The sequence below is a fragment of the Bradyrhizobium sp. UFLA01-814 genome (assembly GCF_046718885.1).
GTDB classification, from domain to species: domain Bacteria; phylum Pseudomonadota; class Alphaproteobacteria; order Rhizobiales; family Xanthobacteraceae; genus Bradyrhizobium; species Bradyrhizobium elkanii.
Genome location: NZ_JAQOSR010000012.1, coordinates 1 through 55,397, shown reverse-complemented (window position 1 = coordinate 55,397; position 55,397 = coordinate 1). Strand labels below are relative to the sequence as shown.

At 64.5% G+C, this 55,397-nt stretch carries 58 protein-coding genes, 1 tRNA gene and 1 pseudogene (1 of these 60 running past the window's edge); 30 read left to right on the top strand and 30 right to left on the bottom strand.

Annotation, left to right across the window (positions count from 1 at the left end; genetic code table 11):
• On the top strand, positions 1-63 hold the final stretch of the coding sequence (locus PMN64_RS06135) for a complex I NDUFA9 subunit family protein (RefSeq protein WP_411780057.1). It extends 852 nt beyond the left edge of the window; the window shows 63 of its 915 coding nt (coding positions 853-915); its start codon lies off the left edge, out of view; its stop codon occupies positions 61-63.
• 544 nt (positions 64-607) lie between these two features.
• Positions 608-1,294: a hypothetical protein gene (locus PMN64_RS06130; RefSeq protein WP_028339452.1), complete on the top strand. Its 687-nt coding sequence runs from the start codon at positions 608-610 to the stop codon at positions 1,292-1,294.
• Between the two features lie 77 nt (positions 1,295-1,371).
• Here the strand turns inward: PMN64_RS06130 and PMN64_RS06125 are convergent, their stop codons facing one another.
• Positions 1,372-1,977, bottom strand: a complete 606-nt coding sequence (locus tag PMN64_RS06125) for a CarD family transcriptional regulator (RefSeq protein ID WP_411780056.1) — start codon at positions 1,975-1,977, stop codon at positions 1,372-1,374.
• 412 nt (positions 1,978-2,389) lie between these two features.
• On the opposite strand from PMN64_RS06125, the pseudogene PMN64_RS06120 reads away from it, so the two are divergent.
• A pseudogene (locus tag PMN64_RS06120) lies at positions 2,390-2,479 on the top strand (IS5/IS1182 family transposase); the annotation flags it as partial.
• On the opposite strand, the gene PMN64_RS06115 reads toward PMN64_RS06120, so the two are convergent.
• Positions 2,476-3,210 (bottom strand): SDR family NAD(P)-dependent oxidoreductase, encoded by a 735-nt coding sequence (locus PMN64_RS06115; RefSeq protein ID WP_411780055.1) that lies wholly within the window; start codon positions 3,208-3,210, stop codon positions 2,476-2,478. The pseudogene PMN64_RS06120 and the gene PMN64_RS06115 overlap by 4 nt on opposite strands.
• Positions 3,211-3,406: 196 nt before the next feature.
• Here PMN64_RS06115 and PMN64_RS06110 point away from each other — a divergent pair, with 196 nt between their 5' ends.
• Complete coding sequence (locus PMN64_RS06110) at positions 3,407-3,820, top strand: DUF3830 family protein (protein WP_016843084.1); 414 nt, start codon at positions 3,407-3,409, stop codon at positions 3,818-3,820.
• Between the two features lies 1 nt (position 3,821).
• Entirely contained in the window at positions 3,822-4,760 is a 939-nt protein-coding gene (puuE, locus tag PMN64_RS06105; RefSeq protein ID WP_411780054.1) for an allantoinase PuuE, read from the top strand.
• A 307-nt stretch (positions 4,761-5,067) separates the two neighbouring features.
• Here puuE and PMN64_RS06100 read toward each other — a convergent pair whose 3' ends face one another.
• The 5 genes from PMN64_RS06100 to PMN64_RS06080 are packed head-to-tail and all read right to left on the bottom strand — an operon-like array spanning position 5,068 to position 10,443.
• A complete protein-coding gene (locus PMN64_RS06100; protein ID WP_028339448.1) occupies positions 5,068-6,600 on the bottom strand; it encodes an ABC transporter ATP-binding protein in 1,533 nt (510 codons plus the stop codon).
• A complete protein-coding gene (locus tag PMN64_RS06095; protein WP_028339447.1) occupies positions 6,597-7,280 on the bottom strand; it encodes a cysteine hydrolase family protein in 684 nt (227 codons plus the stop codon). Before PMN64_RS06095 ends, PMN64_RS06100 begins: the two co-directional genes overlap by 4 nt.
• A 19-nt stretch (positions 7,281-7,299) precedes the next feature.
• Positions 7,300-8,226, bottom strand: a complete 927-nt coding sequence (locus PMN64_RS06090; protein WP_028339446.1) for an ABC transporter permease — start codon at positions 8,224-8,226, stop codon at positions 7,300-7,302.
• Position 8,227: 1 nt separating this feature from the next.
• Positions 8,228-9,337 carry an ABC transporter permease gene (locus tag PMN64_RS06085; RefSeq protein ID WP_028339445.1) on the bottom strand — a complete coding sequence of 370 codons (1,110 nt, stop codon included), beginning with the start codon at positions 9,335-9,337 and terminating at the stop codon, positions 8,228-8,230.
• Positions 9,334-10,443 (bottom strand): BMP family ABC transporter substrate-binding protein, encoded by a 1,110-nt coding sequence (locus PMN64_RS06080; RefSeq protein WP_028339444.1) that lies wholly within the window; start codon positions 10,441-10,443, stop codon positions 9,334-9,336. Before PMN64_RS06080 ends, PMN64_RS06085 begins: the two co-directional genes overlap by 4 nt.
• 373 nt (positions 10,444-10,816) lie before the next feature.
• On the opposite strand from PMN64_RS06080, the gene PMN64_RS06075 reads away from it, so the two are divergent.
• From PMN64_RS06075 to PMN64_RS06065, 3 genes are all read left to right on the top strand, one after another.
• Positions 10,817-12,088, top strand: coding sequence for an allantoate amidohydrolase (locus tag PMN64_RS06075; protein WP_411780053.1), 1,272 nt, complete (start codon positions 10,817-10,819; stop codon positions 12,086-12,088).
• A 199-nt stretch (positions 12,089-12,287) separates the two neighbouring features.
• Positions 12,288-13,526, top strand: a complete 1,239-nt coding sequence (locus PMN64_RS06070) for an ATP-binding protein (RefSeq protein WP_411780052.1) — start codon at positions 12,288-12,290, stop codon at positions 13,524-13,526.
• 149 nt (positions 13,527-13,675) lie between these two features.
• Entirely contained in the window at positions 13,676-13,897 is a 222-nt protein-coding gene (locus PMN64_RS06065) for a hypothetical protein (protein WP_038377517.1), read from the top strand.
• Here the strand turns inward: PMN64_RS06065 and PMN64_RS06060 are convergent.
• The gene (locus PMN64_RS06060; RefSeq protein ID WP_411780051.1) at positions 13,845-14,816 is read right to left on the bottom strand and encodes a LysR substrate-binding domain-containing protein; all 972 of its coding nucleotides are present in this window, start codon (positions 14,814-14,816) and stop codon (positions 13,845-13,847) included. The genes PMN64_RS06065 and PMN64_RS06060 overlap by 53 nt on opposite strands.
• A gap of 86 nt (positions 14,817-14,902) precedes the next feature.
• Between PMN64_RS06060 and PMN64_RS06055 the strand changes: the two genes are divergently transcribed.
• On the top strand, positions 14,903-15,973 hold the full coding sequence (locus tag PMN64_RS06055; protein WP_411780050.1) for a YeiH family protein: 1,071 nt from the start codon (positions 14,903-14,905) through the stop codon (positions 15,971-15,973).
• A gap of 63 nt (positions 15,974-16,036) precedes the next feature.
• Here PMN64_RS06055 and PMN64_RS06050 read toward each other — a convergent pair whose 3' ends face one another.
• A complete protein-coding gene (locus PMN64_RS06050; protein ID WP_411780049.1) occupies positions 16,037-17,050 on the bottom strand; it encodes a formamidase in 1,014 nt (337 codons plus the stop codon).
• Positions 17,051-17,287: 237 nt separating this feature from the next.
• On the opposite strand from PMN64_RS06050, the gene PMN64_RS06045 reads away from it, so the two are divergent.
• Complete coding sequence (locus PMN64_RS06045) at positions 17,288-17,965, top strand: cysteine hydrolase family protein (RefSeq protein WP_411780048.1); 678 nt, start codon at positions 17,288-17,290, stop codon at positions 17,963-17,965.
• A 273-nt stretch (positions 17,966-18,238) separates the two neighbouring features.
• Positions 18,239-18,850, top strand: coding sequence for a TIGR00730 family Rossman fold protein (locus tag PMN64_RS06040; protein ID WP_411780047.1), 612 nt, complete (start codon positions 18,239-18,241; stop codon positions 18,848-18,850).
• 143 nt (positions 18,851-18,993) lie between these two features.
• On the opposite strand, the gene PMN64_RS06035 is transcribed toward PMN64_RS06040, so the two are convergent.
• From PMN64_RS06035 to PMN64_RS06020, 4 genes are all read right to left on the bottom strand, one after another.
• A complete protein-coding gene (locus PMN64_RS06035; RefSeq protein WP_411780046.1) occupies positions 18,994-19,833 on the bottom strand; it encodes a carbohydrate ABC transporter permease in 840 nt (279 codons plus the stop codon).
• The gene (locus tag PMN64_RS06030; RefSeq protein ID WP_411780077.1) at positions 19,830-20,792 is read right to left on the bottom strand and encodes a carbohydrate ABC transporter permease; all 963 of its coding nucleotides are present in this window, start codon (positions 20,790-20,792) and stop codon (positions 19,830-19,832) included. The genes PMN64_RS06035 and PMN64_RS06030 overlap by 4 nt, the downstream gene beginning before the upstream one ends.
• A 53-nt stretch (positions 20,793-20,845) precedes the next feature.
• The gene (locus tag PMN64_RS06025) at positions 20,846-22,168 is read right to left on the bottom strand and encodes an ABC transporter substrate-binding protein (protein WP_411780045.1); all 1,323 of its coding nucleotides are present in this window, start codon (positions 22,166-22,168) and stop codon (positions 20,846-20,848) included.
• Between the two features lie 115 nt (positions 22,169-22,283).
• Positions 22,284-23,138: a VOC family protein gene (locus tag PMN64_RS06020; protein WP_411780044.1), complete on the bottom strand. Its 855-nt coding sequence runs from the start codon at positions 23,136-23,138 to the stop codon at positions 22,284-22,286.
• A gap of 77 nt (positions 23,139-23,215) precedes the next feature.
• Between PMN64_RS06020 and PMN64_RS06015 the strand changes: the two genes are divergently transcribed.
• The 3 genes from PMN64_RS06015 (at position 23,216) to PMN64_RS06005 (ending at position 27,361) form a co-directional block, all read left to right on the top strand.
• Positions 23,216-24,583 (top strand): NAD(P)/FAD-dependent oxidoreductase, encoded by a 1,368-nt coding sequence (locus PMN64_RS06015; protein ID WP_411780043.1) that lies wholly within the window; start codon positions 23,216-23,218, stop codon positions 24,581-24,583.
• A gap of 229 nt (positions 24,584-24,812) precedes the next feature.
• Positions 24,813-26,000: a 6-phosphofructokinase gene (locus tag PMN64_RS06010; RefSeq protein WP_411780042.1), complete on the top strand. Its 1,188-nt coding sequence runs from the start codon at positions 24,813-24,815 to the stop codon at positions 25,998-26,000.
• 143 nt (positions 26,001-26,143) lie between these two features.
• Complete coding sequence (locus PMN64_RS06005) at positions 26,144-27,361, top strand: fructose-1,6-bisphosphatase (RefSeq protein WP_411780041.1); 1,218 nt, start codon at positions 26,144-26,146, stop codon at positions 27,359-27,361.
• 16 nt (positions 27,362-27,377) lie between these two features.
• On the opposite strand, the gene PMN64_RS06000 is transcribed toward PMN64_RS06005, so the two are convergent.
• The 4 genes from PMN64_RS06000 to PMN64_RS05985 form a co-directional block, all read right to left on the bottom strand.
• Complete coding sequence (locus PMN64_RS06000; protein WP_411780040.1) at positions 27,378-29,003, bottom strand: ABC transporter ATP-binding protein; 1,626 nt, start codon at positions 29,001-29,003, stop codon at positions 27,378-27,380.
• The gene (locus PMN64_RS05995; RefSeq protein ID WP_016843116.1) at positions 29,000-29,830 is read right to left on the bottom strand and encodes an ABC transporter permease; all 831 of its coding nucleotides are present in this window, start codon (positions 29,828-29,830) and stop codon (positions 29,000-29,002) included. The genes PMN64_RS06000 and PMN64_RS05995 overlap by 4 nt, the downstream gene beginning before the upstream one ends.
• Positions 29,831-29,832: 2 nt before the next feature.
• Entirely contained in the window at positions 29,833-30,810 is a 978-nt protein-coding gene (locus PMN64_RS05990) for an ABC transporter permease (protein ID WP_304499138.1), read from the bottom strand.
• Positions 30,811-31,028: 218 nt separating this feature from the next.
• Complete coding sequence (locus PMN64_RS05985; RefSeq protein ID WP_411780039.1) at positions 31,029-32,642, bottom strand: ABC transporter substrate-binding protein; 1,614 nt, start codon at positions 32,640-32,642, stop codon at positions 31,029-31,031.
• A gap of 434 nt (positions 32,643-33,076) precedes the next feature.
• Here PMN64_RS05985 and PMN64_RS05980 point away from each other — a divergent pair, with 434 nt between their 5' ends.
• Positions 33,077-33,376 (top strand): HU family DNA-binding protein, encoded by a 300-nt coding sequence (locus PMN64_RS05980; protein WP_016843119.1) that lies wholly within the window; start codon positions 33,077-33,079, stop codon positions 33,374-33,376.
• 262 nt (positions 33,377-33,638) lie between these two features.
• Here PMN64_RS05980 and PMN64_RS05975 read toward each other — a convergent pair whose 3' ends face one another.
• Positions 33,639-34,418 (bottom strand): SDR family oxidoreductase, encoded by a 780-nt coding sequence (locus PMN64_RS05975; protein ID WP_411780038.1) that lies wholly within the window; start codon positions 34,416-34,418, stop codon positions 33,639-33,641.
• Between the two features lie 165 nt (positions 34,419-34,583).
• Here PMN64_RS05975 and PMN64_RS05970 point away from each other — a divergent pair, with 165 nt between their 5' ends.
• On the top strand, positions 34,584-35,537 hold the full coding sequence (locus tag PMN64_RS05970) for a sulfonate ABC transporter substrate-binding protein (protein WP_411780037.1): 954 nt from the start codon (positions 34,584-34,586) through the stop codon (positions 35,535-35,537).
• A 56-nt stretch (positions 35,538-35,593) separates the two neighbouring features.
• On the opposite strand, the gene PMN64_RS05965 is transcribed toward PMN64_RS05970, so the two are convergent.
• The 6 genes from PMN64_RS05965 to PMN64_RS05940 all read right to left on the bottom strand — a co-directional run bounded on the left by PMN64_RS05965 (position 35,594) and on the right by PMN64_RS05940 (position 39,309).
• Positions 35,594-35,863 (bottom strand): hypothetical protein, encoded by a 270-nt coding sequence (locus PMN64_RS05965; protein ID WP_411780036.1) that lies wholly within the window; start codon positions 35,861-35,863, stop codon positions 35,594-35,596.
• 236 nt (positions 35,864-36,099) lie between these two features.
• Positions 36,100-36,702: an ATP-dependent Clp protease proteolytic subunit gene (locus PMN64_RS05960; protein WP_411780035.1), complete on the bottom strand. Its 603-nt coding sequence runs from the start codon at positions 36,700-36,702 to the stop codon at positions 36,100-36,102.
• Positions 36,703-36,753: 51 nt separating this feature from the next.
• Positions 36,754-37,107: an SRPBCC family protein gene (locus PMN64_RS05955; RefSeq protein ID WP_411780034.1), complete on the bottom strand. Its 354-nt coding sequence runs from the start codon at positions 37,105-37,107 to the stop codon at positions 36,754-36,756.
• Entirely contained in the window at positions 37,104-37,418 is a 315-nt protein-coding gene (locus PMN64_RS05950) for an ArsR/SmtB family transcription factor (protein ID WP_411780033.1), read from the bottom strand. The genes PMN64_RS05955 and PMN64_RS05950 overlap by 4 nt, the downstream gene beginning before the upstream one ends.
• Before the next feature lie 149 nt (positions 37,419-37,567).
• Entirely contained in the window at positions 37,568-38,860 is a 1,293-nt protein-coding gene (locus PMN64_RS05945; protein WP_411780032.1) for an ammonium transporter, read from the bottom strand.
• A 110-nt stretch (positions 38,861-38,970) separates the two neighbouring features.
• On the bottom strand, positions 38,971-39,309 hold the full coding sequence (locus PMN64_RS05940) for a P-II family nitrogen regulator (RefSeq protein ID WP_016841426.1): 339 nt from the start codon (positions 39,307-39,309) through the stop codon (positions 38,971-38,973).
• Between the two features lie 330 nt (positions 39,310-39,639).
• Here PMN64_RS05940 and PMN64_RS05935 point away from each other — a divergent pair, with 330 nt between their 5' ends.
• Entirely contained in the window at positions 39,640-40,530 is an 891-nt protein-coding gene (locus PMN64_RS05935) for a DUF4339 domain-containing protein (protein ID WP_411780031.1), read from the top strand.
• Positions 40,531-40,573: 43 nt separating this feature from the next.
• Here the strand turns inward: PMN64_RS05935 and tesB are convergent, their stop codons facing one another.
• Positions 40,574-41,437, bottom strand: a complete 864-nt coding sequence (gene tesB / locus PMN64_RS05930) for an acyl-CoA thioesterase II (RefSeq protein ID WP_016841424.1) — start codon at positions 41,435-41,437, stop codon at positions 40,574-40,576.
• Positions 41,438-41,554: 117 nt separating this feature from the next.
• Here tesB and PMN64_RS05925 point away from each other — a divergent pair, with 117 nt between their 5' ends.
• Positions 41,555-42,775: a ubiquinone biosynthesis hydroxylase gene (locus PMN64_RS05925; protein ID WP_411780029.1), complete on the top strand. Its 1,221-nt coding sequence runs from the start codon at positions 41,555-41,557 to the stop codon at positions 42,773-42,775.
• A gap of 145 nt (positions 42,776-42,920) precedes the next feature.
• Here PMN64_RS05925 and PMN64_RS05920 read toward each other — a convergent pair whose 3' ends face one another.
• The gene (locus PMN64_RS05920) at positions 42,921-43,118 is read right to left on the bottom strand and encodes a Trm112 family protein (RefSeq protein WP_018269337.1); all 198 of its coding nucleotides are present in this window, start codon (positions 43,116-43,118) and stop codon (positions 42,921-42,923) included.
• A gap of 46 nt (positions 43,119-43,164) precedes the next feature.
• The gene (locus PMN64_RS05915) at positions 43,165-43,701 is read right to left on the bottom strand and encodes a TetR/AcrR family transcriptional regulator (protein ID WP_411780028.1); all 537 of its coding nucleotides are present in this window, start codon (positions 43,699-43,701) and stop codon (positions 43,165-43,167) included.
• Positions 43,702-43,795: 94 nt separating this feature from the next.
• Here PMN64_RS05915 and PMN64_RS05910 point away from each other — a divergent pair, with 94 nt between their 5' ends.
• From PMN64_RS05910 to PMN64_RS05885, 6 genes are all read left to right on the top strand, one after another.
• Positions 43,796-44,146, top strand: coding sequence for a hypothetical protein (locus tag PMN64_RS05910; protein WP_411780027.1), 351 nt, complete (start codon positions 43,796-43,798; stop codon positions 44,144-44,146).
• Positions 44,147-44,157: 11 nt separating this feature from the next.
• The gene (locus PMN64_RS05905; protein WP_411780026.1) at positions 44,158-44,964 is read left to right on the top strand and encodes a crotonase/enoyl-CoA hydratase family protein; all 807 of its coding nucleotides are present in this window, start codon (positions 44,158-44,160) and stop codon (positions 44,962-44,964) included.
• Entirely contained in the window at positions 44,961-45,383 is a 423-nt protein-coding gene (locus PMN64_RS05900) for a PaaI family thioesterase (RefSeq protein ID WP_411780025.1), read from the top strand. The genes PMN64_RS05905 and PMN64_RS05900 overlap by 4 nt, the downstream gene beginning before the upstream one ends.
• Positions 45,384-45,544: 161 nt before the next feature.
• Entirely contained in the window at positions 45,545-48,079 is a 2,535-nt protein-coding gene (locus PMN64_RS05895; protein ID WP_411780024.1) for an EAL domain-containing protein, read from the top strand.
• A 228-nt stretch (positions 48,080-48,307) separates the two neighbouring features.
• Positions 48,308-48,598: a PepSY domain-containing protein gene (locus tag PMN64_RS05890; RefSeq protein ID WP_038382790.1), complete on the top strand. Its 291-nt coding sequence runs from the start codon at positions 48,308-48,310 to the stop codon at positions 48,596-48,598.
• A gap of 10 nt (positions 48,599-48,608) precedes the next feature.
• Complete coding sequence (locus tag PMN64_RS05885; protein ID WP_304498009.1) at positions 48,609-49,163, top strand: cytochrome b/b6 domain-containing protein; 555 nt, start codon at positions 48,609-48,611, stop codon at positions 49,161-49,163.
• A 70-nt stretch (positions 49,164-49,233) separates the two neighbouring features.
• Here PMN64_RS05885 and PMN64_RS05880 read toward each other — a convergent pair whose 3' ends face one another.
• Together PMN64_RS05880 and trxA are read right to left on the bottom strand one after the other, a co-directional pair.
• The gene (locus PMN64_RS05880; protein ID WP_411780023.1) at positions 49,234-49,908 is read right to left on the bottom strand and encodes an LON peptidase substrate-binding domain-containing protein; all 675 of its coding nucleotides are present in this window, start codon (positions 49,906-49,908) and stop codon (positions 49,234-49,236) included.
• Between the two features lie 30 nt (positions 49,909-49,938).
• Positions 49,939-50,859 carry a thioredoxin gene (gene trxA, locus PMN64_RS05875; RefSeq protein WP_411780022.1) on the bottom strand — a complete coding sequence of 307 codons (921 nt, stop codon included), beginning with the start codon at positions 50,857-50,859 and terminating at the stop codon, positions 49,939-49,941.
• 164 nt (positions 50,860-51,023) lie between these two features.
• Between trxA and PMN64_RS05870 the strand changes: the two genes are divergently transcribed.
• Entirely contained in the window at positions 51,024-51,572 is a 549-nt protein-coding gene (locus tag PMN64_RS05870) for an SRPBCC family protein (RefSeq protein ID WP_411780021.1), read from the top strand.
• 160 nt (positions 51,573-51,732) lie between these two features.
• Positions 51,733-51,807, top strand: a tRNA-Gly gene (locus PMN64_RS05865).
• Between the two features lie 158 nt (positions 51,808-51,965).
• On the opposite strand, the gene PMN64_RS05860 is transcribed toward PMN64_RS05865, so the two are convergent.
• Positions 51,966-52,232 (bottom strand): hypothetical protein, encoded by a 267-nt coding sequence (locus PMN64_RS05860; protein WP_411780020.1) that lies wholly within the window; start codon positions 52,230-52,232, stop codon positions 51,966-51,968.
• Between PMN64_RS05860 and PMN64_RS05855 the strand changes: the two genes are divergently transcribed.
• The 4 genes from PMN64_RS05855 to PMN64_RS05840 all read left to right on the top strand — a co-directional run.
• Positions 52,231-52,749 (top strand): DUF2865 domain-containing protein, encoded by a 519-nt coding sequence (locus tag PMN64_RS05855; protein ID WP_411780019.1) that lies wholly within the window; start codon positions 52,231-52,233, stop codon positions 52,747-52,749. The two genes, PMN64_RS05860 and PMN64_RS05855, sit on opposite strands and share 2 nt — an antisense overlap.
• Positions 52,750-53,017: 268 nt before the next feature.
• Positions 53,018-54,295, top strand: a complete 1,278-nt coding sequence (locus tag PMN64_RS05850; RefSeq protein WP_411780018.1) for a PQQ-dependent sugar dehydrogenase — start codon at positions 53,018-53,020, stop codon at positions 54,293-54,295.
• Positions 54,296-54,489: 194 nt separating this feature from the next.
• Positions 54,490-55,071: a c-type cytochrome gene (locus tag PMN64_RS05845; protein WP_411780017.1), complete on the top strand. Its 582-nt coding sequence runs from the start codon at positions 54,490-54,492 to the stop codon at positions 55,069-55,071.
• Positions 55,072-55,177: 106 nt separating this feature from the next.
• The coding region (locus tag PMN64_RS05840) for a helix-turn-helix domain-containing protein (RefSeq protein ID WP_411780016.1) at positions 55,178-55,397 on the top strand (220 nt) is incomplete at its 3' end.

The window sequence follows — 55,397 nt, the reverse complement described above, 5'->3', positions numbered from 1 at the left end:
CTTGGGATTTCGCCGCAGCCGGTTGAGGCAATACTCCAAAAGATGCTGTCAACGCGCGGATGACGGGGACTCATCGGTTAGATCCGCTTCAGATGGCTGGTTCGCGCGCTACCACTACGAGACGCGGTGGCTTATCCGCCGTTCGACGGCGGCAATATGGCTGTGCGCCGTCGGCAGCTGCAGATGGTTCGGGGGCAACTGACCTTGGGGTCACGAACGACAAAACTCAAAGTAACGCGTCCGCTTTCGGGCACATCGCGGCCAAAGCGCTCCTCGGTGGGGCATTTTGAGCCGCCTGCGCCGGAACAGGCAAGGTCCGCTCCGCACCATTGAGCCGACATTGTGATGGTTAAAGCGATCTTCGGCTGCGGGCCAAGCCCCGGCTCATGCGATGCACAACAGGAGATCGAGATTGGTTCATGCGGCGGGTACTTCCGAAGCGGTCTGTTTGATCATGTTCCTGCCAAGACGCGATTGGGCGTCACCAAGTCCACGTTGAACCGTCATCAATCTAGCGGGGACTAACTATTCAGCGCGGCTGGTCCAACCGCAAGCGGGACAAGACCGCGAAGCCGCCGCAGCCGAATGCCTTATATGGACCCTCTCCATGTCCGACACCCATGTCCGCGATCCCTCGTGGAAAACCGATTTAATCTGGCACTATTTCCACACCGTCACGACGGCGGCCAAAGCACCCGCCGCCTATCGCAAGTTCTACAGCAATCAGGACGCCAGCGACGAATTGGACGGCCGCCATCGCGTCTATGAAATGCTGGTGGATGAACAGCTGCACACCCTTCCCACCCTGGCGGCGACCGCTGACGCGTCGATGGAAAACTACAAGAAGAGCAAGCTGCCGTGGAACCAGAACAATGGCGGTTTCCTCAAGGCAGTGAACAATGAATATTGGTGCGGTTCGATCATCAAGATCGTGTTTGTCCGCTATATGGGCTGGAAAATGGCCGAACCGACGGCGCGCGACCAGGTGAGCGCGGGCCGCGATCCCAGCAAAGCGGTGGATTGGACAATCAAGAATCTCGAAAACAAGGTGCCGGTGCGGGCTTCCCTCGGCGGCGCCCATTATGTGGGCATCGTCGGCCACCGCACATCGGGAGCCGACGGCAAGATCACCGAGTTTCTGTGCCTCGACCCATGGGCCTATGGCATCGACGGGGGCAATCGCGACATGAAATATGCCGGTACAAAGACCGCCTTTCTCGGGATCAGCAAACGCGACGGCGCGATATGGACCTATAGCAATAAGACCGTCGCCTTCGTCGAACGGCCATCCTAGGAAATCATATCTGGCCGGCGGCGCCGGAACGTCGGCCGGGACCGGACGCAGACGTTCCGAGGAGGTGCGACCAGTCTCTATGCGCTCCGCCTGACCTCAGCATTGATGAGGCTTTCAAGCTCCTTGACGGCTTCTTCTTCAGTAATGCCGCTGACGAGCGCCACTTCTCCGGACAGGCGCTCGACAGCCGCAGCGTACAGCTGTCGTTCGCTGTAGCTCTGCTCGGGATTGACCGCGGGCCGATACAGATCGCGCATGACCTCCGCGATAGCGACAATATTGCCCGAATTGATCTTGCTTTCGTATTCTTGAGCAAGTCGGGACCAATTACCCCGCGCTTTGTGCGGCGCCTGCCCCAGGATTCGTCGCACGTGCTCGATGGAAACGGGATCGGACAGTTGACGCATTCCGGCGTTTGCCGCCTTCCTCGTCGGAACGCGTAGCGTCATCTTGCTCTTCGCGAAATAGACGACAAAGAACTCGAGGCAAGCCCCCGCCACCGTCTGTTCCTCAATCGCTACAATTTGGCCGACGCCGTGCGCAGGGTATACGATCAAGTCCGTTGCCCTAAATCCAAAGCGTGTTTCGCCGTCCTGGCCCTCATTCGGTTTATCGGCGGAGGTCACTGATGCTGAATGTGTGTGGTTCGAATAAGAAGATCTGGTTTGATTATCGAAATTCATTTCGCGACAAGCTCCATGGCTTCTGAAATTGGCTGATGCCAATTCCAGCTCTGATCAATCAAGCGTCTGAAACAAAACTGCCGGGCTGGAAATGACATGCTGCCCGATCTGTCCCTAACCAATAAGCCGCGAGCGCGTGCGCCGCCACGAGAATGACGCCTCCAATCTCCATTCCCTTCAATCGCTGTGGCTTCTTGGCAACGTGTTCCCACTCGGCGAAATCAATCGTTTCGTGCCGATGAAACGAACATTTGCCAAACCCAAGAGACAGGACACCGGGAGCAATCGGTGGAACCGGCAGGGATGCACACGTCTCTGCCGCTGCTGGGCCAGATGCACTCATCTCAGGCGACGATCTCTCACGCCTCGATCACTCATTCGTACCGCAGGCGCGATGATCCCGCGACCAATGCGCTATGACAAGCTCGCCGCCAGCTACCTTGCCGTCGTTCAACTCGCATCGATCAGGCTATGGCTGCGCGCTGATGAGGCCGCGTCCTAGTTGAACGCCATGCCGCCGCTCATCGCGATGGTCTGTCCGGTCATGTAGGGATTATTGACCAGCAGCATCACGGCCTGCGCGACCTCCTCGGCGGTGCCGAAACGGCCCATCGGAATGCGGCTGACCAGCTCGCTCTGTCCCTTCATCATGTCGGTCTCGATCAGCGAGGGCGCGACGGCATTGACCGTGATGCCCTCCTTGACGAGGCGTGCGGCATAGCCGCGGGTCATCCCCTCCATCGCCGCCTTGGATGCGTTGTAGTGTGGCCCGATCGAGCCGGCGCCGCGCGCAGCGCCGGAGGAGATGTTGACGATGCGGCCCCATTTCCGGGTGCGCATCATCGGCAGCACCGCCTGAGTGCACAGGAACGCCGATTTGAGATTGACCGTGATGGTGCGGTCGAAATCCTCCTCGGTGAGCTCGTCGATACCCCTGACGATGGCGATCCCGGCATTGTTGACGAGGATGTCGACCGGGCCGAGCCCGGATTTGGCGCGCTCGACCAGCGTGGCGACGGCGGCGGCTTCCGAGACGTCGGCGGCGATCGCGACGGCGCGGCCGCCGGCGGCAATGATGCCCTTCGCCAGCGTCTCCGCCTCGGCCGAGCGCTCGCGATAATTGATGGCGACGGCGGCGCCGGCATCCGCCAGCATCTTGACGATCGCCGCACCAATGCCGCGCGATCCGCCGGTCACCAGCGCCACATGTCCGTGCAGACCGCTTGCTGTCATCAAAGTCACCCTGTTCGACGTATCCGCGCAGGCTCGCAAACGGGAAGGCGCCGCGCAACGCAACTCTGCTCAAATCTGCGTTGAAGGCCGCCGAGCGGCGAAAAACCGGCTTCCCGGGCCGGAATCGGCCTTGCGTCCGGCCCGGGCCGGCGGCAATGGTTGGGACATCACTTCTTGGCCCACCCACGAGAGATCGATGAGCAAACTGATTGTCCGCGCCGGCGAGTTCACCTTTGACGCCCGTTTCGAGGAGCAGCTCGCGCCGAAGACGGTCGCCGCGTTCCGCAAGGCGATGCCGTTCGAGAGCCAGGCGATCCACGTGCGCTGGAGCGGCGAGGGCGTCTGGATGCCGCTCGGCGACCTCGACTTCGGCGTGTCCTACGAGAACCACACCAGCTATCCGGCGCCGGGCCAGATCATCCTCTATCCCGGCGGCATCAGCGAGACCGAGATCCTGCTCGCCTATGGCGGCGTGCATTTCGCCAGCAAGATGGGCCAGCTCGCCGGCAATCATTTCATCACGCTGACCTCGGGGCTGGAGAACCTCACCGCCTTCGGCAAGACCGTGTTGTGGAAGGGCGCGCAGAACATCCGCTTCGAGGAAATCTGATGTGACCGAGGCCCGCTATCCGCGCGATCTCCGCGGCTACGGCCGCAATCCGCCCGATCCGAAATGGCCCGACGCGGCGCGCATCGCCGTGCAATTCGTGGTCAATTTCGAGGAGGGCGGCGAGAACAACATCCTGCACGGTGATCGCGCCTCGGAAGCGTTCCTGTCCGACGTGCTCGGCGCGCAGCCCTGGGTCGGGCAGCGTCACGCCAATATCGAAACGATGTTCGAATATGGCTCGCGCGCCGGCTTCTGGCGGCTGTGGCGGATGTTCACCGAGCGGAAGCTGCCGGCCACGGTGTTCGGCGTCGCGACGGCGCTGAAACGCAATCCGGACGTCGTCGCCGCGATGCAGGAGGCGGGCTGGGACATCGCCAGCCACAGCCTGCGCTGGGTCGAGCACAAGGACATGTCGGAGGACGAGGAGCGCGAGGAGATCGCCCGCGCCATTGCCGTGCACACCGAGGCGACAGGCGCGCGGCCGCTCGGCTGGTACACCGGCCGCTCCTCGATCAACACGATGCGGCTTTTGATGGAGGCGGGTGGCCTCCGTTATCTCTGCGACTCCTATGCCGACGATTTGCCGTACTGGATCAAGGCGCCAGGCACCGAGCCGCATCTCGTGATCCCCTATACGCTCGATGCCAACGACATGCGCTTCATCAACGCGCAGGGCTTCGGCGGCGGCGAGGAGTTCTACACTTACCTGAAAGACAGTTTCGACGTGCTCTATGCCGAGGGCGCGACCTCACCGAAGATGATGTCGATCGGCCTGCATTGCCGTGTCGTCGGGCGTCCCGGCCGCGCCGCCGCGCTGATGCGCTTTCTCGACTACATCCAGAAGCACGAGTATGTCTGGGTGCCGACCCGGCTTGCGATCGCCGAGCATTGGCACGCCAATCTGAAGCATCTCGCGGAACACGCGTTCGAGATCGGGTAGGTTTGCCCCGATGTGACGCGGAGCGCAGCCAGCTTCGTCATTGCAATGGCGGGATCTTGCCGGATCGCGCGCCACAAACTCCGGTGTCGTCCCTGCCTAGTGCGCAATTGCGCACGGGAGCAGGGACCCATACGCCGCGGCGGATGTTGTGAACGGGATTCGTCGTTCCAGCGCTGCGCAACAATCAGCATTCGTGGTTATGGGTCCCTGCTTTCGCAGGGACGACATCTTTGTGAGGCCAGAGCTGTTCGCCATTGCGAGATCCCGCGTACGCGGAACAATGGATTGCTTCGCTTGACGCGGATGGTCAATGGCCTGCCATGTGCCGGCCGATCTCGGTGAGGTCGGCCTCGCTGGCGCGGGCCTCATGCACGAACGCGCCGTGGAACATCACGACCAGCCGATCCGACAGCTCCAGGAGCTCATCGAGATCCTCACTGACCAACAGCACCGCTGCGCCGCGATTGCGGGCGGCCATGATCTCGGCGTGGATTTGCGCCACTGCCGCGAAGTCGAGTCCGAAGCAGGGGTTGGCGGCGATCAGCACCTCGACATCGCCCGAAAGCTCGCGCGCCAGCACCGCGCGCTGCACATTGCCGCCCGACAGCGCCGCGATCGGCGTCTCCGGCGTGCGGGTCTTGATCTTGTAGCGGTTGATCTTGCGCTCGGCGTCGTTGCGGAAGGCGGCGCGGTTCAGCCACCAGCCGCCGCGCGCGAACGGGGCGCGATCGAACTCGCGGAATGCGATGTTGTCGGCGACGCTCATGCCGCCGACGCAGGCATTCTTCAGCGGCTCTTCCGGCAACAGCGACATCCTGTGGCGGCGCATCTCCGCGCGGCTCGCCGCATAGGTCTCGCCCTGGACGCGGATGGTGCCGCTCTCGGCCTCGCGCTGGCCGGCCAACACCTCCACGAGCTGGCGCTGGCCGTTGCCGGAGACGCCGGCGATGCCGACAATCTCGCCGCTCTTCACGGTCAGCGACACGCCGTGCACGGCGATCGCGCCGGCATCGTCAAGCGCGGTGAGCCCGTCGAGCTCGAGCCGGGCCGCGCCGGTCTCGCCGGTGCGCGGCGGTTGCACCGTCAGCTGCTCGGCGCCGATCATGGTGCGGGCCATCTCATCCGGCGTCAGCTCGGCAACCCGGCCGGTGCCGGCAAGCTTGCCGCGGCGCAGGATGGTCACCTCGTCAGCAAAGGCCATCACCTCGCGGAACTTGTGCGTGATCATCAGGATGGTGAGTTCGCCCGCGACCACCATCGCGCGCAGCATGCCGAGCACCTCGTCGGCTTCGCCCGGTGTCAGCACCGAGGTCGGCTCGTCCAGGATCAGGAAGCGCCGCTTCAGATACAGCTGCTTGAGGATCTCGCATTTCTGCCGCTCGCCGGCGGAGATGTCGGATACTTTTGCGTCGAGCGGCACCTTGAACGGCATCCGCACCAGGAAGGCCTCGAGCTCCTTCTTCTCCTCGCGCCAGTCGACCACGGCAGGAACGTCGTCGCGCGCCAGCACCAAATTCTCGGCAACCGTCATCGCTGGCACCAGCGTGAAATGCTGGTAGACCATGCCGAGCCCGAGCGCATGCGCGTCCTTCGGATTGGCAATGGCCTGCTGGCGGCCGCCGACCAGGATGTCGCCTTCGGTGGCGTGGTAATAGCCCATAATGCATTTCACGAGCGTGCTCTTGCCCGCGCCGTTCTCGCCGAGCAGCGCGTGGAACGAGCCGGGACGCACCTTGAGCTCGACATTGTCGAGCGCTGTGAAATCGCCGAACCGCATCGTCATGGCGATGGCATCGACGCCGAACGCGCCTGATGGTGCGGGCGGCTCGCCGATGATCACGACAGCGCCCCGATCAGGTCGGCGGATCTGGTCACCGCGCCGAACACACCGCCCTGCATCTTGATCATCTTCAGCGCGTGGTCGTGGTTGCTCCGGTCGGTCGCGCCGCAACAGTCCTCGACCAACACGCACTCGAAGCCGCGGTCGTTGGCCTCGCGCATGGTGGTGTGGACGCAGACGTCGGTGGTGATGCCGGTCAGCACGATGTTCTCGATGCCGCGCAGCCGCAGCATCAGCTCGAGGTCGGTAGCGCAGAACGAGCCTTTTCCGGGCTTGTCGATAATTGGCTCGCCCGGCAGCGGCGCGAGGTCGGGAATGATCTCCCAGCCGGGTTCGCCGCGCACCAGGATGCGGCCGCAGGGGCCGGGGTCGCCGATGCCGGCGCCGATCTGGCGCGAGCGCCAGCGCTTGTTGGCGGGCAGGTCGGTCAGATCAGGCCGGTGCCCCTCGCGCGTATGGATGATGTGAAAGCCCTGCGCGCGCATCACCGCGAGCAGCTTCCTGATCGGCTCGATCGGCGCCCGCGTCAGCGACAGGTCGTAGCCCATCTTGTCGACATAGCCGCCGACGCCGCAGAAATCGGTCTGCATGTCGATGATGATGAGCGCGGTATTCTCTGGCCGCAGATCGCCATTGTAGGGCCAGGCGTAGGGCTCGGACTTGATGAAGCGCTCGGGCATGAAATGATCTTTCGAGATGCTATCGGGTGATGGACAATTCGGCGGGCGCGCCGGTCAGCGTGCGCTTCGGCGAGCAGGTGATGATCATGATCGCCAGCGTCAGGATGTAGGGCGCGGCGTTGAACAAATGATAGCCGGAGGTGATGCCGACCGATTGCAGCGCGGGCCCGAGCGCGGCCGCGCCGCCGAAGGCGAGCGACGCCCACAGGCACAGCATCGGGTCCCAGCGCGCGAAGATCACCAGTGCCACCGCGGTGATGCCCTGTCCCGAGGAAAGGCCTTCGTTCCAGCTGCCGGGATAGAACAGCGACAGGAACGAGCCGCCGATGCCGGCGAGGAAGCCGCCGACCATGGTGGCGCGCAACCTGATCAGCAGCACCGAATGGCCCATCGCGCGTGCCGCATCCGCGCTCTCGCCGGCGGTGCGGATCAAGAGGCCCCAGCGCGTGGTCCTGAAGGCCCAGTAGAGCAGCGGCGCGATCGCGACGCCGATCAGGAACAGCACGTTGATGCGCAGCGCCGCGCGCACCTGCGGCACGTCGCTCCACCAGCCGAAATCGATCGCCGGCAGCCGGGCCGCGGTCGGCTCGATCAGCGGCTTGCCGAGGAAGAACGCCAAACCAGTGCCGAGCAGCATCAGCGCGATGCCGACCGCGATGTCGTTGACCCGCGGCAGCGAGCAGATCCCGGCATGCAGCGCGCCGAACAGGGCGCCGGTGATGCCGGCCGCAAGCACCCCGAGCCACGGCGAGCCCGACAGATAGGAGATGCCGTAGGCGCTCATTGCGCCCATCACCAGCGTGCCCTCGAGGCCGAGATTGATGCGGCCACTTCGCTCGGTGATGCACTCGCCGAGGCTGACGAACAGGAACGGCGTCGAGACGCGGATGGCGCCGCCGAACACGGCCAGCGGAACGGTCCAGAGCCCGAGCGATGCGTCCGCCATGTCAGGACTTTCCCTTCAGGAATCCGATCCGTCCATAGAGCGCGTCGCTGGCCAGCACGAACACGAAGATGATGCCTTGCAGCACCAGCACGGAGGCGTCGGGCAGGCCGAGCCGCCGCTGCAACAGGCCGCCGGAAGCCGAGATGCCGCCGAGCAGGATCGCCACCGGAATGATCGCGAGCGGATTCTGCCGCGCCAGGAACGCGACCAGGATGCCGGTGAAGCCGTAACCGGCGGCGAGGTTGGCGTTGGTGCGGCCCTGCACCGCCGCGACCTCGATCATGCCGGCTAGCCCGGCGCAACTGCCGGCGAGGAAGCAGACGGTCAGGATCAGCTTGCCGACGCTGAGGCCGACGATCTTGGCGGCGCGGATGTTGCCGCCGGCAACGCGCGCCGCGAAGCCGAAGGTGGTGTGATAGATCAGGATGTAGGCGGCAACGGCCGCGACGAGGCCGAACACCAGGCCCCAATGCACGTCGGTGCCGGGAATGGTGCCGATCATGTTGGCGGCGCCGATCTCGCGCGTCGACGGCTTGTTCAGGCTCGCCGGATCGCGCATCGGGCCCTCGACCAGATGGTTCAGAATCGCAAGCGCGATATAGACCAGCAGCAGGCTCGAGATCGTCTCGTTGACCCCGCGATATTGCCGCAGGCCGCCCGACAGCGTGATCCAGAGGCCGCCGCCGATCATGCCCGCGATCACCATCGCGAGCTGCACCACGATCGGCGCCGCGCCTTGCAGCGCCAGCGCGGCCGCGGTCGCCGACAGCGCGCCGATCAGCAGCGCGCCTTCGCCGCCGATGATCACCATGCCGAGCTGCGCCGGCAGCGCCGTGCACAGCGCGGTCAGGATCAGCGGTGCGGCGCGGGTCAGCGTGTTCTGCCAGGAGAAGGCGGTGCCGAACGCGCCGTAATACATGTAGAAATACAGATCGAGCGGGTTCTTGCCGTACAGCGCGACAAAACCGCCGAACACCGCGAGCGCGCCGACCAGCGCCGCGGCCGGGATCAGGATGTATTCGATGCTCGCGCCGTGGCGCTGGAGGAATCCGGGATCGGCGGCCGGAGCGATGCCGGCCGCCTCCACCGATTCCGCCGTCTCGGTCGTCACGCGGTGGCTCCGATCACGCCCTCGACGAGATAGTCCATCTTCTCGAGCTCGGGATCCTGCTGGCCGCGATCGGTGCCGGAAGCGATCACCGTCTTGCCCTTGTTGTCGACGAGCGGGCCCTTGAAGATCGCGTACTCGCCGGTCATGAACTTGGCCTTGACGTCGTCGGCATGCTTGCGCGCCTCGGCCGAGACCATTTCGCCGTAGGGCGACACCTTGACGATCTCTTCCTTGAGGCCGCCGCGATAGAAGTTCGGGATCGCTTCGCCCGCGGTGATCATCTTGACGAATTTCGGGTAGAGCGCCTCCCAATTCCACTCGGCGCCGGTGAGATAGGCCTTCGGCGCCAGCGGCGACTGGTTGACGTGATAGCCGCAGACGAAAGCGCCGCGGCGCGCGGCGTTCTCGACCATCGTCTTCGGTCCGTCGACATGGCAGGTCAGCACGTCGACGCCCTGGTCGATCAGGCTGTTGGTCGCCTCGGCCTCCTTGACCGGCATCGACCAGTCGCCGGTGAAGATCACCTGCGTGGTCGCCTTTGGATTGGCGAGCCGGGCGCCGAGCGTGAATGCGTTGATGTTGCGCAGCACCTGCGGGATCGGCTTGGCGGCGACGAAGCCGAGCTTGCCGCTCTTGGTCGAATAGCCGGCGACGATGCCGGAGATGTACTGCGCCTCGTCGATATAGCCGAAATAGCTGCCCGCGTTCTTCGGGTCCTTGTCGGACCACAGCCCGCCGCAATGCTCGAAATGCAGTTTTGGAAACTTGCCCGCCATCTTGAGGACGTGCGGGTTGTAGTAACCGAACGAGGTCGGGAACATGAGCGTGGCGCCGTCGAGATTGATCATGGACTCGATGGTCTTCTCGACTGCATCGGTCTCCGGCACCTTTTCTTCCTCGACGACCTTGATGCCGGGAAGCTTCTTCACCGCCGCGGCTCCTTGCGCGTGGGCCTGGTTGTAGCCGTAGTCGTCGCGCGACCCGACATAGATGAAGCCGATCGTGGTTTCGGCTGCGGCCGCGCCACGAATGCCGAGCGTGCTGCCGAGCGCCAGTGCGGCGCTCCCCTGCAATAAATGCCTTCTTGAAATCCTGCCAAAATCCATCGCCTGCTCCCTCCGGCGGGTCCGGCCCGCCTGTCCTTGTCGCAGCCGCCCGACGGCGGAGCTTGAGGGAAGTGTCGCAAGCTTCATGCCAGAGCATGTTTGGCGGTCATTCCTCCGTAAGTGGTTGAATGCACGTAGGAATGGTGATCAGGTCCAGAAGTCTCGGAAGCTGATCCAGATCGATTTGCCTATTTTATGAGCGATCGATCGCTGTTGTATGCAATGCCGTTAAGCAGTCGCTAACCGCTGGACAGCCCGTGCACGCCCGGTCGGGACCTGCGCGCGACGCGCCATTTGCCGGCTGGTCAATCGGATCGGGCCTGCTACGAGTGAAGCGGGCTCCGGCGGCCGCGTTGGACTGATGGGAAACAGCATGAGCGAGACAAAACCGTCCTCGAAACCGTCTTCGCTTGGCGAAGAGATCGTGGCGCGGATCGATCAGCTCGCGACGATCTCCGAGACGCCGGAGCATCTGGCGCGAGTCTTCCTCACCGACGAGCACCGCAAGGCGGCCGATCTCATCCTGTCCTGGATGCGCGAGGCTGGCATGAGCGCGCATCTCGATGCCATCGGCAATGTCTGCGGCCGCTATGAGGGCGAGCGGCCGGGCCTGCCGGCGCTGATGCTCGGCTCGCATTACGACACCGTGCGCGACGCCGGCCGATGGGACGGCCCGCTTGGCGTCATCACCGCAATCGCCTGCGTCGCCGATCTGAACCGGCGCGGCAGGCGGCTGCCGTTCGCGATCGAGATCGTGGGCTTTGCTGACGAGGAGGGCGTGCGCTTCGCCTCGACCCTGCTCGGCAGCCGCGCGGTCGCCGGCACCTTCGACGAGAGCGTGCTCAACACGCGCGACCGCGCCGGCACGTCGATGCGCGATGCGCTGATCCAGTTCGGCCTCGAGCCCGATCATATCGGCAAGGCGGCGCGCGCCCGCCGCGAGCTGCTCGGCTATGTCGAGCTGCACATCGAGCAGGGCCCCGTGCTTGAGGAGAAGGCGCTGCCGGTCGGCGTCGTCACCGCGATTTCGGGTGCGACCCGGCTGGCCGCCAGTCTCACCGGCGTCGCCGGCCACGCCGGCACGGTGCCGATGAAGCTGCGGCGCGATGCGCTGGCGGGCGCTGCCGAATGCATCGTTGCGATCGAACAGTTTTGCCAGTCCGACGAACAAGGCCTCGTCGGCACCGTCGGCTATGTCAACGCGATGCCGGGCGCCACCAATGTGATCCCGGGCAAGGTGTCCTTCACCATGGACATCCGTTCGCAGAACGACATGCATCGCAAGCGCGCCGTCGCCGACATCGTGCGGCAGATCGAGGCGATCGCAAAGCGCCGCGACCTCGCCTTGCAGATCGACGTCACCCACGAGAACCGCAGCGTGCCCTGCGCGCCGTGGCTCAAGACGCAGATCGCCGAGGCCGTTGCGGCCGAGGGCCATGCCGCGTTCGAGCTGCCGAGCGGGGCGGGGCATGACGGCATGGCGATGGTGGATGTCGCCGATATCGGCATGATCTTCGTGCGCTGCCGCGGCGGGATCAGCCACAATCCGGCCGAGCATGTCGAGCTCGCCGACGCCGACACCGGCGCGCGGGTGCTGCTGCGCTTCATCGAGAATTTTCGTCCGCACGGTGTCGTGAATAGCTAAAATTGCGCGCTTCGCAGGCCTTCGCTGAGGGGCGCTTGCTGTCCACGTTGCGTCAGCACGCCGCAGGTACCGGTCCAGGGGCCGCTGCCGGCCCCGCCCCGTCGAGTACAGACAGATCAGACCACCGTTTCCGGCTCAGCTGGGCTATTTGCGGGCCGGACGTGAAGCGCTAGACTTGGTGCAACGGGGGGTAGTGGACATGAGGTCGTCCGTCGTCCAGGACGTTCAGTTCCCAAAGCAACCGGCGCTGCAGCTGATCTACGACACTGCGCCGATCGGTCTTGCCTACCTCTCTCCCGATTGCCGTTACCTTCAGATCAACCAGCGTCTCACCGAGATCTGTGGCATTTCGGTCGAAGGCCACCTCGGGCGTACGGTGCACGATTGCGTGCCCGCGCTGGCTTCGGCGGTCGAAGGTATCGTTCGGTCGATCATGGAGACCGGAGAGCCCGTGACCGACGTGGAGGTTTACGGCCAGCGCCCCGGCCACAATGACGAGCGATGCTGGATCACGCATTGGCATCCGCAGCGCGAACCGAACGGGAGCATCGTCGGCGTCAACGTTGCGGCCGAAGAGATCACCGATCGCAAGCGCAGCGAACGCGAGATCCGCGCCGCGCGCGACGCAGCCGAGAAGGCGTTGCACCATCTGCAGGAGACCCAGGCGTCGCTGATCGAGGCGGAAAAGCTCGCGGCGCTGGGCCGGCTGGTGGCCGGCGTCGCGCACGAGATCAACAGTCCGGTCGGCACCAGTCTCACCGTCGCGTCGGTGCTGGAGCAGAAATGCGCCGACTTCGCTGCCGAGGCTGCGCGCGGCAAGCTGAAGCGGTCCAGCCTGAGCGATTTCATCGAGGTCGTCGAAAGCGCCTCGTCGCTGCTTGTCGGCAACCTCAAGCGCGCGGCGGATCTGGTGCAATCGTTCAAGCAGGTCGCCGTCGATCGCAGCTATTTCGACCGCAGCCAGTTCGATCTCGCCGCGGTGACCGAGCAGGTTCTCTCGAACCTGCGTCCGGCCTTGCCGAAGAACAACCTGGCGCTCGAGGTCGATTGCCCGCCCGGTCTTGCCATGAACAGCTATCCCGGCCCCTACGGCCAGGTGCTGACCAACCTGTTCGTCAATTCGGTGGCGCACGCATTTCCGGATGGCAAGGGCGGCATCATCGCGATCCGGCTGCGCGCGTCAGGCGCGGACCAGGTCGAGATCCTGTTCGCCGACAACGGTTGCGGGATGGACGACGACGTGCTGCGGCAGGCCTTCGATCCCTTCTTCACCACGCGCCGCGACATCGGCCGTATCGGGCTCGGTCTCCATATCGTTCATAACATCGTCACGAACCGGCTGGGCGGAGAGCTCCATCTCGACAGTGCCCCGGGCCTGGGGACACGCATGCGGATCACGCTGCCACGCGTGGCGCCGCAGCGCGTGACCGATAGTTGATGGCTGAAGGGGACGCCGAGAAGGAAATGCTCCCCGGCTTTCAGACCGGAAAACGTCCTTCCAAGTAACCGCCGCAAAAGGCATTCCACTACCCTTGCTTCCGCCCCCGTCGTCGCGACATTCTCCTGACATTCCTGATGGTCACGACGATGAGCCAATCCGCATTCGATCCCTTCGGCGAGCCGGTCCCCGCGGTCGATCCCTCGATCGCGAGCGAGGGCGTGTCGAAATGGCTGAAGACCGCGGGCACCAGCGTGTTCTGGGTGCTGGTGGTCGGCATCGTGCTGGCACGGGCCGTCTATTTCGAGCCCGGCGTGTTCAGCTTCGAGCATGCCGTTGCCTGGGCGCAGGGTCTGTTCGCCGCGCTCTAGCCGCAGGCCCGCGCGGCGCCGTCTTCGCCGTTTGCGCTTCCCGAATGATCCCCTCGAACGCCACCGCCGCCGGCACGTCCAGCCGGCCAGGCGATTTCAGTTGCCAGAGCGTGCGCTCGATATGGACGCCCTTGATCGGGATCACCTTCAGCTTTCCGAGCTTCACCTGATCGTCGATCGTCGCGATCGACACGATAGCGACGCCGACACCTGATGCCACCGCCTGCTTGATCGCCTCGGTACTGCCGATCTCGAGCGTCCGCTGCGGCTCGACGTGGTGGGCGGCCAGCGCCTGCGCGACCACCTCGCGCGTGCCTGAGCCGGGTTCCCGGACGATCAGGATCTCGTCGTTCAGCGACCGGATGTCGATCGGCCCCTGGACCGCTGCGAAGCGATGATCCGGACCCGCGATCAGCGCCATCACGTCGGTACGCCAGGTTTCGCTGACCAAATTCTCGTCCTCGACCGGCCCCTCGACCAGCGCGATCTCGATCTCGTGTCCCAGCATCAGCGCGGCGATGTCGCTGGTGTTGGCGCTCACGACATGCAGATCGATACCGGGAAAGGCACGGTGGAACACGCCGAGATATTCCGGGATCATGTAGGTCGCGATCGTGGTGCTGGCGCCGATCCGCAGCGACCCGCTGTCGAGGTTGCGCAGCGCCTGCAATTCGTCCTCGGCGGCGCGTTCGGCCGCGAACAGCGTCTCGGCATGCCGCGCCAGCGCCGCGCCCTCCCGGGTCGGCCGCACCCCCTTCGGCGTGCGGTCGAGCAGCCGGCAGCCGACCTGCAGCTCGAAATCCCGCACGCCCTTGGAGATCGCCGGCTGGCTGATGTGCAGGAGGTCGGCGGCGCGGGAGAAACTTCCGGTTCTCGCCACGGCCGCGAACAGGCGGAGCAGATGCAGGTTGAGGGACATAACTTCTCTCTATCGGGGCAGTCCGAAAATATATTAGCCAAGAGGTGCGCACTGGCGCATAAAATCTTCTCCGAAAAGAGGATTTTGTGCCGGAACAAGAACAAGACCAGGGGCAGAAGCAGGGGGCGCTGAGGCGCATATTCCAGCTCATTCCAGGGATTCTGCTCTGCGGGGTCGTCACGGTCATCTCGCTCGGCATCCAGGCCGCCGAGGAGCGCGTTTTCGACCATCCCTATATCGAGGCCCTCGTCGTCGCGATCCTGCTCGGCATGGCGGTGCGCACCGCCTGGGAGCCGTCGGAGCGCTGGCGCTCGGGCATTGCCTTCAGCGCCAAGCAGCTGCTCGAGGTCGCGGTGATGCTGCTCGGCGCCTCCATCAGCTTTGCCGCGATCGTGGCCTCGGGCGGGCTGCTGATCGGCGCCATCGCCGTGACCGTCGTGATCATGCTGGCGGTGAGCTACGGCCTCAGCCGGATGCTCGGCCTCAAGACCAAGCTCGCGATCCTGATCGCCTGCGGCAACTCGATCTGCGGCAACTCGGCGATCGCGGCGGTGGCGCCGGTGATCGAGGCCGATGGCGACGACATCGCCTCGTCGATCTCGTTCACCGCCATTCTCGGCGTGCTGATGGTGCTCGGCCTACCGCTCTTGATTCCGCTGCTCAAGCTGACGGCGACGCAATACGGCATCCTCGCCGGCCTCACCGTCTATGCCGTGCCGCAGGTGCTGGCGGCGACCGTGCCGGCCGGCATCGTCTCGACCCAGATCGGCACGCTGGTCAAGCTGGTGCGGGTATTGATGCTGGGCCCGATCGTGATCGGCCTCTCGCTGCTGGTGGCGCGGCGGCGCAAGGCCGGCGCTGCGAAGGAGGGCACTTCGAAGGCCGCCTCGATCAGCCCGTTCAAGCTGGTGCCCTGGTTCATCATCGGCTTCCTGGTGCTGGCCGCGCTGCGCTCGTTCCAGCTCGTGCCTGACATCGCGATCGCGCCGGTGACCAAGACGGCGGCGATCCTCACCGTCGTCTCGATGGCAGCGCTCGGGCTCGGCGTCGATGTGCGGGTGCTCTCGACCGTCGGCGGCCGGGTGACGGCCGCCGTCACGCTGTCGCTGATGCTGCTGCTGGGCTTGAGCATCGGCCTCGTGCACTTCTTCAAGTAGAGCATGATCCGGAAAAGTGTGGAGCGGTTTTCCGAAGAGATCATGCTCACATCAAAGGGCCGGCTACTCGGCGGCCTTCGCGGTCTTGCCGAACATCCGTGTCGGTGCGGGAAAGCCGCAGGACGTGCCGTCGGTAATCTTGACCTGATCTTCCCAGGGCAGGCGGAAGCGACCGGACACCATGTCCTGCATGAACGTGTAGGGGCAATCCATCGCGCCGCCCTTCACCGCGACATAGCCGCGGTGCCAGAGCTGATAGATGTTGTTCTCGACGCCCCAATTGATCCGTGCCTCGCGCACGAGGTCGGGCCGCACCTCGGCGGTGATGATCTCGTCGGCCCGCCCCGTGGTGCCGTGCGCGATGATGCTGCCTTCGAAATTGACGATCATGCCTTCGCCCATCGAGTCGAACGACCCGTCCGAGCCGCACATGCAGACATTGGCCGTCACCATCAGGTTCTGGAACGCGTTGGCCTGGTTGGTGAAGCGCCAGCTGTCGCGGATCGGCGCGGTGTAGCCTGCGGTGCGGATCATGATCTCCGCGCCCCTGTAGGCGCATTCCCGCGCCATTTCCGGGAACATGCCGTCATGGCAGATGATCAGCGCAATCTTGGCGCCCTTCGGTCCGTCGATCACGGGAATGCCGATATTGCCCGGCTCCCACGGCTCGACCGGAATCCAGGGATGGAATTTGCGGTAGTACAGCTTGATATCGCCGTGATCGTCGATGATCAGCCCTGAATTGTAGGGGTTGCCGTGCGGGTTGAACTCCATGATGGAGAAGCAGCCCCAGATCTTGTTCTCGATGCAGGCCCGCTTGAAAGCCGCGACTTCAGGCCCGTCGAGCCGGCACATGATCTCCGGATTGGTATCCATCGAGAGGCCGTGCAGCGAGTATTCGGGGAACACGACGAGGTCCATGGTTCCGAGGTTGCGCCGCGCCTTGCCGACCATCCAGACGATGCGCTCCGTCTGCCGTGCCAGGTCGGACCTTGTCGCAACCACAGGCAACTGCAGCTGCACCAGTCCGATCACCACGCCATTTGGTGATTTGTTGAGACCGCCAAGTCCATTCATGCCTGTCCTCCCGCCTGTCTGAAATGGGCTGTCATTTCGCGAACGATGACCTTCGTTCGGTCGGGCTCCCGTCGGGCTCCCAGCTAGCAACGATCATGCCAGCAAGATCGCAGAATGCGCAAATGCAGGCGTACGGTCACATGCTGATCGGGATCGCCGCGATGCGCCGCATCATTGCGCAATGGCACGCGCTTTGCTTAATCAAATGCGGGTTTTCTCGCATTCGGGGCATGCGTCATGGCGAATTCAAGCGGGACGATCGCGGCGGAGCCGGCGCCGATCACGCTCGACTGGAGCAGGACCGCGCTCGTCATCATCGACATGCAGCGCGACTTCATGGAGCGAGGGGGCTTCGGCGAGACGCTCGGCAATGACGTCAGCCAGCTTGCCCGCGCGGTGAAGCCGATTGCCGCAGTGCTCGCGGCCGTGCGCGCCGCCGGGCTGCTCGTGGTCCATACCCGGGAGGGCCATCTGCCCGATCTTTCCGACGCGCCGCCTGCGAAGGTCGAGCGCGGTGCGCCTCGCTTGCGGATCGGCGATCCCGGACCGATGGGACGAATCCTGATCCGCGGCGAGGCGGGGCACGACATCATTCCCGAGCTCTATCCGCAGGGCAGCGAGATCGTGATCGACAAGCCCGGCAAGGGCGCGTTCTACGCCACCGAATTCGGCGACATCCTGCAGAAATACGGCATCGAGAATCTCCTGGTCTGCGGCGTCACCACCGAGGTCTGCGTCAACACCACGGTGCGCGAGGCCAACGACCGCGGCTACCGCTGCGTCGTGATATCAGACGGCTGCGCGTCTTACTTCCCGGAATTCCACGAGATGGGCCTGAAGATGATCAAGGCCCAGGGCGGCATCTTCGGCTGGGTCACCGATTCAGCCGCAGTGCTGGAGGCGCTCGCTGCGTAGAGCATGCGACCGCGAAGGCACCGGGCTCCCTCTCACGCGTGTGGGAAGGAGAAGACTTCGTAGCCCGGATGCAGCGAAGCGAAATCCGGGACCGGTCTTCACGCAGGCCAAGAATCCCGGATTACGCTGCGCTTCATCCGGGCTACAAGGCTTATTCAGGGGCGAAGCAGACACGCGACCCGACGTCAGGGATATCGCCTTTGTGACCCAAAGCGGACTCTGGCGAGCACAACAAGCTTGACGCTATGGCCGTGCATCGCGTTTATCCTCCACATGAGCACGATCAAAGCAGTCTGCGTCTATTGCGGCTCCTCGCCCGGTCACGACGTTGCCTACGTCGAGGCAGGCGAACGATTGGGACACGCTCTTGCAGCATCGGGATTAACGCTGATCTACGGCGGCGGAACCCATGGTGTGATGGGCGCGGTCGCTCGCGGCACACTGAACAACGGCGGCAAGGTCGGCGCGATCATTCCGAGATTTCTCACAAACTGGGAAACGACGACTGATGCGCTCAAGATGTTCGAAGACTTGACGATCACAGACACCATGCACGAACGCAAACACAGAATGTTTGAGCGTTCTGATGCCTTCGTGGCACTTCCGGGTGGCATCGGCACCGTCGAAGAAATCGTGGAAATCATGACTTGGGCCCAGCTTGGGCAGCACCGTAAGCCGATGGTCCTGATGAACATCAAAGGTTTTTGGGCACCGATGATGGCAATGCTGGACCACATACGCAGCGCAGGTTTCCTTCATAGGGACCACCTGCTTCAACCCATTGTCGTTGATCGTGCCGAGGACGTAATCCCCGCGATTGTCGCGGCCGCTGCTAAAGAGAGCGCGTCCGAAGTCGGTGGTTCGTCGATCATCGACAAGATGTAGATTTCAGTGTCCTCAGACGTAATGGGCCGGGTGCCGTCGGCTTCTGCTATTGGCCTCAGCCGACATGACCGAGCGCGTGTCGTTTGTCCGCTTCTGACGGCAACGCAGGCGTCATTCGGCGGGCGGATTTACGAGTACGCGCTCTAGCCGCCCTTCACCGCGCCCGCGGTGAGGCCGGCGACGATCTGCCGCTGCGCCATCACGGTGAGCAGCAGCACCGGCGCCGTTACGATCAATGCGGCGGCGGCGAGCGGGCCCCAGCTCAGCTGGTCGAACGAGATCATGTTGTAGACCGCGACCGGCAGCGTGCGGGTCTCGCGCCCGGCCAGCACGATGCCGAACACGAAATTGTTCCAGGAGAAGATCACCGCGAGGATGAAGGCGACCGCGAGCCCGGGCCTGGCGATCGGCAGCGCGACATGGCGGAACACCTGCCAGCGCGTCGCGCCGTCGATCAGCGCAGCTTCCTCCAGCTCCAGCGGCGTGGTCTCGAAATAGCCGATCATGATCCAGATCACGATCGGCACCGTCACCACGAGGTGGATGATGATCTGCGGCACCAGCGTGCCGAGCAGGCCGAGCCACTGGAACAGCAGGAACAGCGGGATCAGATACGACAGGCCCGGCGTGATGCGGGCGATCAGGATCACGATCGCCGATTTGTGCGCCGCCATCCGCGCAATGCCGTAGCCGGCGGGCACGCCGACCAGCATCGCAAGTCCCGTGGCGCAGCCGGTGACCACAAGGCTGTTGCTGAAATAGGTCAGGAACCGGTTGGAGGCGAACACGTCGGCATAGTTCTTCCAGGCGATATGCTCCGGAAAGAACACCGGCGGATAGGAGGCGTTGTCGATCTCGAATTTGAGCGACAGCGAGGCCATCCAGAGGAAGAACAGGATCGCCGGCGAGACGATGACGAACACCGACAGCCAAAGCCCGATCCGGCCCAGAATCTGTCGCAAAGCTATCTGACGCGGGTTCATGCCTCGCCCCCGAGCTCAGATGTCCACAGCAGGCGCTTGCGCAGGTAGAGCAGCAGCGCCGCCAGCGCCACGATCAGGAGGAAGAACACCACCGCGATCGCCGAGCCGTAGCCGAGGTCGTAATAGACGAAGGCGACGCTGTAGAGATAGACGTTGATGGTCTCCGACGCCGAGCCCGGCCCGCCTTGCGTGATCGCGAAGATGATGTCGAAGCTTTTCACCGCGTCGATCATGCGGATCATGCCGGCGATGAACAGGAACGGCATGATCAAGGGCAGCGTGATGAAGCGGAACACCTGCCAGAAATTGGCGCCGTCGATCTGCGCGCTTTCATAGGGTTCGGTCGGGATCGCGGCGAGGCCGCCGAGCACGATCAGCATCACCAGCGGCGTCCATTGCCAGGTCTCGACCAGCACCAGCGAGGGGATCACCGTCGCGGGGTTGAACACCCAGAGCTGCGGCGGCAGGCCGACCAGCGACAGCAGATAGTTGAGCACGCCGAGCTGCGGGTGAAACATCATGGTCCACACCAGCGCGATCGCCACCGGGGTCGCCATCATCGGCATGATGAAGATGCCGCGCAGGAAACCGCGTGCCGCGAATTTCTGATGGAACACCACCGCTGCCAGCGTGCCGAACACCAGCGGCAGCACGACCGACAGCGCGGTGTAGGACAGCGTGTGCCCGACCGCCTCGACGAAGCGCGGATCGGTCGGCAGCCGCAAATAGTTGGCGAGCCCGACGAAGACGGTCGGCGAGCCAACCTTCCATTCCTGCAGGCTCATCCAGATCGTGAACACCCACGGAAAGATGATCACCGCCAGCACCACGACCAGCGCCGGGATCACGAACGGCCAATAGGACGGCGGACGCCATTCACGCGCCGGGGCGGCCTCTCCAGAGCCTGCGGCTCTGGACTCTTGCTTTGACGCGTTTTCTTCACGCGAACCGGTACCCACTTCGCTTGAAAACGCTTTGCTGGCCGCCGCCGGCTCAGTCTGTGTCACCACACTCACGCTTTTTCGCTACGCTCCAGGATGGGGCGGAATTGCTCGTGCGCCTTCTTCAGCTCGGTGGCGGGATCGGCGCCCGACAGCGTCGCGGTCAGCGCCGCGCCGACGATGTCGCGGAATTCGGCGACCGGGATGATGACGGGCAGGCCGAGCTTCGAGATTTTGGCGGAATCAACCACCGACTGCAGCCATTCCTTGGTCTTCACGCCCTTGGCGACCTCGGCATCGTCGACGATGGAGTTGCGGAACGGCACGCCGCCGCCGGCCTGCAGCAGGCGCGCGCCCTGGCCGCGCGAGGCCACCCATTGGCAGAGCAGATAGGCGGCTTCCTTGTTCTTGCTCGCCGCGGCGATGCCAACGCCGTCGCCATAGGTCGAGGAGAACTTGCCCTTGGGACCGGCGGGCACCAGCGTGTAGCCGACCTTGCCGACGACGCGCGAGGCGGCGGGATCTTCCAGCGGCGGCGCCCAGCCGTCGGCGTCGATCCACATCGCGGACCTGCCTTGCGTGAAGGAGGCCATCGATTCCATCCAATTGAAGCCGGCGACGCCGGGAGGCGCGCATTTCGTCAGCAGCCGCTGATAGAGCTTGGTGGCCTCGATCGCCTCGGGGCCGTCGGTCAGGATGTTGCCCTTGGCATCGAGGAATTCGCCGCCATAGTTCAGATAGAAGTTGGTCCACATCGCCATGTTGGCGTTGCGCAGGCCGCGGCCGACGAAGCCGTAGATGCCTTCCTTCGGATCGGTCAGCTTCTCGGCCGCGATTGCCATCTCCTCGAGCGTCTTCGGGACCTCGACGCCCTTCTTCTGGAACAGCTCCTTGTTGTAGTAGAGGATGAAATAGTCGACCGACCATGGCAGCGACAGCATCTGGCCCTTGTCGTTGCGCGCATATTGAAGGCCGGCCGCCGAGAAATCGCTCTCGACGAGGTCCGGCGGCGTCATGCTCGGATCTTTGAGGTAGCCCGACATGTCGGCGAGCCAGCCGGCCTTCTCGAACTGTCGCTTCTGCACGTGATAGCTGAGATGCACGACGTCGAAGCTCGGCTTGCCCGAGGACAGCTCGATCACGCATTTCTGGCGCTGCTGCTGCTCGGGAATCTGCTCCGACTCGACCTTGATGCCGGTGAGCTCGGTAAATTCCTTGATGTACTTCTGCAGATTGTCGCCGCGTGGCCCCTTGGCGAGGATCACCTCGAGTGTGGTGCCGGAATATTTCTTCCAGTTGATATCGGCGCGGGCTGGAAATCCGGTCAGTCCAACCGCGCCGGCGGCTGCGGTGCCGGCCAGCATCTGCCGGCGCGAGATCAGGTGATGCGACATGTTTCTCTCCCTGGACGGTTCTTGTTTGGGAGAGATACTAGCGCCTCAACTTTCTGTGCCTAGTCCCACATGCGCGGCGCCGTTGCATAACGCTGCGCCGCGCATGGTATGGCAGCTATGCCTTGACGAAAGCGAGCAGGGTGCCGTTGCCGGAAGCCGGCGGCACGGTGATGCTGTTGCCGCTCTTCACGCCGGCTGAGCCCAGCGCCTTCTCGGTCGCGGCAAGGTCGGCCGCGATCACGAGGCCGGCGCCGCCGCGGTCGGACAGGCCATCCAGCGACACGCCAGGATAGCGCTTGCCGAGCTGATCCCTGGTCAGGAACACGAAGTCGGCGCGGTCGCCGCCGGACGGCACCGCAACGGCACCGTCGGCGTCGTTCCTGACGGCGACGTCGATCATCTTGGAGAGATGCGCGGCATCGGCTGCGGGATCTGGCGAGACGATCAGCACCTGCTTGAGGCGTTTTGCCCCATTGGCGTGCGTCATCAATTCGGGAATCCACACCGTCTCGCGGGTCTTGTGCTGGCAGGCGAAGATGCGCACGCCGCCGGGCGCCTCCGCGGTCGGCCACTGGAAGGTGCGGAATTTTGCCGCGGAGATCGTGCCGTTCGGCAAGGTCACCGGGCGTTCGAAATCGGTCGGCCCGATCGGCGCATAGCCGCGCGCGCGAATCTCCTCGGCGCCAGCAGCGGAATCCACCGCGGTGAACGCAATGCGTTCGATGCCTTCGCCGCGCTTCTCGAGGAAGGCACGCGCCGGCGCGTTGTGTTCGGTCGGCGTCAGCACGCCGAGCAATTCCATGTAGTCGGGGTCGAACATGATGGTGTAATTGCCCGATCCCATATGCGCGCTATGGGTGCCGCGCGGCGACACGGTGAAGCCGAGCCGCTTGTAGTTCTCGGCGGCCTTGTCGAGGTCCTTCACCATGACCACGGCGTGATCGATTCCGATGACGTTCTTGAGTGCCACTTGTTGTCTTCCCGGCTGGAATAGGAGAGTAGAATTAGCTAACCAGAATGACCGGGCGCCCGCAAGGAAGGATCATGATGAACAGCAATGCCGTGCGCTGGCCTAATTCGCTCTGGGCAGCAGTGACGCCCTCCGGCCCTGATTGCCCCGAGCTGACCGGCGCGCAGCAGGCCGATGTCGTGATCATCGGCGGCGGCTTCACGGGTCTATCGACCGCACTGCATCTGCGCGAGGCCAATGTCGACGTCGCGATCGTCGAGGCCGCCGAACCGGGTTGGGGCGCCTCGGGGCGCAACAACGGCCAGGTGATCCCGACGCTGTCGCGTCCCGATCCCGACGACATCATCGCGAGACACGGCGCGGCTGGCGAGCGCTTCGTCGCGATGCTGCGCGACAGTGCCGCTGATCTGTTCGACGTCGTCAAACGCTACAACATCGAGGCCGAGCAGGAGCAGGCCGGCTGGGTGCAGCCGGTGCACTCGCCGGGCCGTATCAAGATCGCGGAGCGGCGGGTGCAGCAATGGTCGAAATTCGGCGCGCCTGTTGAGCTGCTGTCGCGCGATCAGACCAGCGACATGCTCGGCTCGAATGCCTGGTACGGCGGCTTCTGGAACAGGACCGGCGGTCACGTCAATCCGCTGGCGCTGGCGCGCGGCCTTGCGCGCACCGTGCTCGGCCTCGGTGCGCGGATCTATGCCCGCTCGCCGGCACTCAGTTTCGAGCGCCGCGGCGATCGCTGGGTGGTGAAGACGGAAAAGGGTGAAATCTCCGGTCGCGCGCTGGTGGTCGCGACCAATGCCTATAGCGGCGAGTTCGCGAAGTCGCTGGTGCCTGAGATCGCGACCGAGGTGATGCCGGTGCTGTCGTGGCAGATGGCAACGCAGCCGCTGTCGGACAATGTCCGCAAGACCATCATTGCCGGCCGGCAGGCGATGTCGGACACCCATGGCGAACTGTATTTTGCGCGCTACGACGCCCGCAATCGCCTCGTCACCGGCGGTGCCGTGCTCGGCCCCGGCGACAAGACCGGGCGGCTGAAGGCGCGGGTGACCGAGCGGTTGCAGCGCCTGTGGCCGCAGATCGGCGACGTCTCCTTCGACTATGTCTGGAACGGCTATGTCGGGATGACCGCGGATTTCCTGCCGCGCATGCACCGGCTGGGTCCCAACGCCTATGGCTGGACCGGCTGCAACGGCCGCGCGGTCGCGTTGACGATCCCGCTCGGCCGCGAAATGGCACGCGCGGTCCAGGGCGTCCCGGAAAGCGAGCTGGCGCTGCCGTTCTCCGAGCCGGTGCAGTACATGGCGCACGGCTTGCTGCGCAAGCTCGCGCCCTGGATGCTGGTGCTGTACCGGCGCCGCGACGCGCAGGAGCTGGTCAAGGGCGATCGTTTCGAGTTGCTGCGATGGGCGGAGTATTTCCTCGCCTCGCGCCGTTCACGGTAAGCGCGGAGCAACGTCGCGCCATGCACGCGAGATAAAGGGCATGGAGGGCAAGCCGCCCGAGGTGGGGACTGGTCGGAGAACGTCGCTGGAAGAGTGGGGGCCCAAGGGGGGCCCAAGCAGGTTCGGCCGGGTGCCGCGACCACGAGGATTCCGCCGTTGGCGGATAGCGTTGTGGAAACCCCGACGCGACGCAGGCGTTATTGCCAGATAGCAACCCTGGGAGGTGGGCATGGCGAGGAAGCGCATTGGTATTCTCACGGGAGGCGGTGACGTCCCCGGCCTCAACGCGGTGATCAAGAGCGTGACTTATCGCGGCAGCGAGGACGACATCGAGGTTGTCGGTCTCCGCCGCGGCTGGGAGGCCCTCACACACCTGAACCTCGACGACCCGTCGAGCAAGTCCCATTACATCATCCCGCTGAACCGCGAAAACACGCGCGTCATCGACCGGCGCGGCGGCACCGTGCTGCACTCGAGCCGCACCAATCCCTCCAAAATGAAGAAGTTGCCCGATCATCTCGCGGGCCGCGACTTTCCGGTTTCCCGGAGCACCAAGGGTGGCATCGCAACCACGACGTGGGACCTCACCGACGAGGTGCTCGCGAACCTCGCGGGGCTCGGTATCGAACATCTGATCGCCATCGGCGGCGACGATACTCTCAGCTACGCGGACAAGCTCAACAGGCGAGGCGTCAAGATCATTGCCATCCCGAAGACGATGGACAACGACGTGCGCAACACCGAATACTGCATCGGCTTCTCGACCGCGATCACCCGTGCCAGCGATGCCATCCAGCGCCAGCGCACCACCGTCGGCTCGCACGAGCGTATCGGCATTTTCCGCGTCTTTGGTCGCGATGCCGGCTTTACGGCACTCTATACCGCATACGCAACCTCGATCCGATGCGCCATACCGGAGTACAAGGTCGATCTCGACAAGCTGATCCAGCTTCTCCTCGATGACAAGCACGGCAACCCAAGCAACTACGCGCTGATCGTGCTCAGCGAGGGCGCCGAGTGGGAAGGCTACAAGGTGCAGGAATTCGGCGAGCCTGACGCCTACGGTCACCGCCGGAAGGCGAGCGTGGCCGAAGCGTTCGCGGACGAGATCAAGCGACGCACCGGCGAGGAGACCATCGTTTCTGACCTCACCTACGACCTGCGGTCAGGCGATCCGGACTTCATCGACAAGCTTGTGGCGCTGACGTTCGGCAACATGGCTTACGATGCGATCCTGGAAGGCAAAACCGGCCTGATGTCGGCGCTGGTCGAGGGCCGCTACGACCTCGTGCCGATCCCCGACGCCAAGCTCGGGCCGCGCAAATTGGACGTCGCAAGCGCGTACAACACCGAGCGCTACCGTCCTCTCTATTCCAACAAGCGGGGCCTGCCGATCTTTCTCAACCGCGCTTCATAGGGCGGGTGGTAACCCCATCGAGCATGACGAGCTATTCCAGATGCGTCGATAGCCCGTATCGACACGCGGTGACGGAGGGGCCATAGTTCCGCAAGCAATTTGCGCAGGGAACCTGTCGCACCACACGACGTTCTTTTTCGCAAATGAGCGCGCCGTCGCCCCCGGCGCAGCGAGCGCCGAGGCGAAGGCGCTGCGCTGCGGTCGGAGGGATGCTCATGAAACTCACCATTTCGGTCATCAAGGCTGACATTGGCTCCGTTGGGGGCCACACGAAGCCATCTGCGCGCATGATGGCGGCTGTCGAAGGGGAGGTCGCGAAAGCGATCGACAACGGTCTCCTGATCGACGGGTTCGTGCGCCATACCGGCGACGATATTGCGATCATCATGACGCACACGCGGGGCGAAGGGAGCTCCGAAGTCCACCAATTCGCCTGGAAGACGTTTATCGCGGCTACTGCGGTTGCGAAGACCTCCGGGCTCTACGGCGCCGGCCAGGATCTTCTCGTCGACGCCCCTTCCGGAAACGTTCGCGGCGCGGGCCCGGCCGTCGCCGAACTCAGCTTCGACCACAGCCTCTCGGGCGCGAGACCCGCGGAGTCCTTCATGGTGTTCGCCGCGGACAAATGCGGCCCCGGCGCCTACAACCTGCCGCTCTATCTGGCTTTTGCCGATCCCATGTATTGCGCCGGGCTGATGTTGCCCCCGATGATCAAGGGCTTCCGTTTCCATATCATCGATATGGACAACACGGCCGGCGACAGCGTGATCGAACTCGATGCGCCCGCGGACGGCTACCACATTGCGGCGCTGCTTCGCGACAACGAGCGCTTCGGCATTGATCGCATCGTCTCGAAAACCTATGGCGAGGTCGCCGTCGCCGTTTCGGCGCAGCGCCTTCACTCCATCGCAGGCAAGTACACCGGCAAGGATGATCCGGTCGCGGTCGTCAGGAACCAGGGCATTTTCGCGGCGCCCGAAGAAATCATCTCGCCCTTCGCCAAGGCGCACTTCGTGGGCGGCGACGCGCGCGGCTCGCATGTGATGCCGCTCATGCCGGTGCCGCTCAACACTCCGGTGACGGGGATGTACTGCCTGCCGATTGTGTCCTGCGTCGGCTTCTCGATTGACCGGGACGGGAAGTTCTCGGAGTCCTACACCGATTTCTTCGACAACCTTGCGTGGGACGAGGTCCGTCAGCGCGCCCAGCGCAAGGCGCTCGAGATGCGCAGCCAGGGTTGGTCCGGCGCTGCGATGCTGCCTTATTCCGAGCTGGAATATGGCGGCTTCCGCGACACGGTATCCGGATTGCTGAAGCGCTTCCGGCTGCGCGAGGAGCGCAAGCCACAAGCGGCGGAGTAGGGCCGCGCGTGCCCGGCTACACAGTTGCGGTGCCGTGCTCGCGCGCGAACGCGCCGCCGGGGATCGCTGACAGCAGCGCCTGCGTATAGGGATGTTGCGGCTTGCCGAACACCTCGGCGGTCAGCCCTTGCTCGACCACGGCGCCATCCTTCATCACGGCGACGAGATCGCAGATCTGGGCGGCGACGCGCAGATCGTGGGTGATGAAGATGATGGAGAGGCCAAGCTGCTGGCGCAGCCCGGCGAGCAGCTTCAAGACCTGCGCCTGCACCGAGACGTCGAGCGCCGAGACCGGCTCGTCGGCAACCAGCACGTCCGGCTTCAACGCCAGTGCCCGGGCGAGCCCGATGCGTTGCCGCTGACCGCCGGAGAATTCGTGCGGGTAGCGATCGCCGGCGGACGGATCGAGGCCGACCAGCTCGAACAGCTTTCGCGCCTCCGCAATCGCGGTGGCGCGGTCGGTGCCGTGCACGATCGGTCCCTGCGCCACCAGCTCGGCCGCCTTGCGGCGCGGATTGAGCGAAGCAAACGGATCCTGGAACACCATCTGGATGTGGCGGGTCGCGCGCCTGATGTCGTCGCGGCCGAGCTTTGCCCAGTCCTTGCCGTCGAGCACGATCGACCCGGTGTCGGGATCGATCAGCCGCACGATGCAGCGCGCGAGCGTCGATTTGCCCGAGCCGGATTCGCCGACGATGCCGAGCGTCGCGCCGCGCGGCAGGTGCAGCGAGACGTTCTTGACGGCTTCCGTGATCCGCGCGCCGCGGCCGAGGAAGCCGCCGGTGCGGTAGGTCTTGGAGACGCCGTCGATGGTCAGGATGTCCTTGCCGGAGAGAATGCGCGGCGGTGGCGCCGTCAGCGGCGGAACGGCCGCAATCAGTTGTTTCGTGTAGGCATGCTGCGGATCGTTTAGCACCTCTTCGGCCGCGCCTTGCTCGACGATCGCGCCGTGCTGCATCACCACGACGCGGTCGGCGATCTCGGCGACCACGCCGAAATCATGCGTGATGAACAGCACCGCGGTCTTCTTGCGCTGCTGCAAATCGCGGATCAGCTTCAGGATCTGCGCTTGTGTCGTGACGTCGAGCGCGGTGGTCGGCTCGTCCGCGATCAAAAGCTTCGGGTCGAGCGCCAGCGCCATCGCGATCATCGCGCGCTGGCGCTGGCCGCCGGACAGCTCGTGCGGATAGGCTTTTGCGGCAGCCTTGGGGTCGGGGATGCGGACGTCGTCGAGCAGCGCCAGCACCCGGGCATTGATCTCGGACTTGGAGAGAGCGGTGTGGATCGCAAACATCTCGCCGATCTGGTCGCCGATGGTGCGCAGCGGATTGAGCGCGGTCATCGGCTCCTGGAAGATCATCGCAATCCCGGCGCCACGCACATCGCGCATTTCGGCGCTGTCGGCGGCGCAGAGGTCGCGCCCGTCGAACATCATCCGTCCCCGTTCGATCGTCACCTCGTTCGGCAGCAGCCGCATGATGGCGTTCGCCATCATCGACTTGCCGGAGCCGGACTCGCCGACCACGCAGAGGATCTCGTTGGAGGCGATCGACAATGAGACGTCGGACAGCGCATGCGGGCGGTCGGCGCCCTTGGGCAGGCGCACCGTCAGGGCGTCGAGGGAAAGGACGCTCTCGCTCATCGGCTCTTCAGCCTCGGATTGAGCGCGTCGTTGAGGCCCTGGCCGACCAGCGACACCGCGAGCACGGTGACGAGGATCGCAATGCCGGGGATCGCCGAGACGTACCACTGCACCCGGAGCACGTCGCGGCCGAGCCCGATCAGATTGCCCCAGGAGGCGACGTTGGGATCGGACAGCCTGAGGAAGGCGAGCGCGCTTTCCAGCAGGATCGCAACCGCCATCACCACGCTGGCGTAGACGATCACAGGCGGCAGCGCGTTGGGCAGGATCTCGCCGAGAATGAGCTGGACGTCCTTCATGCCGAGCGTCTTGCCGGCCTGAACGAATTCGCGGTTGCGCAGCGACAGGAACTCGGCGCGGGTCAGCCGCGCCGGCGCCGGCCATGACACCACGCCGACCGCAATGGTCACCGTGGTCAGGGTCGAGCCGAACACCGCGACCAGCACCAGCAGCAGCACGAAGTTCGGCAGGGTCTGGAATGCCTCGGTGATCCGCATCAGGACATTGTCGACCCAGCCGCCGTAATAGCCGGCGAAGGCGCCGACCAGGATGCCGATCAGGATCGCGATCACGGTGGCGACGCCGCCGATCAGCAGCGAGATCCGCGCGCCGTAGAAGATCTGGGCGGCGATGTCGCGGCCGGAATTGTCGGTGCCGAGCAGGAAGCGCGGGTTGGAGAACGGCCAGATCAGCGGCCGGCCCGCTAAAGCGAGCGGATCGCGCGGATAGAGGAGACCCGCGCTGATTGCCATCGCGATGACAAGCAGCAGCAGGATCAGGCCGATCACCGCGGCCGGGCTGCGGAAATAGCGTTTCACGGCATCCATCGTCAGCCCTCCGCCGCGATGCGCGGATCGAGCCGCGCGTAGAGCAGGTCGACGACGAAGTTCACGGATATGACGAGCAGCGCGGACACGAAGACGATGCCGAGCAGGGTGTTGAGGTCGCGCTGCACCACCGATTCATAGGCAAGGCGGCCGAGGCCGGGCAGCGAGAACACGCTCTCGACCACGACCGAGCCGCCGAGCATGGTGCCGGCCTGCAATCCGATCAGCGTCACCATCGGCAGCAGCGCGTTGCGCAGCACGTGGCGGGTGATGACGTGGGTCTCGTCCAGCCCCTTGGCGCGGGCGGTGCGGACGAAATCGAGGTTCAAGACCTCCAGCATCGAGGCGCGCATGATGCGCAGATAGATCGCAAGGAAGATCAGCCCGAGCGTCAGCGTCGGCAGCACCAGATGGGCCGCGATATCCAGCACGCGCCAGATTCCGGTCTGGACGTTGCCGATATCCTCGAAGCCGCCCGGCGGCAGCCACTGCAGATAGACCGAGAACAGCACGATCGCCATCAGCCCGAACCAGAACGAGGGCGTGGCGTAGAAGATCAGGCCGAGCGTGGAGATCATCGTGTCCGGCCAGCGGTTGACGCCACGCGCGGCGATCACGCCGAACACCAGGCCAAAGAAGAACGCGAATGACAGCGACGCCGTCATCAGCAGGATGGTCGGCGGCAGCCGTTCCAGGATCACGGTCGCCACCGGCTTGCCGTAGATCGAGGAGAAGCCGAGGTCGAGCCGGACCAGGTGCCACAGATAGTTCCCGAGCTGCGCCGGAACCGAGAGGTTCAGCCCGTAGAATTTGCGCAGCGCCTCGGCGGTCGCGGCATCGCCGCCACCCATCTGCGCCATCAGCGCATCGACGGTGTCGCCCGGCGCGAGCTGCAGCAGCAGGAACACGCCGATCAGGATCAGGAACAGGGTCGGGATCGAGGCGGCGAGCCGCCGCCCCGCAAGGCTCAGGATACGCATGCCTTATTGTGGCCGATAAGGAGTTGGAGCGCGACGACTTTCGTCGCGCCATTTCGATCTGTTCGTCAAGACACTGATTTCAACGGGCCAGTTCGCGCCGGCCAATTCCTCATCCTGAGGAGCTTGCGGAGCAAGCGTCTCGAAGGATGAGGCCACCACCGGGGCCTCATGGTTCGAGACGCGCTTCGCGCTCCTCACCATGAGGGGTGAGCCACGCATCAGGCCGAAAGCCAAAGATCGTGCCAGCTCGTCGAGCCCCAGCGCGGCGTGTTGGAGTGGTTGCGCGCCTTGGCGGTGATCACGGTGACGAAGATCTGCTCGATCGGCATCCAGACCGGCAGCTCGGTGTTCACCTCCTTGACGAAATCGGCATAGAGCGCCTTGCGCTTGGCCGGATCGACTTCGGTGGCGGCATCGTCGATGGTCTTGTCGACGGTCTTGTCCTCCCAGCCCCATTGGTTGGTCCACGGCGCGCCCTTGGGCTGGCCGGAGCGATACCACACCGTGGTCGAGACCGCGGGATCGTTGCGGTACTGGTGCCAGCCGGTCGCGAGATCGAAGGCGTGCTCGTCATAGACCTGCTTGAGGAAGCCGCCGCCGTCGTTGCGCACGATGTCGACCTGGATGCCGACTTCTCCCAGCGACTGCTGGATGAAGGTCGACCACAGCGAGATGTCCTCGCCCCACGGCGCCGGCAGGAGCCTCAGCGAGAAGCGGTTGCCGCCGGAGGCCTTGAAACCGGCCTCGTCGAGCAGCGCGATCGCCTTGGCCTTGTCATAGGGATATTGCGGCGTGTTCGGCCCGGGATAGAAGTCGGTCGAGGTCGACGGGATCGGGCCGGTGCCGAGCTTGGCGAAATCGCCCAGGAAATTCTCGATGAAGAACGGCACGTTGATCGCGTGCGCGATGGCGCGGCGGACCCGGATGTCGGACAGTTCCTTGCGGCGGAAGTTGAACTCGATGGTGTTGGTGCGCGCGTTGCCCTCATTGCCCTTGGTCGAGACGATGAAGCGTTTGTCCTTGCCGAGCCGCGCCATGTCCGAAATCGTGAGGCCCGAGAACGGGCTGTAGTGCAGCTCGCCGGCCTCCATCTGGGCAGCAGCGGCGGCGCGGTCGGTGATCACCTTCCAGACGATGCGGTCGAGATAGGGCGCGTTCGGCCGCCAGTAGTCCGGGTTGCGGTCGGCGATGATGTATTGCCCGCGCTCGTATTTGACGAATTTGAACGGGCCGGTGCCGACCGGCGCCAGATTGGTCGGGTTCTGCCTGATGTCGCCGCTCTCATAGAGATGCTTAGCCGAGACATAGCCGAGGTCGGGCAGGGCGCGGAGCAGCAGGTTCAGCGGCATCGGCCGCTCGTAGCGGAAGATCGCGGTCTGCGGATCGGGCGTATCGACCGATGTGAGGAACAGCTGCAGCGTCGATCCGTAGTTGAGGATCTTCTTCCACATGTTCATCGCGGTGAAGGCGACGTCATCAGAGGTGAACGGCTTGCCGTCGTGCCAGGTGATGCCCTTGCGCAGCTTGAAGGTGACGGTCTTGCCGTCCGGCGTCGCCTCCCAGCTCTCGGCGAGCACGCCGACCGGCTGGCCGTTGGCGTCGAGGTCGACCAGGTTCTCCTGGATCTTGCCGCCGATGATGTAGACGCCGGTCGAGGCCTGGATGCTGGGATTGAGCTGGCGCTGCTCGGCGCCGTAATGGACGTTGAACACGCCGCCCTTGCGCGGGCTTTCCTGCGCGAAGGCCCGCATCGGATTGATGACATTGGCCGCAATCGCGGCCGAGGTCAGAAGGGCCGTGCGGCGGTTGATCTCGAGGCGGCTCAAATCCATACGCGGGTCTCCAGCACATACATAAAGGCTTGCATCCGGCGGCCAGCCGATCGGTCGTGGCCACGCTTCGCGGATGTTACCTTGGATTGGGAACCCGAGTCATTTTCTAATGCCTCGGCCTTTTGGAGGATCGTTTCCAAAACCTGAAGTGGCCCGCCGCAGCGCTTCGCAACCCGGATTGCGCGCGGCGTTGTCGCACCTGGGCCGCGCGGGATGCGCCTGGTGATTCTCTCGAGGGGGCGGTTTCGGGAGCACCGAAGCCGCGCAAACCCTGTAAATTTAGGGGTCGGAAGCGCCTTGACTGGAAAAAACACTGGAAAAACCCCTGATTCGGGGGCTGTCCACAGCGATATTGTGGTGGGGAGTGCAGAAAACACTGTTTTTCTCGGCGTTTTCCGCCATATCGTGCCCACTCCAGAATCAATGGAGCAACCATGGCTACCCAACTGTCGAAGTCGCAAGTGATCGAGAAGATCGCGACCACCACCGAACTCTCCAAGCGCGACGTCAAGAACGTTTTGGACTCGCTCGTCGATGTCGGCCACAAGGAGCTGAAGAAGAACGGGGTGTTCCTCGTCCCCGGCTTCGCGAAGTTCGTTGTGGTCAAGAAGCCTGCGACCAAGGCGCGCAAGGGCACCAACCCCTTCACCGGCGAAGAGATGATGTTCAAGGCCAAGCCGGCCCGGAAGATCGTCCGCGCACGGCCGGTCAAGGCCGCCAAGGACGCGGTTTAAGACGAAAAGGCCTCCGGTGACGGAGGCCTTTTGCTTTTGAGCCGTCGCTTCCTGCCGTTGGTTGCCAGCCCGCGTTTTCCAGCGAGTGGACACCGGTTCGCGTGAAGAAAACGCGCCAAAGCAGAATCTGGAGCCCTGGTTCTGGTTGAACCAGGACCGGGGCTCTGGAGCGTTTTCGAGCGAAGTGGATACCGGTTCGCGTCAAGAAAACGCGTCAAAACTAGAATCTAGGGCCCCGTTCCGATTCCATCGGAACGGGGCTCTAGACTACCGGCGACCGGCCACCATCGACATTGATCGCGGTACCGGTGATGTAGGAGCCTTGCTCCGAGGCCAGGAAGCAGGCCAGGTTGGCGAACTCCTCGGCCGTGCCGATGCGGCCGAGCGGCGTGCCCTTGGCAAGGCCCTTGGCGAATTCCCCGAAATCCGTGCTCGGCGCCTGGGCAGCATGCCGCTTGACCCACTGATCGCTCATGATCAGGCCGACCAAGAGCGCATTCACCAGGATGTTGTGCTCGCCGCCTTCATTGGCCATGACCTTGGTCAGCGCCATGCCGGCCGCGCGCGACACCGAGGTCGGCGCGGAATTGCCGGCCGGCGCCTTCGCAAAGGTGTTGAGCACGTTGATGATGCGGCCCCATCTGCGCTGCTTCATGCCCGGCCATACCAGCCGGCTGAAGCGGATCGCGGCAAACAGTTTCAGGTCGAGGTCTTCCTGCCAGGCCTCGTCGCTGATGCTCTCGAACGCCAGCGTGCGCGCCGTGCCGGCGTTGTTGACGAGAACGTCTATCTTGCCGAGATCGGCAACGATCTGGGCGTGGGCTTTGGTGATGTCGGCGGCCTTCGCGACGTCGCAGACGTAATCGCGCACCACGAGGCCGTCCCTGGCGAGCGCTTCGCGCGCCGCTGTGAGATCGGCGGCGCCGCGGGCGAGGATCGCGACCTTGGCGCCGGATTCGGCAAACCGCCGCGCCACCGCGATCCCGATGCCCTTGCTGCCGCCGGTCACCACCGCGACGCGGTCCTTCATTGATAGTTGCATGCTGCTCTCCCTGTTGTCGTTGCGGACGGCGTCAAAGAAATTCTGCCGCACCGATGCTGCGTGAAAGGCTTGAACCGGAAATCGCCCATCTTTGAAATTGCTGCGATCAGCAAAATCAAACACGCTTGCCCTCTCCAATACTGTCTTTCGAGGGGGAAAGCGAGCATGCGAAACTGGCTGGGTCGAAGTCTTGCGCTGGCGATGGCTGGCTTGCTTCTGGGCTGGAGCGCGCTTCCGTCCGCGCAGGCGAGAGACAAGGTCTTTCGCATCGCGTTTCAGAAGGGCGGCGGCAATCTGATCTTCCTCAAGGAGCGCGGTATCCTTGAGCAGAAACTGGCGCCGTTGGGCTGGACGGTGAGCTGGAACGAATTTCAGGCCGGCCCGCAGCTGCTCGAATCCCTGAATATCGGCGCGGCCGACTTCGGTCCGGTGGGCGAGGCGCCGCCGATCTTCGCGCAGGCAGCCGGCGCCAACATCGTCTATGCCGGCTACGAGCCCGCGTCGCCGCGAAACGAGGCGATCATCGTCCCGAAGGACAGCCCGATCAAGACGATTCCCGATCTGCGGAAGAAGCGCGTCGCGTTGAACAAGGGATCGAACGTCAATTATTTCCTGGTGCGCGCGCTGGAAGCCAACGGTTTGACCTATCAGGATATCGAGCCGGTCTACCTTGCCCCGGCGGATGCGCGCGCGGCGTTCGAACGCGGCGCGGTGGACGCCTGGGTGATCTGGGATCCCTACTATGCCGCGGCGGAAATCGGCCTCGGCGCGCGCAGCATTGCCGATGCGAGCGGCCTTGCAGCCAATGTATCCTTCTACATCGCATCGCGGCCGATCGCCGAAGAGAATCCGAAGGTGCTGACGACCGTGCTGACGGCGATCGACGAGATCGATCTATGGATCAGGGACAATCGCAAGCAGTACGCGGCCGAACTCAGTCCGAAGATCGGTCTGCCCGCCGAGATCATCGAGCGCTCGGTCAATCGCGCCGAGCTCGGCGCCCGGCGCGTGGACGCTTCGGTGCTTGCGGAGCAGCAGAAGATTGCCGATGTCTTCACCCGCCTCAAGCTGATCCCGAAGGCGATCAACGTATTCGATGCCGAATGGAAGACGGAGTGAGCAGGCGCCACTCCCAATAAGTCAAGCCCGAGCGCGCTCCCCAGCAATGGCGTTTGCTAGGAAGCGCAGGTCTCATCGGGCAACTCGGCGACCAGGAAGCGATCGGAGCCGTCGGCAAATTCGTCGGCGACGTCGCGATACAGCATGGTTTCCTCGGGGGTGGCCGCCCGGATTCCGGCGGGCTCGCACGCCTGCGATGGCTCGCGGCGTCGACGATGAAATGCCTCGAAGGCCGCGGCGAGCCATGGCGTCCGCAGCAATTGCCGGGCCTGCGCAAGGCTCGCTGCCTCAAACGCGAACGCCGCATGCTGGCGTGTCTCGATCACAAAAACCGTTCGTTGCCTGATTGCCATTGTGCGTATCGGGAGCTCTAGTGTCCCGAATCCGAAGTTCGCATCATTCGCCGCACCTTCGGGACGAACTTCGGATTCGATAAGGACACTAGCAAACTTATGATTCTAGTGTGCTTTATGAATGCGAAGTTCGCGAAGGTGGTTGCCGCGAAATCGCACGAACTTCGCATTCAGCACACAAGCGACCGACGCGGCACCGGATCATACTTTCAGGCGGCGTCGCGTTCGGCGAAGACCTTGTCGATCAATCCCCATTCGAGCGCCTGCTGCGCGGACATGAAGTGATCGCGATCCAGGGTCCGTTCCACGTCGGCTTCGGTGCGCCCGCAGTGCTGCGCATAGAGCCGGATGATGCGCCGTTTGGTCTCCTGCATTTCGGTGGCATGAATCAGGATGTCGGATGCCTGGCCTTGGAAGCCGCCGAGCGGCTGATGCACGTGAAGACTCGCATTCGGAAGCGCGGCGCGGTGACCGGGCTCGCCGGCCATCAGCAGGAACGATCCCATCGAGCGCGCCGTGCCCATGCACAGCGTGTGCACCGGCGCCTTGATGAACTGCATGGTGTCGTACATCGCAAGCCCGCTGGTGATCACGCCGCCATAGGAGTTGATGTAGAGGTTGATCGGCTTGTGCGGATTCTCGGCCTCGAGGAATAGCAGCTGCGCGCAGACCAGTCCGGACATCGCATCATTGACCTCGCCGTTCAGGAAGATGATGCGCTCGCGCAGGAGCCTGGAATAGATGTCGAAGGAACGTTCGCCGCGGCTCGACTGTTCGACGACCATAGGGACGAGTTGCATCATGTCGCGCATCGGCGACCTCCATTGCTGCAGGTGATGAAGTCTCAAAGGGTCTTGAAGTGATCAGGCCGCGCGCATCAGGCAGCGGTTGTTGCTGTTGGCCGGCTGCGGCTGCTTTCCCCTGATGTCGCAGGCTTGCTGGATGATGCGAAAGCGGGTGCCGCCGGCCTCGTTCGGCTCGATCCGGAAGGTGACATGGCTTTCGCGAAACGGCGGCTCGGACTCGCGCAGCCGGTAACGCACCTCTTCGCCTGTGATCGACGATTCAGGTTCGGCGCGAGCGAGATCGCAATCCGGCAACCAGCGTTCGCGCAGGGCTGGAATGGTGACGGCGCGCCATACTTTCTCAGGCGGTGCGTCGAGCTCGTATTCGATCACCAGGGCCGCGTCGGCGTCAGGCTCAACCGTGTCGCTCATTGATCCATGTCCTTCAAGAGGTCGGAGAGCGCTTCGATGCGCTTCGGCCAATAGGCGCGGTAGCGGGCGAGCCAGGTCCCGATGCTGGCGATGCCGTCCGGGTCAACCTCATAGTTCACGAAGCGGCCCTGTCGCTGCTCGCGCACCAGTCCTGCCGCGCGCAGCACCGCCAGATGCTGCGACATCGCCGGCTGGCTGATCTCGAGTCCGTCGCGCAAGGCGCTGGCGTTCAGGCTGCCGTCGGCCAGCTTCTCAAAGACCTTGCGGCGGGTCGGATCGGCCAGCGCCTTGAAGATATCGGTGTCGACCATGCCGACACATAAGCATATACTTATGTGTCGTGCAAGCCTGAACTGTCCCGTGCAGCGTGACGTCGCGGCGCGCGGGTACTTTGCATGGGGTTGTTTTACGAATTCGCCCGCGCAGCGCCCATCTCGTCCCGCCGATACGAGCTCGGCTGCTACTGCAGCGCTTCGCCGTGCTGCGAGATGTCGAGGCCCTCCAGCTCCTGCTGCATCGAGACGCGCAGCGGGACGAAGGCGCTGACCAGCTTGAGCAGCACGAAGGTGACGCCGCCGCACCAGACAAAGGTGGCCGCGACGCCGTAGAGCTGGATCAGCAGCTGCTTCGGATTGCCCTCGAGCAGGCCGGACGTGCCGCCGATCGCCGAGGCCGCGAACACGCCGGCAAGCAGCGTGCCGGTCAGGCCGCCGATGCCGTGCACGCCGAACACATCGAGCGAGTCGTCATACTTGAAGCGATGCTTCAGCCAGGTGCAGGCCCAGAAGCAGACCAGGCCGGCAATGATGCCGATGATGACGCCGTGCCACGGCGCGACGAAGCCGGATGCCGGGGTGATGGTGCCGAGCCCCGCGACCGCGCCCGAGATCATGCCGAGCACCGACGGCTTGCGGCGCGTCGCCCATTCGATCGCGCCCCAGGTCAGCGCGCCGGCGCAGGCCGCAAGATGGGTGGCGGTGATCGCCATCACCGCGCGCGAATTGGCTGCGAGCGCCGAACCGCCGTTGAAGCCGAACCAGCCGACCCAGAGCAGGCCGGTGCCGACCACGGCGAGCGACAGATCGAACGGCGAAAGATTGTCATGGCCATAGCCGTGGCGGTTGCCCATCACCTTGGCCGCGACCAGGCCGCTGATGCCGGCGGAGAGATGCACCACGAGGCCGCCGGCGAAATCCAGCACGCCCGCCGATGCGAGGAAGCCGCCGCCCCACACCCAATGCGCCAGCGGCACATAGGCGAAGACAAACCAGCCGATCGAGAACAGCACATAGGCGGAGAACCGCATGCGGTCGGCGACCGAGCCTGCGACCAGCGCCACCGTGATGATCGCGAACGTCATCTGGTACAGCATGAACAGCGCTTCGGGGATGGTCTTCGCCGCCGGATTGATGCTGTCCATGGTGATGCCGGCCAGGAACCAGCGATCGAGCGAGCCCAGCCATGGACCGTCGCCGACGAAGCTCAGCGAATAGCCGAAAGTGACCCAGAGGATCGAGACCAGCGCAACGGCGGTGAGGCTCTGCGCCATCGTCGCCAGCACGTTCTTCTTGCGCACCATGCCGGAATAGAACAGCGCCAGTCCCGGGATCGTCATCATCAGCACCAGCGCGGTGGCGACGATCATCCAGGCGGTGTCGGCGGCGTTGATGCCGGAGCCGGATGCCGAGTCTTGCGCGAAGGCCGGCGTGGCCTGTGCGAACAGGATTGCAGCAGTGATCGGCGCAGCTGACATCGCTGCACGAAGAGCTCGTGCCCCCATCATCATTCCCCGGCGGTCGTCGTTTCTTGGCGTGTGGTTGTGGCGTGCGCCGGCGTCGTTGCCGGCGGTGATCTTGATAAAGCTCAGAGCGCGTCGTTGTCGGTCTCGCCGGTGCGGATGCGCAGCGCGTGGTCGATCGGCGTCACGAAGATCTTGCCGTCGCCGATCTGGCCGGTGCGGGCGTGCTGGGTGATGACGCTGACCGCCTTGTCGGCGAGCTCGGTATCGACGGCGATCTCGATCCGAAGCTTGGGCAGGAAGTTCACGACATATTCGGCGCCGCGATAGATCTCGGTATGACCCTTCTGGCGGCCATAGCCCTTCACCTCGGTCACAGTCATGCCGTGGACGCCGATCGCTGTCAGCGCCTGGCGCACCTCATCGAGCTTGAACGGTTTGATGATCGCGACGACGAGTTTCATGGTTCAGGCCTTCATTCCCTTGAGGTTTTCCGTGTGCGCCCGTCCCCGGAGCGGAACTTGCCGTCCCGCGAGCCGGCACCTGCTGCCTCCCGGAGCGGCAATTTGCCATCCCCGAGCCGGCATTTCGCGTCCGCCAAATCTGGCAGCTTTCTGGGCAAATGGCATAAAAAACTTGCAGGTTGAAGCGGAAAACATGCGCAGCGCGTGAGCTCCCTCACTGTACGGATTGGAAACGCTCCGCCACAATGTGGCTTTCCCGCCCCGGCCAGCGGTCTTGCTGGTTCGTTTCGCCTATCGCGTGTCCCTGCGCGCGCCCCGAGGAAACAAGAAATGTCGAACCGAAACTGGTTTTATGCATCCGAAGGCCAGCAAAAGGGCCCCCTGCCTGAAACCCAGCTCCGCGACCTGATCACCCGGGGCATGGTCGGGGCCGACACCCTGGTGTGGACCGAGGGCATGGCCGGCTGGCAGAAGGCCGGGGAGATTCCGGGCCTCGTCCCGAGCGCCGACGCGCCGCCGGCATTTCCGCAGGCCGGCGGACCGCCGCCGGTGGTGGCGTCCGGAAGCTACAGCGGAGGCACGTTGTCGGCCGACTTCCCGATCTGGGGCCTGTTCGGACGCAGCCTCTTGATGTTCATCGGCCAGATTCTCGTCATCCCGGCGCCGTGGACCGCGACCGGCCTGTACCGCTTTGCGATCCCCTATATCCGCGTGCCGGGCCGGCCGCATTTCGCCTTCACCGGGCAGCCGCTCGACATCTGGTGGGTCTTCATCGTGCTCGGCCTTCTGACCTATGCCGGTGCGGCCAACAGCAACATCGTAACGCTGCTCTCGCTGCTGTTGCAGGGCTTCCTGAGCTGGATGATCGTGCGCTGGATCATCGGCCATCTCAGCTCGAGCGGCCAGGACCTGCCGATCTCGTTCAAGGGCAGCCCGGTCGCCTATGTCGGCTGGTACGTGGCGATGGTGGTCTCGGCCATCACCATCATCGGCTGGGCCTGGGTGCTGACCGCCTGGATGCGCTGGATCTGCCGCAACATCGACGGCACACGCCGCGAGGTCAGCTTCAACGCGTCCGGCATCGAGGTGCTGTGGCGAACCATCGTGTTCACGATCGCCTGCGGCTTCCTGATCCCGATTCCGTGGGTGCTGCGCTGGTACGGCAACTGGTTCGTCTCGCAATTCGCGCTGACCGAGCGCGGCGCCTACGCCGGCCAGTAAACGCGATCTCATCGTGCCGACCGGCTCTGTTCGAGCGTGAGCTCTACGCCTTTCGCTCGCGCACCGAACCTTCTTGCGCGACGGAGGCCACCAAGGTGCCGTCGGGCTTGAAGATCAGGCCGCGCGTCAGGCCGCGGCCTGACTGCGCGCTCGGCGAATCCTGCGCGTAGAGCAGCCATTCGTCGGCGCGGAACGGGCGGTGAAACCACATCGCGTGATCGAGGCTTGCCGGCATCATGCGCTTGTCGAACAGCGTGCGGCCGTAGCGCGCCATCACAGCATCGAGCAGCGAGAAATCCGACGCATAGGCGAGCGCGCACAGATGCAGTGCCGGATCGTCGGGCAGCTTGGCCGCGGTGCGGATCCAGACATGGATGCGGCCGTCGTCAATCTTCTGACCGAAATAACGGCCGAGCTCGACCGGGCGCAGCTCGATCGGCCGGTCGCTCTCGTAATAGCGGCGGATGAACTCCGGCATCTCCTTGAACATCGGCTGCTTCGACACCTCCTCCGCGGTCAGCTTCTCCGGCGGCGGCACGTCGGGCATCTTCTCCTGATGATTGAAGTTGCTCTCTTCCTCGGCATGGAACGACACCATGATGGAAAAGATCGCGTTGCCGTGCTGGATCGCGGTGACGCGGCGGGTGGTGTAGCTCTTGCCGTCGCGCAGCCGCTCGACCTGGTAGATGATCGGGATCTGCGGATCGCCGGGCAGGATGAAGTAGCAATGGATCGAGTGCGGCAGCCGGCCCTCGACGGTGCGGCAGGCCGCCACCATCGCCTGGCCGATCACCTGGCCGCCGAACACGCGCTGCCAGCTCGTCTTCGGGCTGTTGCCGCGGAACAAATTCACCTCGAGCTGCTCGAGATCGAGGATGGACAGCAGGTCGATCAGGCTCTTGGACATGGATAGGCCCCGGAATGACGATTGGGGCTGTTAGCCGCCCTTGTTTCTAAACTCTGTTTCGCCCAGCTAATATCAGGTAGCAAGTCTCCTTTGATGGCGTAATCGAGTAAGGATCGCATGCCGGCACAGCGAAGTATTGTCATCTGCGGGGGCGCATTTGCAGGGTTGGCGCTGGCCGTGGCGCTGCGCCAGGGGCTTGGGCCGGACATCCCGGTCATCGTGGCCGATCCGGCGCTGAGCCAGCGTCCGAGCCGCGATCCGCGCGCGACCGCGATCGTGGCGGCCTGCCGGCGGCTGTTCGAGACCCTCGGCGTCTGGGGCCAGGTGGCGCCGACCGCGCAGCCGATCACCGATATGGTCGTGACCGACTCCAGACTGGAGGACGCGACGCGCCCGGTGTTCCTGACCTTCGCCGGCAATGTCGAGCCCGGCGAGCCGTTCGCCCATATGGTCGAGAACCGCTATTTGATCGATGCGCTCGCGAGCCGTGCCGAAGCCGAGGGCGTCGAGCTGCGCGCCACCGCGGTGTCGAGCTTCGCGTCGCGGCCCGACGGCGTCAGCGTTACGCTGGCCGACGGCACCGTGATCGATGCGAGCCTGCTGGTTGCCGCCGACGGCGCGCGCTCGAAGCTGCGCGAGCGCGCCGGGATTGCGACCCATGGCTGGGACTATAACCAGTCCGGCATCGTGGTCACGGTCGGGCACGAGCGCGAACATCGCGGCCGCGCCGAGGAGCATTTCCTGCCCGCCGGGCCGTTCGCGATCCTGCCGCTGACCGGCAATCGCTCGTCGCTGGTGTGGACCGAGACGCGCAAGGCCGCCGCGCGTATCGTCGCCTTGAACGAAGAGCTATTCCACGCCGAGCTCGAGCAGCGCTTCGGCCTGCATCTCGGCGAGATCAAGCCGCTCGACAAGCCGCGCGCGTTTCCGCTCGGCTATTTCGTCGCGCGCTCGTTCATCGCCGAACGGCTGGCGTTGATCGGCGACGCCGCGCATGTGATCCATCCGATCGCGGGGCAGGGGCTCAATATGGGCCTGAAGGACGTCGCTGCGCTCGCCGAGGTCGTGGTCGATGCGGCGCGGCTCGGCATGGACCTCGGCCAGGCCGACGTGCTCGAGCGCTACCAGCGCTGGCGGCGCTTCGATACGATGGCGATGGGCGTTGCCACCAACTCGCTGAACTTCCTGTTCTCCAACGAATCGACGCTGCTGCGCACCGTGCGCGACATTGGCCTCGGGCTCGTCGATCGCGCGCCGCCGTTGAAGGAGATGTTCATCCGCCAGGCGGCGGGACTGTCAGGCGAGGTGCCGCGGCTGCTGAAGGGCGAGGCGCTGTAGCTGTTGTGGAGGTTCCGTAGCCCGGATGAAGCCAACGGGTCGCGCGAATGCGCGCCCGATGACAGGCTCCGCGAAATCCGGGACCGGCCTTTCAGCGGTGAGACTTCCCCGGATTGCGCTGCGCTTCATCCGGGCTACGCTGACATCAATCGATCTTCCTCGCCTCTTCCGGCAGCATGATCGGGATGCCGTCGCGGATCGGATAGGCGAGCTTGGCCGAGCGCGAGATCAGCTCCTGCCGCGCGGCGTCGAACTCCAGCGGCCCCTTGGTGATCGGGCACACCAGGATTTCCAGCAGTTTTGGGTCGGCGGTGCTTTCGAGATGATCGGTCGTGGAATTCATGGGACTCTCCGGCTCGCCGTGATCTAGCACATCCAAATGTCAGCTGTCAGCGCTTGGCCATCCGCAGCAGCTCGTCGATCGCGGCCTGCTGACGCGGCTTCGGCAGCGCCTGCTCGGACAGCGCGTAGCCGATGAACGCCCAGTAGAAGATCTGCGCCCGGCCGCGCGCCACGTCGTCGTCGACTCCGGCCTGACGGAGCAGGGTTTCGATATAGCCGATCCGGCGCTGGTCGACCTCGAGCACGGCGGCGCGCGCCACGGCATCGGCGGTGGCCCAGCTGCGCACCGCGCGTTCCAGCGCCAGCCGCGCCGAGAAGGCGCGGCGCAGCAACAGCGCCAGCGCGTCGCCGCCTTCCGGAATGGTCTCGAGCTCGGCGATCACCTGCTCGGCCGCGACCTCGCGCCAATGGGTCAGGATCGCCGCGCGGTAGGCGCCGATGTCGGCGAAATGCCAGTAGAAGCTGCCGCGCGAGACGCCCATGGCCTTGGCCAGCGGCTCGGCCTTGAGCGCCGTGAAGCCGCGTCGCGCCAGCGTCTTCAGGCCCTGATCGAGCCAGTCCTTGACCGAGAGCTGTTCCGTCATGGTTCCCCATCCGCGCCGCCCACCATACACAAGTGTATTGACAGGCGCCAGCGGCTGGTATCATATCCATACAGTAGTGTATGGAGGCTTCGCGATGCGTGATCTTCTGCTGCAGGGCGCCGGCATCGTCGCCATTCTGGTCAGCCTGATCCATGGCGTGCTCGGCGAGACCAGGATATTCGCGCGCGCCACCGTCGAGCCGCCGCGGCTGCGGCTCTTGCTACGCCTGGTCTATCAGGCCGGCACCGTCGCCTGGATCGGCGGCGGCGTGCTGCTGATCGCCGCGCCTGCGATGGCCTCCGACGCCGCGCGGCACTGGATCGTGGCGACGCTCGGCGTCGTGTTCGGCGTCGCGGCGCTCGCCAACGCGGTGGCGACCCGCGGCCGCCACTTCGGCTGGATGGCGATGAGCGCCGTGGTGGCGCTCGCCGCCGCCGGCTACTAGCGAGGGCGATCATGACGAGCGATCGCATCAGCCTCAGCATCGCCGATGGCGTCGCGGACGTCAGGCTCAACCGCCCGGACAAGCTCAATGCGCTCGATCCGGCGATGTTCGCCGCGATCGCCGAAATCGGTGCGCAGCTCGCGGACAACCGCAAGCTCCGCGCTGTGGTGCTCTCGGGCGAAGGGCAGGCCTTCTGCGCCGGCCTCGACATGGAGCGTCTGATCGCAACGACGGAGGGCGAATCCATCCTGCCCTTTGCCGATCTCGGCCGGCGGACCCACGGCATTGCGAACTTTGCGCAGCATCTGGTGTGGCTCTGGCGCGAGCTGCCGGTGCCGGTGATCGCCGCCGTCCACGGCATCGCGTTCGGCGGCGGCTTTCAGCTGATGCTCGGTGCCGACATCAGATATCTCGCACCCGGCACACGCCTTGCGATCATCGAGGCCAAATGGGGGTTGGTGCCCGACATGGCCGGCACGCAGCTGATGCGCCATCTCGCGCGCGAGGATGTGGTCCGTGAACTCACCTATACTGCGCGCGTCTTTTCCGCGGACGACGCGCTCGGGTACGGCTTCGCCACCCGGATCGTCGAACAGCCGCGCGAGGCCGCGCTGGAGACGGCGCGCGCGATCGCGGACCGCAGCCCGGATGCGATCCGCGCCGCCAAGCGGCTGCTCAATCTTGCAGCCGATCGCGATGCGGCGACCGGACTTGCAGCCGAAACCGCCGAACAGGCGTTTCTGCTCGGCTCGCCCAATCACATCGAGGCCGTCAGGGCGAATCTCGAGCGGCGGCCTCCGCAATGGAGTTTTACATGACGACTGGCCCGGGCGTCGATCTCGAACGTCTCGTTGCGACCAATGCGTCGGCGGCCTTCAATCGGCTTGCCGGCTTCGAGGTCGTCTCCGCCGGCACCGGCACGGTGGAACTGCGCATGCCTTGGCGCGACGATCTCACCCAATATGCGGGACACCTGCACGCCGGAATGATCGCGGCGCTGCTCGACACCGCCTGCGGCTTTGCCGCGGCGTCGATCGCAGGTTCCGTCACCGCATCGCATTTCTCGATGAATTGCCTGAAGCCCGCGCTGGGCCGCTGCTTCATCGCGAAAGGCACCACATTGCGTGCCGGACGCAGGCAGGTCTTCGCGCGCGCGGAACTTTTTGCGGAGAACGAGCAGGGTGAGACCTCGCTGGTTGCAACCGGTGAAACCGTACTCGTTCCGCTGGCAGGATAAGCCGCGCGGATCGCGCATGATTGTGAAATTTATGGAGTCATCAATTTCGGTGCGGAATCGGCTTACGCGCGGATAACCATGCCACTGAAAGTTGCAGAATATTATCGAGAATACAATTCAATCAGCCTAGCCTGTGCGTACGGACAACCATGGACCGACGCATGTTTCGTGTTTTTACGTGCCTTTCAGGTGAGCATGACTGGCGGCTCGTTCTGCTCGCCGGACTGGTCTGCTTCGTCGCCAGCATTGTGGCCGTCAATATTTTTCATCGTGCAATTGCATCGCAGGCGAGGACGCGGCTGATCTGGATTGCGATCGCGGGAGCCGCCATCGGTTACGGCATCTGGGCAACGCATTTCATCGCCATGCTGGCCTATGAGCCGGGAATCCCGACCGGATACGGCATCGTCCTCACCGCGCTGTCGCTCGCCGCGGCGATGATGCTGACATCCGGCGGCCTTGGCCTTGCCGCCAGCGACTCCAGCCGCTGGCGCGCGCCGGTCGGCGGCGCCGTGATCGGAGCCGGCATCGCCAGCATGCACTATCTCGGGATGTGGGCGCTGGAAGTACCGGGCCACGTGGTCTGGTCGCTCGATCTCGTGGCGGCCTCCGTCGTGCTCGGCATGCTGTTCGGCTACGCTGCGCTGGCGATCGCGGTCCGCCGTCAGGACCGCTGGATGTCGCTCGTCGCGGCGCTGCTGCTGACGCTTGCGATCGTGTCGCATCATTTCACCGCGATGGGCGCGGTCGAGATCGTCCCGGATCCGTTGCAGGCTCCGGCGGCCCTGTCGCTCTCGCCTGCCTTCCTCGCCATCGTGATCGCCGGCGTGGCGCTGTCGGTGCTCGGGATGAGCCTGGTCGGCGTGCTCGCGGATCGCCGGCTGGCGCTTCGCACCCGCCGCTTCGAGGAGATCATCAGCCAGCTTTCGTCGGCGCGACAGCAGGTCGAGGCGTCGCAGAAGGAGCTGGAGGAGCAGAGGTTCCGGCTGGATACCGCGATCAACCACATGGGCGAGGGCCTCTGCATGTTCGATGCGGAGAAGCGCCTCGTCGTTTGCAATGATCGCTACGCCAAGATGTACCGGCTGCCGCCGGAATTGCTGCTGCCCGGCACGGCCCATCGCGAGATCATCAGGCATCGCATCGCCAACGGCATTCTCAAGGGCGAGACCAGCGACAGCGCCGCGACGCAGGTGCTCGCGACATTGAACGCGCTCCCGGCCGGCGAGATCAGCAGCCGGGTCGACGAGCTCGCCGACGGCCGCCTGATCTGCGTGACGCGGCAGCCGATGCCCGGCGGCGGCTGGGTGGCGACGCATCGCGACGTCACCGAGCAGCGGCGCTCCGAGGCCAAGATCACCTATATGGCGCAGCACGACGCGCTGACCGATCTGCCGAATCGCGTGCTGCTCAAGGAATGGATGGAGCGCGCGCTCTCCGGTGCCCGGTGCGGCGGACCGAGCCTTGCGGTGCTGATGCTCGATCTCGACCGCTTCAAGGACGTCAACGACACGCTCGGGCATCCGGCGGGCGATGCGCTGCTGAAGTCGGTGGCCGCGCGCTTGCGCAGGTGCGTCAGCGATACGACGCTGGTTGCGCGGCTCGGCGGCGACGAGTTCGCGGTGATCGACTATGTCGGCGATCCGGTCACGGAAGCAGGCCTGCTCGCCGAGAAGATCAGGAAGGCGCTGAGCGAGCCGATAGATCTCGGTGATCACCGGGTGACCACCACGACCAGCATCGGCATTGCGATCGCACCGCGCGACGGCACCGATTCGGACGAGGTGCTGCGCAGCGCCGATCTCGCGCTTTACTCGGCCAAGAGCGGCGGGCGCGGCTCGTTCCGCTTCTTCGAGCCGGAGCTCGATCGGCTGCTGCAGGCCCGGCGCAGTCTCGAGCGCGACATGCGTAGTGCGCTCGCCAATGGCGAGTTCGAGCTGCACTATCAGCCGTTCATCCATGTCGCGAGCGGGGAGACCTGCGGCTTCGAGGCGCTGCTCCGCTGGCACCATCCGCAACGCGGCATGGTATCTCCGGCGCAGTTCATTCCGCTGGCGGAGGAGACCGGCCTGATCGTGCCGCTCGGGGAATGGGTGCTGCGCACCGCGTGTGCGGAAGCCGCCAAATGGCCCGACGACCTCAAGATCGCGATCAACCTGTCGCCTGTGCAGTTCAGGAGTCCGGAGTTGGTCCCGGTGATCGTGCACGCGCTGGCGAGTGCCGGAATTTCGCCGGAGCGCCTCGAGCTCGAGGTCACCGAAACGGCCATCATTCAGGACAGCGAAGCGGTGTTTACCGCGCTTAGCCAACTGCACGATCTCGGGGTGCGGATCGCGCTCGACGATTTCGGCACCGGCTACTCGTCGCTGAGCTTCTTGCAGAAGTTTCCGTTCGACAAGGTCAAGATCGACCGCAGCTTCGTCTCCGAGCTCTCCGGCGCATCGGACGAGTCGCGCCGGATCGCGCGCGCGATCGTTCGCTTTGCCGTCAGCCTCGGCAAGACCACGACGGCCGAAGGCGTCGAAACCAGGGAGCAGCTCGACATCCTCCGCGCCGACGCCTGCGTGGAAGTGCAGGGCTTCCATTTCAGCCCGCCGGTGCAGAGCGAGAAGGTCGCACAGATGATCGGCGGGCGAACCCCGGCAGCGGCCGAACGGCCTGCGGTTCGTCTCGCAATGGCGGGTGCCGCGTCCTGATCGACCGGCTGCGCCGGGCGGCCCCGATACGCATGAGGCGTAAGGCCGCAGCACGCCGTCAAAACCAAACTGCGCGTAGAGCGCAAAGCGGTTTTCGCGACCGTTAGAATTCCTCTAAAGCCAGCCTCCGCGGCGCTTCCTTGACTTGGCAATCGCCTCAGCATTCTTCACGCATGTGCCCTGCGCGAAGGCGTTGTGGGCATGATTGTCAACGGAGGGGAGATACGCGTGAGAGTGATTTTGAGCGCTGCGCTTGCAGCATGCGTCCTTGGGAGCGTTCTTGGGCTGACCGGATCGGCGGCGTTCGCCGACGGCTACAAGAATTGCACCAAGCTCGACAAGGCGTCGTGGAAGCCGGCAAGCGAAGCCGAAGCCAAGGCCAAGGCGCTCGGCTATGAGGTGCGCCGGTCGAAGATCGAGGGCTCCTGCTACGAGGTGTACGGCGTCAAGGAAGGCAAGCTCTACGAGCTGTTCTACAGCCCGGAAGATCTCAGCCTGAAGCACACCATCGCGAAGTGAAGCAGGCGCGATGACGAAGGCGGCGCCGGGCGCCCGCGGCGCGACCAGCGTGCAGGTCTGGGACCTGCCGCTACGGCTGTGGCACTGGGCGCTCGCCATCCTCGTCCTGGTCGCCTGGGTGACGCCCAGCACCTATGACCGGCTGCACCGGCTGGCGGGTTATTCGGTGATCGGGCTGCTGGCGTTCCGGCTGATCTGGGGCTTTGCTGGCACGCGCTACGCGCGTTTCGGCAGGCTCGGCATCCGCCTGCGCGCGGCGCCGCGCTACATCTGGAATCTCCGCCGCGGCATCACCGGGCGCTATATCGGGCTCAACCCCGCGGGCACCGTGATGCTGGTGGCGCTGCTGTTCCTGCTTGCGATCTCGACAATCACGGGCGCGATGGAGGTCACCGTGACCTTCTTCGGTGTCTGGTGGGTCGAGGACACCCACGCCTATGCCTCGGATGCGGTCATCATCCTGGTCGCCCTGCACGTGCTCGGGGTCATCGTGGTCGGCTTGCTGCAGCGTCAGAACCTGGTGCGCGCGATGTTCACCGGCCGCAAGCAACTGCGCAATCGCTGATGGGCGAGACGCTTTTTGGTCTGCCGCGCTTTCTTCACGCGAACCGGTAGCCGCTTCGCTCGAAAGCGCCTTACTGCACCGGCGGGTCGCCCGAGGTGCGCTTCTTGGCGAGATCCATCTCGGTAACCGCGATCAGGATCTCGGCGCGGGTCTTCAGGTCCGGCGCCTCGAGCATCGCCTGCTTCTCGGCCGGACCATAGGGCGACATCATCGCCAGCGCGTTGACCAGCGCCTCGTTGGGCGCGGACTCGATACCTTCCCAGTCGACCTTCAGATTGTTGGCTTCGAGGAAATCGGCCAGCACTTCGAGCAGCGCCTTGCGGTCGACGGCCTCCTCGCCCTTGCGCGCGGTGAAGTCGCCGACGAAGGAGAAGAAGTCGACCTTGCACTGCCGGTACGGCGTCTGCACGGTGAGCTCCTCGACCACCTTGAAGCGCGCCACGCCGGTCAGCTCCAGGATGTAGCGGCCGTCGCCGGATTCGGCGAGCTGGGTGATGCGGCCGACGCAGCCGATCCGGAACAGGGCCGGCTTCGCCTCTTTCTGCGAATGCGCCACGTCGGGCTGGATCATGCCGATCAGGCGATGGCCGTCGCGCAGCGCGTCGTCGATCATCGCGAGATATCGCGGCTCGAAGATGTTGAGCGGCATCTGGCCGCGCGGCAGCAGCAACGCGCCGGGCAGCGGGAACACCGGAATCACCTCCGGGAGCTCGCCGGGTCCGCGATATTCGGCATTGATCGGCATCTGCGGTCCCGCTGCTGTGACGGGCGTGCTTTACGAGAACAGGATGGTCGACAACCGCTTGCGCCCCTCGACGGTTGCCTCATCGGTGCCGCCCCACGCCTCGAAGAACTGCACCAGCTGCTTGCGCGCGCCGTCGTCGTTCCACTTGCGGTCACGCCTGACGATGGCGAGCAATTGCTCGGTCGCCTCCGTGCGCTTGCCCATCGCATTGAGCGCGGTGGCGAGATCGAATCGGGCCTGATGATCGAGCGGGTTTGCGGCGACTTTCTGTTCCAGCTCCGCGACCGGGCCGACCGCTTCCGCCTGTTCGGCGAGATCGATCGCCGCCTGCACCGCCTTCACCGCGGCGTCGTTGCGCTTGGATTCCGGAACCATCGCCAGCGTCTGCTTGGCCTGCTCCATCGCACCCGACGTGACGTAGCACTTGGCGAGGCCGGCGAGGGCCGCGATGTTGGTGGCGTCGTGCGCCAGCACCTCGGCATAGATCTGCGCGGCCTGGGCGGCGTCGCCCTCGGCAAGCACGGCGTCGGCCTCGGCCAGGATCTCGGTGAGATTGGGCTCGCCGGCGGCCGGCACGCCCTTGGTGATCTTCTCGATGAAGGCGTTGATCTGGCTCTCCGGCACCGCGCCCATGAAGCCGTCGGCGGGCTGGCCGCCCACGAAGGCGATCACGGCCGGGATCGACTGGATGCCCATCTGGCCGGGAATCTGCGGATGCTCGTCGATGTTCATCTTGACCAGCTTGACCCGGCCCTTGGCGTTACGAACCGCCTTTTCCAGGATCGGCGTGAGCTGGCGGCAGGGACCGCACCACGGCGCCCAGAAGTCGATCATGACCGGCTGACGGCGCGATTCCTCGATGACGTCCTTGACGAAGGTCTGGGTCGTCGTCTCCTTGATCAGATCGGGCGCTGCCTCGGGCGTGGGGCCGCCCTGCTCCATTATCGTCACGTTGTCCTCGCCTGCTTCTGAGGTCGGAAATCCGGGGGCGTTCTAGCACGCCCGGAACGGCACGTTCAGCCGTTCTGTCAGCTAGAGCATGATCCCGGAAAAGGGGGAACCGGTTTCCGGGATCATGCTCCGTAAATGGCAGTCAGCCAGCAAAATTCAATCGCTTGGCCGCCGGTCCCGTTCCATCGGAGATCGGGTGGGTTGGTGCCGCGGAACGGCCGATGATGGCGATCCTTCATGGCAGCAGGGGAGCGCCCGTGGCAAAGGCCTATTACAGCACGGTGTTCGAGCAGCCGGCCGGCGAGGTCTGGAAAATCATCCGCGATTTCAACAATTACCCGGTCTGGGTCCATGGCGCGGGGACGAGCGAGATCGAGGACGGCAAATCCGGCGATAGCGTCGGGGCCGTGCGCAATGTGCTGTACCGGGAGCGGCGGATCCGGCAGCGGCTGCTCGCGCAGTCCGACGTCGAACGCTTCCAGACCTACGAATTTGTCGACACCCCGACCCTGCCGGTGACGGATTTCAGCGCGACCCTGCGGGTAACCCCGGTGATCGACGGCGACCGGGCGTTTATCGAATGGTCGGCCGTGTTCGATTGCGACCCGACCCGCCGCGTCGAGCTGACGCAGACGCTGACCGGCTGGTTCGAGACCTGGCTCGAATCGCTCCGGGATGAGATGGCCCTGAGGCAGGTTCCGGCGGAAATCTAAAAAGAAATCGGCGGCACGGCCGGTTTCGGCCGATTCGGGGTCAATTTTTAGAGAAACCGTGCGATTTCGTGAGGTTCGGACCGCGCTCTTGTGTTGCATTCACAGACAGCTTTTGGCATAGGTCTGCCGTTGCCGGCGAGCGATCGCCGCCATTTCGGATGCGGGTGTAGCTCAGTGGTAGAGCACGACCTTGCCAAGGTCGGGGTCGAGGGTTCGAGCCCCTTCGCCCGCTCCAAAACTTCTCGCTGACCGAGCTGACAGTCTGATGAAGGCCCGCTGATGAGGCCCCGCCCGTTGGCGCGGGCTTCTTGCTGTCCGGCCGCAGGCCGCATCTCCAAGCCGCGATCGCGAGGTCAAGATGCCGCGGCCCGTCGTGGCGGTTTCCGGCTTTTGTTAACCGACAGACGATGCATTCTCAAAACTGATAGAAATCTGTGGTTGTGTTGACGTTGGAATGGTTGCGGCCGGTTTTGCCGGCGCGGCAAGCGCGTGAACGATGTCGATCAGTTGGAAGCCGGCTCCCGGGTTAAATCGCCGCTTGGCTCGCGCAAACGTTGCTGCGCTGGTCGTGCTCGTCGGCGTCTGGACATGTTCGGGCGTATCGGCGCAGCAATTGCCGAGCGACTCGGCGTATGCCCCGGCGCCCAGCTTCTCTCCCATGCCCGGCTTTGGCTTTGGGCCGGCGCCTGACTTCGAGTCGGCCGAACGGCCGCGAGCGCGGGTCTACATCACGACGCGGTCGCACCGGGGCGGCCAGCAAAACTTCTGCGTCAGGACCTGCGACGGCCGCTTCTTTCCGCTGTCGCGCGTGAGCGAGACGGCGGACGTCAAGGCATGCGAGGCGGCCTGTCCCGCCGCCGAGGTGAAGCTGTACTCCGGGTCCGATATCGACAGCGCCAGAACCGAAGCGGGCGAGACCTACAAGACGCTCGCCAATGCATTCCGCTTCCAGCGCGAGATGGTGCCGCAATGCTCGTGCAGCGCCGGCGCGTCCACCGGCCTGTCGCCGATCGCGATCGAGGACGACATGACGCTTCGGACCGGCGACATCATCGCCGCCGATGACGGCTTCAAGATCGCGGCGATCACGAGCGGGCAGCGGCGCAGCGTGTTGTTCAGGCCGCTGTCGAAGGCCAAGGCGCAAGCGCTCGGTCTGGCGCGCCTGTCGTCGCGATAGCGGCGATCACGAGCGTTAGCTTCATTCGAATATCACGTTGCGGTGCAGAATGCCTTGTAATCAGGCAGGCTGCTCAGGAAAACTTCGTCTCAAATCTCGTCTCAACTAGTTTTGACGCAGCGCACACCGCTCCACGCGCTTTTCAGCGTCGATGGATGTGCTACCATTTTGCCGTCTGACCTACCTCACAGACCGCCACCATCATCTCTCAGGGCGTTCAAAATCAATAACAGGCAAGCTGCAACGGCTTGCGTAGGGGAGTGACGCGATGAAATCCGCTTTCAATCGATCAATACTTGCGTTCGCGGCGATCGCGCTGCTGGCGGGGACGACCTTCGCCAGTGCGCAGCAACAGACAGACAAGAATCGTGCGCTGAAGAAGTACGAATCGGGCACCAAGGAATTCTGGACCCATCCGCCGGATGACTGGTTCCTCGGCGATGAGACCGAGGCGCAGAAGGGCCTTGCCCCGCCGTCCGGTCCGCCGACCGGCGCGTCCGATTCCGAGCTCGCGGCGATGATGAAGAAGATCAAGCTGCCGCCGGGCTTCAAGATCGAGGTCTATGCCTCGAACGTGCTCGCCGCGCGGCAGATGGCCTGGGGCGACAAGGGTACGCTGTTCGTCGGCTCGTTCGGGCTCGGCAACGTCTATGCGATCAAGGACAACAACGGCAAGAAAGAGGTCAAAACCATCCTCAAGGGCCTCAACATGCCGACCGGCCTCGCCTTCCGCGACGGCGCGCTCTACGTCATCGCGGTCGACAAGCTGATCAAGTATGACAACGCCGAGGCAAATCTCGACAATCTCGGCAGCGGCAAGGTGGTGTATGACGACATGCCGTCCTACGCGGCGCATGGCTGGAAATACATCGCCGTCGACAAGGACGGCTGGTTCTACATTCCGTTCGGCCCGCCCTTCAACATCGGCATCCCGCCGACCTCCGTGTCGCAGATCCGCCGCGTCGATCCGAAGACCGGCAACGCGGAGATCTGGGCGCTTGGCGTGCGTAACTCGGTCGGCGGCGACGTCGATCCGCGCACCGGCAAGTACTGGTTCACCGAGAATGCCCGCGACTGGATCAGCGACGACCTGCCGAGCGACAAGCTCAACATGATCTCGAAGATCGGCGAGCACTTCGGCTATCCCTATTGCCACCAGGGTAACCTGCCGGACACCAAGTTCGCGATGGGCCACAAGTGCTCGGAGTTCACCCCGCCGGTCTACAATCTCGGTGCGCACGTCGCGCCGCTCGGCATGAAGTTCTATACCGGCAGCCAATTCCCGGCCGAGTACAAGAACAGCATCCTGATCGCCGAGCACGGCTCCTGGAACCGGCACAAGTACCAGGGCGGCCGCATCGTGAAGATCACCGCGAGCCCCGACGGCAAGAACGCCAAGCAGGACATCTTCGCTTCGGGCTGGATTGAGGGTGACCAGGGCTATCTCGGCCGTCCCGCCGACATCCTGCTCGACAAGGATGGCTCGATCCTCGTCGCCGACGACTGGGCCGGTGCGATCTATCGCATCAGCTACAGCAAGAAGTAACGGTTGAAACAATGCGGGGCTGCGGTGGCCGATCAGGCAGCCGCAGCCCCCTTTACGTGGTTCGGCAAGCCCAACGACGGAACAGACTCGTCATGCCCGGACTTGATCCGGGCATCCATCCAAACAAAAACCCCTCTGCAAGCCAGATGGATTGCCGGGCCAAGCCCGGCAATGACCCGTGGAGAAAACTGGCAATGCGTGTTGCGTCCTTTGCAATCCTGTTCGCGGCGGTGATCGTAGTTGCGTCGTCCGCCAACGCCGCCGATGTCGCCGCCGGCAAGGCGAAGGCCGAAGTCTGCGCCGCTTGCCACGGCGACAACGGCATCTCGCAGACCGAGAACATTCCCTCGCTCGCCGGCCAACTCGACCAGTACGTTCAATGGCAGCTGGTGTTCTTCCGCGCCGGCGCGCGCAAGAACGAGCAGATGCAGCCGATCGTCGAGCAGCTCAACAACGACGACATCCGCAATCTCGGCGCATATTTCGCGTCGCTGACGCCGTTCAAGGGCGGCAAGGACGACAATCCGGACTTGTCCGAAAAGGGCAAGCAGGCCGCCGCCGGCCGCCGCTGCGCCTCATGCCATGGCGACACGTTTGCCGGCACCAAGGCGGTGGCCCGCATCGCCGGCCAGCGCGAGGAATATCTCGTCAAGGCGCTGCACGATTACAAGTCGGGCCAGCGCTCCGGCGGGGCACAGGCCGCGATGGCCGATGTCGCCTATCCGCTGAGCGACGAAGAGATCACTGCGCTCGCGCATTATCTGGCGCATTTGTAGCCACGAAAACGGTGTCGTCCCTGCGAAAGTGTTTGATCCCTGCTGATTGGTTGGATGGAATCGGTGTAGAACGAGGCGTGGCCTTTGTTAGGGAGCGCCTCGTGTCATGGAACTGAACCTGCACGCGAACGCCACGACGACGCCGAAGACGCGTGCCTACATCCAGCGCAGCAGGAAGTCGGTCGCCGAATTGGCGGCCGAACTCGGGGTCAGCGAGACCACGATCTATCGCTGGCGCGGCCGCACCACGGTCGAGGACCGCTCGCACCGGCCGCACAACCTCGTGACCAGCCTGTCGGCCGTCGAAGAGCGGGCGGTGTGCGAGC

Bases quoted from the DNA above. Each gene is read 5' to 3' on its own strand.
- PMN64_RS06125 (WP_411780056.1), bottom strand. From the start codon at position 1,977: ATGAATTTCGATAATCAAACCAGATCTTCTTATTCGAACCACACACAT.
- PMN64_RS06065 (WP_038377517.1), top strand. From the start codon at position 13,676: ATGAGCCAATCCGCATTCGATCCCTTCGGCGAGCCGGTCCCCGCGGTC.
- PMN64_RS05845 (WP_411780017.1), top strand. From the start codon at position 54,490: ATGCGTGTTGCGTCCTTTGCAATCCTGTTCGCGGCGGTGATCGTAGTT.
- PMN64_RS06035 (WP_411780046.1), bottom strand. From the start codon at position 19,833: ATGAACCCGCGTCAGATAGCTTTGCGACAGATTCTGGGCCGGATCGGG.
- PMN64_RS05980 (WP_016843119.1), top strand. From the start codon at position 33,077: ATGGCTACCCAACTGTCGAAGTCGCAAGTGATCGAGAAGATCGCGACC.
- PMN64_RS06000 (WP_411780040.1), bottom strand. From the start codon at position 29,003: ATGAGCGAGAGCGTCCTTTCCCTCGACGCCCTGACGGTGCGCCTGCCC.
- PMN64_RS05910 (WP_411780027.1), top strand. From the start codon at position 43,796: ATGCGTGATCTTCTGCTGCAGGGCGCCGGCATCGTCGCCATTCTGGTC.
- PMN64_RS05860 (WP_411780020.1), bottom strand. From the start codon at position 52,232: ATGGGAGAGAAGCTGGGCGCCGGGGCATACGCCGAGTCGCTCGGCAAT.
- PMN64_RS05950 (WP_411780033.1), bottom strand. From the start codon at position 37,418: ATGGTCGACACCGATATCTTCAAGGCGCTGGCCGATCCGACCCGCCGC.
- PMN64_RS06090 (WP_028339446.1), bottom strand. From the start codon at position 8,226: ATGGCGGACGCATCGCTCGGGCTCTGGACCGTTCCGCTGGCCGTGTTC.
- PMN64_RS06070 (WP_411780052.1), top strand. From the start codon at position 12,288: ATGAGGTCGTCCGTCGTCCAGGACGTTCAGTTCCCAAAGCAACCGGCG.
- PMN64_RS06050 (WP_411780049.1), bottom strand. From the start codon at position 17,050: ATGAATGGACTTGGCGGTCTCAACAAATCACCAAATGGCGTGGTGATC.
- PMN64_RS06010 (WP_411780042.1), top strand. From the start codon at position 24,813: ATGGCGAGGAAGCGCATTGGTATTCTCACGGGAGGCGGTGACGTCCCC.
- PMN64_RS05960 (WP_411780035.1), bottom strand. From the start codon at position 36,702: ATGCGCGACATGATGCAACTCGTCCCTATGGTCGTCGAACAGTCGAGC.
- PMN64_RS05855 (WP_411780019.1), top strand. From the start codon at position 52,231: ATGCCCGGCTTTGGCTTTGGGCCGGCGCCTGACTTCGAGTCGGCCGAA.
- PMN64_RS05935 (WP_411780031.1), top strand. From the start codon at position 39,640: ATGTCGAACCGAAACTGGTTTTATGCATCCGAAGGCCAGCAAAAGGGC.
- PMN64_RS05900 (WP_411780025.1), top strand. From the start codon at position 44,961: ATGACGACTGGCCCGGGCGTCGATCTCGAACGTCTCGTTGCGACCAAT.
- PMN64_RS06005 (WP_411780041.1), top strand. From the start codon at position 26,144: ATGAGCGCGCCGTCGCCCCCGGCGCAGCGAGCGCCGAGGCGAAGGCGC.
- PMN64_RS05940 (WP_016841426.1), bottom strand. From the start codon at position 39,309: ATGAAACTCGTCGTCGCGATCATCAAACCGTTCAAGCTCGATGAGGTG.
- PMN64_RS05955 (WP_411780034.1), bottom strand. From the start codon at position 37,107: ATGAGCGACACGGTTGAGCCTGACGCCGACGCGGCCCTGGTGATCGAA.
- PMN64_RS05990 (WP_304499138.1), bottom strand. From the start codon at position 30,810: ATGCGTATCCTGAGCCTTGCGGGGCGGCGGCTCGCCGCCTCGATCCCG.
- PMN64_RS06060 (WP_411780051.1), bottom strand. From the start codon at position 14,816: ATGTCCCTCAACCTGCATCTGCTCCGCCTGTTCGCGGCCGTGGCGAGA.
- PMN64_RS06015 (WP_411780043.1), top strand. From the start codon at position 23,216: ATGAACAGCAATGCCGTGCGCTGGCCTAATTCGCTCTGGGCAGCAGTG.
- tesB (WP_016841424.1), bottom strand. From the start codon at position 41,437: ATGTCCAAGAGCCTGATCGACCTGCTGTCCATCCTCGATCTCGAGCAG.
- PMN64_RS06040 (WP_411780047.1), top strand. From the start codon at position 18,239: ATGAGCACGATCAAAGCAGTCTGCGTCTATTGCGGCTCCTCGCCCGGT.
- PMN64_RS05925 (WP_411780029.1), top strand. From the start codon at position 41,555: ATGCCGGCACAGCGAAGTATTGTCATCTGCGGGGGCGCATTTGCAGGG.
- PMN64_RS05985 (WP_411780039.1), bottom strand. From the start codon at position 32,642: ATGGATTTGAGCCGCCTCGAGATCAACCGCCGCACGGCCCTTCTGACC.
- PMN64_RS05895 (WP_411780024.1), top strand. From the start codon at position 45,545: ATGTTTCGTGTTTTTACGTGCCTTTCAGGTGAGCATGACTGGCGGCTC.
- PMN64_RS06130 (WP_028339452.1), top strand. From the start codon at position 608: ATGTCCGACACCCATGTCCGCGATCCCTCGTGGAAAACCGATTTAATC.
- PMN64_RS05915 (WP_411780028.1), bottom strand. From the start codon at position 43,701: ATGACGGAACAGCTCTCGGTCAAGGACTGGCTCGATCAGGGCCTGAAG.
- PMN64_RS05885 (WP_304498009.1), top strand. From the start codon at position 48,609: ATGACGAAGGCGGCGCCGGGCGCCCGCGGCGCGACCAGCGTGCAGGTC.
- PMN64_RS06025 (WP_411780045.1), bottom strand. From the start codon at position 22,168: ATGTCGCATCACCTGATCTCGCGCCGGCAGATGCTGGCCGGCACCGCA.
- PMN64_RS05905 (WP_411780026.1), top strand. From the start codon at position 44,158: ATGACGAGCGATCGCATCAGCCTCAGCATCGCCGATGGCGTCGCGGAC.
- PMN64_RS05920 (WP_018269337.1), bottom strand. From the start codon at position 43,118: ATGAATTCCACGACCGATCATCTCGAAAGCACCGCCGACCCAAAACTG.
- PMN64_RS06045 (WP_411780048.1), top strand. From the start codon at position 17,288: ATGGCGAATTCAAGCGGGACGATCGCGGCGGAGCCGGCGCCGATCACG.
- PMN64_RS06110 (WP_016843084.1), top strand. From the start codon at position 3,407: ATGAGCAAACTGATTGTCCGCGCCGGCGAGTTCACCTTTGACGCCCGT.
- PMN64_RS05850 (WP_411780018.1), top strand. From the start codon at position 53,018: ATGAAATCCGCTTTCAATCGATCAATACTTGCGTTCGCGGCGATCGCG.
- PMN64_RS05970 (WP_411780037.1), top strand. From the start codon at position 34,584: ATGCGAAACTGGCTGGGTCGAAGTCTTGCGCTGGCGATGGCTGGCTTG.
- PMN64_RS06080 (WP_028339444.1), bottom strand. From the start codon at position 10,443: ATGGATTTTGGCAGGATTTCAAGAAGGCATTTATTGCAGGGGAGCGCC.
- PMN64_RS06115 (WP_411780055.1), bottom strand. From the start codon at position 3,210: ATGACAGCAAGCGGTCTGCACGGACATGTGGCGCTGGTGACCGGCGGA.
- PMN64_RS06075 (WP_411780053.1), top strand. From the start codon at position 10,817: ATGAGCGAGACAAAACCGTCCTCGAAACCGTCTTCGCTTGGCGAAGAG.
- PMN64_RS06095 (WP_028339447.1), bottom strand. From the start codon at position 7,280: ATGCCCGAGCGCTTCATCAAGTCCGAGCCCTACGCCTGGCCCTACAAT.
- PMN64_RS05880 (WP_411780023.1), bottom strand. From the start codon at position 49,908: ATGCCGATCAATGCCGAATATCGCGGACCCGGCGAGCTCCCGGAGGTG.
- PMN64_RS05945 (WP_411780032.1), bottom strand. From the start codon at position 38,860: ATGTCAGCTGCGCCGATCACTGCTGCAATCCTGTTCGCACAGGCCACG.
- PMN64_RS05995 (WP_016843116.1), bottom strand. From the start codon at position 29,830: ATGGATGCCGTGAAACGCTATTTCCGCAGCCCGGCCGCGGTGATCGGC.
- PMN64_RS05975 (WP_411780038.1), bottom strand. From the start codon at position 34,418: ATGCAACTATCAATGAAGGACCGCGTCGCGGTGGTGACCGGCGGCAGC.